The following is a 57,671-nucleotide window of genomic DNA, read 5'->3' on the forward strand; positions in this document are numbered from 1 at the left end:
ACCTGAATTCATTGTACGGCTGGGGTTTTTTTCTTGTCCATAGCTAGAAGCTCTTTAGAACCCCTCGCATAGCAAGGGGTTTTCAAAAGATACAAAAAAAACGACCTAAAAGCGGCTTTGCTTTTAGGTCGTTTCATTATGTTGAATACAAAATGGTCAAGGAAATCTTGGTGAATTTTAAGGTATCCTATTAAATAATATGCCTCTTCGGCAAAATGAGGGGTTGATTTCCGTTCCGACTGAGCGCTTTTATCGCTGCCGCTTCGCTTTCGCGCAGAGCAGAGCTTCCTAGGGGCGTCCGATGAGCCGCTTCGCTTACGCTGCAGGGTCTCGGGCCAACAGATGTTTTTTGCGCGAAAGCGTAGTGCTAACGTAGCGGCAGCAAAAGGGGTTCATTCTGTGCGAAAGCGTAGTGCAACGAGGCAGCAACAGCACCGATGTTGGTCACGAAGGCGTTATCACAGGATTTGATGGTCTTAGCCTTCGTTCCTTTATTGCTGATCCCCAAGGAGTCGCTCAGTCTCCACTCCAATCAACCACTTCACTTAGCATGTTCTTCTGACATGTTAGTCTTTTTTAAAGGGATAAAACGAAACTTCAGTAATGTTTTATCTGTGCGAAAGCGAGTAACCTAGAAAAGAAATCACCCCCATTTAAGTGCAAGCTGTTGTAATTTATTTGTCATTGTTTGCACTCCTTTTTTCTTTATGAAATAGCATTCATGAACACTCGTCTAATTTCAAGTAACGATTTATCATTTAGAAAAATATAATCTTTATATTTTCTATAGTAAATAAAAAAACGACCCCTCTTAATGGTCGTTTGTAAATTCGAGCTCTTTAGGCGGCTCCCCTTTTTGATTCATTAGACGCATACGAATTGGCTCAATTTTTAGTGTAATCATTTCATCTTGATTACCAACGAAAATGCTTGTAAAAAACTCAGCTAACTTATTTTTTATTCCTTCCTCTTGAATTTCTGTTAGCTTACCTTCAATTTCAACATACGTGTCACCAAAGCCTCTATTATCATATCCATATAAGATATGTGTATATGGATTTTTGCGAAGCTCCTCCATTTTTTCAGAATGTTTATTCGTTACTGTGTATAATACAAAATCTTCATGTTGGAATGTCATATAGCGTGAGTAAGGTTTGCCATTCTCGACTGTTGCCATCGTTCCTATTTTTTCTCGGTTTAAAACTTCTAGTATTTCATCACGTACAGAGGTCATATTATCTCATCCTTTCTTATGTCCTTATATTTTGTCCTTATTCAGCAAAGCTAACCTTATTTTTCGAAAAATATGAATTGACAATCTTCGGCTGATTTTTAAAATTATTGCTATAATAATTTGTTAGACAACATGAATTTTTAGAATGAGGGTTATAATGATGAAGCAAGCATTTTTCACACGGTGTCTGTTCTTCATAACAGGCATTTTGATTTTATCCTTAGGTATAACGTTGACGATTAAAGGTCAACTTTTTGGTGTAGGTTCGTGGGATGTTTTACATATTGGACTAACTAAAACGTTCGGGTTAACGATTGGTACTTGGTCAATTTTAATTGGTCTAGGCATTCTAGCTATTGATATGGTAGTAACTAAGAAGTTTCCACTGCCAGGCACATTTATAGATATGTTTTTAGCAGGTATCTTTATTGATATTTTTAACTATTTACTTCCTGAAATAGATGGATTTTGGATGCAACTACTAGCTTATATATGTGGCTTAGTATTACTTGGTTGGGGCTGTGGCATGTATATGGTGGCGAATTTAGGCATTGGTCCTCGTGATTCCTTAATGCTTCTTATGGTCCATAAACTTGGCTGGAGTGTTACACGCGCTCGTACAACGATGGAAGTATCAGTAGCTATACTTGGTTTTTTACTAGGCGGACCTATTGGGGTTGGAACAGCTCTAATGGCCTTTGGGCTTGGGCCAATTGTACAATTTGCTTTAACTTCTAACGAAAAATTATTTATGAGATTGACTGGCGTGAAAAGCGCTGTGGTATAAGCTTTCAAGACAATGCACTTTTTTGCATTGTCTTTTTTTATTCAGTTGCAATATACAGTTCAACTATATATAATCAAACTATATAGTTGAACTGTATATGAGGTGAACATGTGAAAAAACATAAATTACTTCCTTTATCTGAAACCATGCATTATATTCTACTCGCCTTACGTGAACCGTTACATGGCTATGCAATGATGCAAAAAATCGAGGAAATGAGCGCTGGTAGTGTAAGGATTGCGGCTGGTACTATGTATGGAGCAATTGAAAATTTGTTGAAATATCATTGGATTTCGCCTGTAGAGACACAGGATACGAGGCGCAAGGTTTATCAAACAACAGCTGAGGGACTAGAAATATTAGCGGCAGAGCAACAAAGATTGCAGCGAATATTATCTTTATATGAGGGAGCTGATGGACATGATAAAGTTTAAAATCTTTTTTGATATCGAAAAGGAAGAGCAATGGTTAAATCATATGTTGTCCAAAGGATGGGTTTGTACAAACATAAATTCTGCTGGTTTTTATACATTCAAAAATACAGTTGATCTTGAACAAATTATTCGTATTGATTTTCAGCAAGATCTTCGAAGAGAAGAACGTTCTAACTATAAACAGTTATATGAGGACTTTGGATGGCAAGCATTAAAAGAAAAATCGTATGACGGTACCTATTATTGGTTAAAAAGAAAAGATGGCAACGATGAATTATTTTCTGATAATGATTCCCAAATTGCTAAATATAAACGATTAATGAAGCATTCCAGCAATTTGGCTATATTCTCTTTTATATGGTTAATGTTTTTTTATGCCAATGACAACTTTTACTTTTTTAATATAAAAGATGCTTATTTTACTCCTGGTTTAATGGATGCAGAAGGTTTTTCTTTCCTTTTTTCTTTTTTATTTGAAACCCCCTTTGCCATCATGCGTTTTATCCCACCATGGTTATTTTTAGCAACTTGCAGTATGTACGTAGTGATGTATTTCCGTTATCGCAAATCTATACAGCAGTTTATACAATAAACAGCAAGGAGCCACTTACCAAGTGTAAGATAGCTCCTTTTTTTGTTTCTATTTTTCCGAATCAGATGGATTCTTCCCAGTAGCCTCGATTACTTCTGGGGTACCATCCACTGTGTCCTCCTGCACATTTTCTGCAGCAGGTGGTGTGATCGTCACTAATGTATAGTCATCTTCCTGTAAAATTTCAAAGGAAAACTTTTGACGAATATCTCCTACATAAAGTGATGTTCCGATGGCTACATCAGTCACATCAACCTCTATTGTTTCTGGAATTTCAGTTGGATTTACTTTTATTCGAATTTCACGATTAGGCTGCAATAGGAATCCACCATCTGCAACTCCAATAGCTTTGCCGGTAACAATTACTGGAATATCAACCTCCAGTTCCTCTGCCATATTAATGGACTTGAAATCTACATGCTTAACATTGCCCCTTAACGCACAGCGTTGTACTTCTGTTAGTACTGCGTTAATCCGTTTACCGTCTACATCTAATTGAAAGACATTTTTATTACCGAATTGAGCTAATATTTTCGCAAATTGTCTGGCATCCAGTGATACTGCTGTTGATTCCATTTGATAGCCATATACAACGCCCGGAATAGCACCGTTCTGTCTAAGCTGAGTTAATGATGAATTACGCCCTTTATCGCGTTTTTTTACAGTTAAAACAGTATTCATCGTATTTTCCCCTTTCATGGAAACTAGTCTCATAAAAGGTTTTGCCCGTTCTATTGATTTTTATACATTTTATTACGGATCTTCAGATAAACATTTGTTTCTACATTAAATGTTGGGTTGAGCACAATATGTAGTTTTTTTCTGACGTTCCAGTGACTATCCAGAGATTCTTTCTGCCACTTTATGTATGTACCTTAACAAAAAAAGCCGAGACGTTATGCTCGGCTATATTTATCATATTATAATCTTCCAGCTGCGTCCAAAGTCACTGCTAACATTTTAGCAAACTCTCCACGGGTAATAAATTGATTTGGTAATAAATTTGTATTGATGTTTAGGGCACCGATTGCATACAAAGTCTCAGTATGACGCAATGCTTCCCCCTGAAGAGAGTAGCCATCCTGATAAGGTAATATTACATATTCCTCCTCTTGGACAAAATCCACAGCATCTAATGTTCGGCCAAGCATTAAAATTGCCTGCTGGCGTGTGATTTTTCCATTTGGATCAAATGTAGTTGGCGATTTTCCGTTTATGATTCCTAAAGAATGTAAGGCACCAACATAGCCACTATACCAAGATTTTTTGGCATCAATGTCTTTGAATTGTTTTGTCGGTATTTGTTGAAAGCTGAATGCACGAGTTAATAATGCACTAACTTGAGCACGGGTTAAGGAATCATTGACACCAAAATTATCAGCTGTTTTGCCTTGAATAATGCCCCTATTCGATAAAGTAGTAATGTACGAACTATATGATGATCTTCCTATATCACGAAAATATTTTGGCGGTGAATTATCAAATTTTAATTCTGCATTATTGTGAATAGTTGCAATTACTCGGTCATTTAAATCTCGATAAGCAACCGGCTCCATTATGCCTTTTTTAACAACTTGTTTTAAGACCCCATCCTGACCATTTTTAAAAATTTCCACTTCTAAAGGCTGACGGTTATTGACAATATTTGCTTTAATACTAAAAATATCTCCTTTTTCTGATGCATTAATTGTGGCACCATATGCAGAGTATACCGTCATATTTGGCGTTTTCATATGTACATAATTGGTTGGCTCTTGATAGGCATGTGCCTGCATTGGTATGACCAATGATATACCTAATAATCCTACTAATACACCCTTTGAGATTTTTCCTTTCATCTTATTTCTCCCTTCTTTCTATCTAACATTATCATACTGGATTTAACTATCTAAAAGTATAGTATTTTTAGTGAAAAAACTATACTTCATTTGTTCGGGCTTATGAACAGTTGAAGCGAAGTTCAAACATATACTTACAAAATTGTTACTTTATTATCTAATAATAAGTGTAAATCATGAAGTTTTTTAATTTCATAATGTGGTTGAATATCGCTTGTATTTTCAATATTACGTATATTAAACCAGCATGTATCAATTCCGGCTTGTAGTCCGCCTTTAACATCAGATGTTAAGGAATCACCAATAATCAGGGTTTTATCCTTATTTATATTATCGATACGTTCAAAAACATAATCGAAAAAAGCTGGCATTGGTTTTTGATAGCCTGTTTGCTCCGAGATAAAAATGCCTTTGAAAAATTGTGCTAAATTTGCATCCACCAGTCGTTTATTTTGAGTAATTGTTTTACCATTCGAAACGACATATAAATCATGGTTTTCTGCAAGCTGTTCGATTACTTCGTAGGCACCGTCTACATAATGATGTGCCTCTTTCAAATATTTTTGAAAAATCGCTTCAAAATACTCCCCATCTACATCTAAATCAAATTCCTTTAAAGCAATCGAAAAACGAGTGTTATGTAATGTCTCTTTAGTCACCTCACCACGTTCAAAAGCACGCCACATGGATTCATTAATCTCTTTATAACGCGCAATCATCGCTCCGGTTGTTGCAATATTTTCCTGCTTAAATAACCGATCAAGTGCTGCATTTTCAGCTAGGTCAAAATCTAATAATGTGTCATCCACGTCAAACAATAATGTTTCATACTTAGTCATGTCATTTCCTACTTTCTTTGGTGCTGTATTACCATTTCACTCCTTCTATCATAACGTTTTTTCAGAAAAATAACAGTAAATTTCCCTATGCCTCCTCTTTACAGAATTTTGGGAAATATCATATGAAGAAAGGTATGAAAATATTTCCTTCATTGAGCAATAAAAATGATCATCTTGCCTAAAAATTGCCCTTTCGATAATTTCATATTTGAAAATAACAGCGAATATGAGACAATAGAATGCTAGAAAGGAAGATGTACCAATTATGAAGACCCTACAAAAAATTACGCCCGCCTTTGATCCATGGGAAGCGTATTTAGATGTTGAACAACATGGGCATATGACCCTATCTAATATTGAATTTACAACAACAACTCTATGTAATATGCGCTGTGCACACTGCGCAGTCGGCTATACATTACAAACTAAAGATCCGGATGCTTTACCAATTGAGCTAATCATAAAGCGTCTTGATGATATTCCACACCTTAAAACAATCTCGATTACTGGTGGCGAACCGATGATGTCTAAGAAATCCGTTCAAAACTATGTATTGCCTTTATTGAAATATGCACATGGACGTGGCGTGCGAACACAAATCAACTCCAACCTAACATTGGAGCCAGAACGTTATTTACTGATTGCACCGTATTTAGATGTACTACATATTTCACATAACTGGGGTACTATCGATGAATTCGTTGAAACAGGCTTTGCCATGATGGAGCGAAAACCGACTTATGAACAACGTGCTGCTTTGTTCCAACGCATGATTGATAACTCAAAAATGCTTGCAGAACATGGTGTAATGGTATCGGCGGAAACAATGTTAAACAAAAAAACTTTACCGTACTTAGAGCATATCCATAACCAAATCATCAACGAAATGAAATGTGCTCGCCATGAGGTGCATCCGATGTACCCTTCAGATTTTGCAAGTGCCCTTACGTCTTTATCACTTGAAGAAACCCGTGATGCGATTCATCATCTACTTGATGTTCGAGATAAAAACACATGGATGCTATTTGGTACGCTACCTTTCTATCCATGTAGCATGAATGAAGAAGATCAAAAGCTTCTAAAAAGACTAAGAGAAGAAAAAAACGTTACTATGCGTAATGATCCAGATGGTCGCTCTCGCTTAAATGTCAATATCTTTACAGGTGATGTCATTGTGACAGACTTTGGCGACACACCTGCGCTCGGCAATATTGCGAACGATGATTTACCATCGATTTTTGATAAATGGATGGCAACAGATTTAGCGAAATCACTAAACTGTCACTGTCCAGCCGTAAAATGCTTAGGTCCTAACGTTCTTGTTAAAAATATGTATTATAAAGATTCAGAGTTTGTTAGTGGCTCTGCAAAAGTGTAAAGAGAAAATGTCCAATGCATAGATTTGCATTGGACATTTTTTTAGAATGTTCTATTAAGTCCTGATGTCAGTTGCTTTTCTTTGCCAACATCTATAAGACAAAGTGATACTTTAATATGTGAGATTTTTTATATCCTTATATAATTACAGCATTCCATTGAAAAGAATCATTTAAACTTGCTAATTTTCTTTTAATGGTTTTCTGTGCTTATTCTTGAGGTAAATTTAGACTTTTTATTCTTTCAATTTCTTCTCTCGATAAGCCTAATAAATCCATAATTTCTTCAATCGGTTCATGCCGTTTTAGTAATTTTTTTACTAACTCTATTTGCGCTTGTTTACGACCTTGCTCTAATCCTTGTTCCAGTCCCTCTTTCATCCCTTCTGCTTTCCCTTGCTCTCTTCCCTTATGAATTCCATCAATGTATCGAGCTTCTTCATCTAGGATATACTTTAAACGAGACTGATAAGCAAGAATAGTTTCAGGGGCCTGACTGATTTCCTCCCACGTATCAAATGCTGCACGTAAGTTTTCATCTTTCATTGCTAACTCCTCCAATTCACGATATATCTCTGCATATACTTTCTTTTTACGACCATCGACCATACCAAGTAGTAGCAACCATCGAATTAATATATCATCAAGAGCATTTAACTTTTCTTCTTGCCAAAGAGTAATAAACTTGTTCATCTCTATAAAGTGAATTTCCAACACATCTTCTTCTGGCATTAGCCTTGATAATATTCTGTCTTCATACAGATGATAAGTACTATGATAATCTTTGTTGTCTTTAAACATTGTAAAATTGCATATATTGATCGTAATGGTTGGGCGTAATTCACTGTATCCCATACCTCTAACTAGTTGGGTTTCATACATTTTTGCCCAATAATATAGCGTTCTCTTTGTCATATCTTGCTGATTGGATAGTTGAATTTCCACATTGATAAAGTCACCATTTTGTGTTTTCACAAGAATATCAAGCCGTGATTGTTTATCGTCCTGATATTCACCGCCCAATTCTTGCTGAATAAATGTTACTTCTTTAATAGTATCTCGCCCTGTTAGCTTTAATACCGCATTCAAAAAGACAATAGTAATTTTTTTATTCTTATCGTTTCCGAACAATTGCTTGAAGGCAAAATCAACCTTCAAATCAAAAAACTTATCTAACGGAATTCGTCGTATTGCTTTTCGATTCATCAGGTGTCACTCCTTTTTTATTACTATCATTATAGCATGAGCAACCTACTAAACCTCTTTAAAACATCAAAATCGTATTATTAATAAAATCTTAATTACTTAAAGACCTAAACCCTTAATTTTATAAGTATAAATCAAAAAGCTATGTTCACTAAACTGATGAACATAGCTTCTCTTTTATTATTTTTACAACTTGATTATTTGCTGTACATCTTATTTCAACGATTGATAGTTTTTCCTAGCAAATTTGGAGCCGCTCTTGTTGTTTAGTAGATTAAATATTACACTTAAGCAATTCTCCTTTGTGCTAGTACTCACGTCGCTATTGCTGTGGTGTTCTTATTAATTCCTTCGCAATTAACTTAAAAGTATTCAAGCGACTTTCTAGTGCGTATTGATTGCAGTTTAGCATCACTTCGTCAAATCCATAATGCTCTTGCTCTGTTACTAAAAATTCAGCGATTTCCTTAGGAGTTCCGACAAGATTGGCTTTTCGATTATTGGCAATTGTCATTTTATCCAATTCCGTAAGTGGATAATCCTTTGCTTCATCAGGTGACATCGCTTGAATAATTTGTCCCTTCATGAGATGAAGACGTGTAATATCAATCGGCTTTGCCAAATATTCCGCTTCCTCTAACGTATCTGCAACTGTCGCCGCAAAGGTAACGATAATTTGTGGCTTCTCCATGTAATAGGAAGGTATAAAGTAATCTCTATACGTATCAAATATATCCTTTGACATATTTCCAGTGAAAAACTGCGCATAAGAATAACCCACACCTAATCGTCCTGCCTGCATAGCGCTTTGACCACTAGATCCAAGTAACCAAGCCTCAGGTAATTGGACATTAACTGGTGCCGCAATCACTTGATCGTAGACGTGCTCGCCTGTTTTTTGATTATTCATCAGTTTTAAAATTATTTCGAGCTTATCATATTGCTCTGTAAAATGTTGCCTTCGTCCCTCTGCTAGTGCATAAATTGAGGCATGGTCACCACCTGGGGCTCTGCCAACACCAAAGTCAATACGATGCGGTGCCAAGCCACTTAATGTTTTAAAGACCTCTGCCAGCTTATATGGAGAATAGTGCATCATCATAACGCCTCCAGTACCTATACGAAGACGTTTTGTTTTCGCTGCTAAAAAAGCAGCTGCAACCTCGGGAGCTGAACTTGCCAATGAATGACTATTATGGTGCTCTGCTAACCACATACGATGATAGCCAAGCTCTTCACCTAAAAGCGCTATTCGTTCCGTACGCTGAAAGGCTTCCTCAGCAGTATGACCTTTTGGTACAGGCATTTGATCTAAAATACTTAATCTCATTGAAAACACCCTCTCTGACTCTTAGCACTCCCCTCTACTTTAGTATAGGTAGTTTTTTTTACAAAGCAAAAGGCCTTACTCATAGGCGAGACGATTTGTATGCCATGTATCATAAACCATGCCAATAAGTAACCGTTTTTGTTCGGGATTCAATACGACATCATTAAATTTCATTGCATAAGCAGTAAATTGGTTCGTTTGTTCATCCACTACGAACTGTAAAATTGCATGCCCTTTTTCACCTTCAAATGTAATATCACCTGATAATTCGACAACATGCTCGCCTGTTTTTGCCTGGTAATATCGCCAATATGGTTCAAAAAAAGCATAATTAAATGCATTACGAACAGATACATCTGAAAAATCCCCCAAATACCCTTCTTTTACTGTATCGATATACTCATTATCGGTAATATCTTTTTTGGCATTATAAACACATCCAACAAGTAGCCCCATAAACACAACACAAATAAATACTCTTATATGATTCCCTAAACTCAAATGTCATCACGTCCCCTTTACGCAAAAAACATAATCACCTACATAATACATCAAAATATACACATAAAGTAGAATATTTTTGATTTTTATAGAATTTTAAAATATTTAAAGATATTTAATTCTCAAAATTAATAGAGAAATACTATTTAAGCTATTTACAGTCACTATTCATTTCGCTACTATCAGATTATTATTATAGAAAAGAGATGACTGCTGTGCCTTTTGATTTAGATGTAAATATTTTACTCATTCTTATTTTTTTTGGCTTTCTAGCCGCATTTATCGATTCTGTCGTGGGAGGCGGCGGGCTTATTTCATTACCTGCTCTTATGTTTGTTGGTCTCCCACCATCTGCAGCCGTGGCTACCAATAAGTTAGCAGGCACTATGGGGTCATTTACGAGTACTGTGACATTTTATCGCTCTGGAAAATTGGATATTAAATCAGTTTATAAATTGTTCCCATTTGCTTTTATAGGTTCAATGATCGGTGCATGGATTGTCCATCTTATGGATCCTAGCGTTCTAAAACCGCTTATGCTTGTCATGCTAGCAGCTGTGGCTATTTATACTATTTTCAAAAAAGACTGGGGTAGCATTTCTACCTATAAAAAATTGACACCTAAGCGTTACGCATTTTTTGTGTTGATCATTACCTTCATCGCCTTCTATGATGGCTTTTTAGGACCAGGGACAGGCTCTTTTCTACTATTTGCCTTCTTAATAGTTGGCTTTGACTTTTTAAAATCAGCTGGCAATGCCAAATTTTTAAATTTCGGAAGTAATATTGCCGCCCTTCTTATGTTTATATACTTGGGGCAAATAAATTATGCCTACGGTTTACCGATGGGTCTTGCACAAATTGCAGGTGCAATTGTCGGTTCTAAATTTGCCATTAAACGTGGTAGCGGGTATGTACGTAATTTATTTATCGTTGTGACAATTCTATTACTTTTGAAAAATACATATGACTATTTTTCATGATTGATTCGTTATATCTTTAAAAACCAATTTAAGCGATGCAATTATATTGATTGCATCGCTTAAATGGTTTTATATAAATATGTTGTTTTAATGCGACACTACTTTACAATCAAAAAAAGTAAATTCTCGATTTGTGTATAGGCTTAAATATGCCAACTTTATTACTCTCTGATTCTTCCAAGAGATAGAACATATAAGATACTTTTTAGGTTCTTCTAGAATCTATTGAAATCCACCTATTCAGATACTCTCCCTCCTGCTTCAAATTATACCCGGGCAATATTATTTGTAATTGTGACCAATTTACCTTTTCCCCTTTCTAAGCAATTATAAAAGGTTTATAATTTGCTATGATTTTTCACCAAAATAAAATTTAAAACAATATGCAACATTATTAACAAGGAAAAGTGAAACTATAATCAGCAGAGGTTTCCTTTACCCCTACTGATTATTAGTCTTCACAAATCCGGTTTTGATGGGCAGTTAATGTGGGATAAATCACCATATACAAATTACTTGTCTTTGATGTTACCGAAATAAGATAAGTTTTTATATACTATCAACTTTTTTTCCCCTTTCACACGTCTAGTAGTTGTATACAAATTGAAAATGTTAAAAAGGAGCTTCTTAGGACATGAAAACAAGAAATGCATTTCAACACGAAGAGGTGTTTGTCCAGTTTATTCGTGAACAGAAAGAACGGTTTTATTTGCTCGCGTATAGCTATACGAAAAATGAACAGGACGCACTTGATGTAGTACAAGACAGTATTCAAAAAGCAATGCTTTCTCTCGATCGACTAGAAAATGTCGAGTATATGAAAAGCTGGTTTTATAAAATCGTCGTACGTACAGCAATAGATTTTTTACGTAAGCATAAACGCTTACAGGTGACAGACGATGATACATTGCAATATTTAACACCCGCACAAGAGGATGTCTACGAAAACGTTGATTTAGAGCATGCGTTAGATGAATTACCTCTAATGTATCGTGAAGTTGTCATTTTACACTATTTTGAAGACTTAAAGCTCGCTGATGTTGCCAATATCCTGAACATTAAGCTGAGTACTGCTAAATCCCGTCTTTATAAAGCGTTAAAGCTATTAAAAATTCAATTGCAAGATGTGAAGGGAGAAACAGCACATGGATGAAAAATTAAAAGAACTAGAAAAACAATATAATGAGATATCTATACCAAAGGAGCTAGATTTTGTGGTTGAAAACGCACTAAAACAAGGTAAAAAGAAGAGAAAAAAACGAGCGCCAAAATGGTTACTTGGCTCTGCGGCGGCAGCAATGCTTTTTACAGCTGGGTTAAATATCAGTCCTGCAATGGCAAAAACACTTTCAGAAATTCCTGTTGTTGGTAGCGTCGTAAAGGTTTTAACTTGGACTAAATATGAAGTAAAAGAAGAAACATTCGATGCTGACATTAAAGTACCTTCTATTGAAAATCTAAAAAATAAAGATCTTGCTAATAGTTTAAATGAAAAATACCGTTCAGAAGGTAAAGCTCTTTATGATGACTTTGTTTCTGAAGTTGGTTATGTAAAGGAAAATGGAGGCGGTCATGTAGGGATAGACAGCGGTTATGAAATCAAAACAGACAGTGACCAAATCTTATCGATTGGCCGTTATACCGTCAATACAGTTGGATCATCTTCTACAACTATGCACTACGACACAATTGATAAAAAAGATGAAATTTTAATTACATTACCGATGCTGTTTAAAGATAAAAATTATATTAAAACTATCAGTGAAAACATTATTAAACAAATGCGTGAACAAGCTGCATCCGACCCAGATAAAAAGTACTGGGTAAAAGGAGGAGGTCTCCCTGATGAAGAAGTTATAGATGGATTTACATCTATTAAAGCTGATCAACAATTCTATATTTCTGATAAAGGTAAACTTGTTATTTCCTTCGATAAATATGAAGTAGCACAAGGCTATATGGGCGTTGTAGAATTCGAAATCCCAACGGATGTCCTAAAAAATGATCTTGTAAGCTCGAAGTATATTCATTAATCATTTGCTAATAATGTAAAACTATAATCCGTGGGGGTTTTCTTTATCCCCACGGATTATTAGTCTTCACCAATCGGACTTTTACGAGCAGTTTTACCCGTACCGCACTTCTTTGCTGTGGGAAAAAACTGCTCGTCAATGCATGAAAAAATATAACTCTAAAATACGAGGTATTTGACATTTCAATCGTCAAATACCTCTTTTTTTCTGTGAAAAACACTTTTCACGAACGAGGTGGGATTACGAAATTCACGAAAAGTTTATTTTTTAATTTCTTCTTTTCAGCGTAGTTTGTCACGCTTATAATCCTCTTATTTTTTGTCTAAGCTAAAATGTATCAATTAACGTTAGAGGGTTTTCATATGAAAGGCGTAGGAACAATTAGTATTTTACATGTTATCTTCTTATCTATGACTGTTATTGGCTTAAAAAATCATGTAACAATTATTCCCCCACTACTAGACGTCGTAGGGAGAGATGGTTGGGCATCTGTATTATTGGCTGGAGTTATTATATTCTTCTGGCTATTTCTTTTAGTTTATATTCAAAAAAAGACGAATCAGGAACCTATTAGAGACTGGTTAGATGGGAAAATCGGCAAAATTGGCTCTACAATTGTCATTTATATAATAGTTATTTATTTACTCATTTTGGCTGCTTTTACGATGGTTGAAACATTGCAATGGGTAAACACAACATTTTTACCTCAAACACCAGCCATTATATTATTACTCATTTATACAATTCTTTGTGTTTTACTCGTTGCAACAAGTTTACAAACCATTGTAATTTTAAATGTCTTTGTATTATTCGGTGTAGTAGTCTTTGGTTTTTTTGTAGCATTTACAAATATACAAGTAAAAGAATACGAGTTATTACGTCCATTTTTTGAGCATGGATTCACACCTGTTATGAAGGGAATGATATATCCGGCATCAGGATTTATTGAATTAATCATGCTTTTATTTTTACAGCATCAATTTAGCGACCGCATTCGTTGGTATCATTTTGGGATCATGCTTTTAATTTTAATGGGGCTTACTTTAGGGCCACTCATGGGCGCAATTGCAGAATTTGGTCCAACCGAAGCAGCAAAGCAAAGATATCCTGCCTACGAAGAATGGGGATTAGTATCCATCGGTCGCTATATTGAGCATCTTGACTTTTTCTCTATTTACCAATGGCTTACTGGTACATTTATACGAGTCAGCTTCTTCTTATATGTTATAGCAGATTTATTGAAAATGACTGGGGATCCGAAGCAAATATGGAAAATGATAGCTCCACCCTTCTTTCTACTTTGTCTACCACTAATTATTTTAAATGAAAACATATTTCTAAAGGTGAAAGGGAACTATATATTGACAGTTACTTTTATTTTCTTTTTGCTTTTGTCAATTTTTTTCGTAATATTAGCTTTCTTTTCAGGTAAGTCTTCTAAAAAAGAGAAACCTGAAAAACAAGAAATGGAAAGTGGTGAATCATAATGCCTCAGCAGGAGAAGGCTATAGACCTAAACACCTTAAAAAAACTATTTCAAAAATCAGCAGATATTCAATTTCAGGAATATACATTTAATCAACATAAGGTTCATTTCATTACCTGTGATGCGATGATCGACCAACAATTGCTCAATGAAGTCATTATTCGGCGCGTTCAATTTCTTTATGATCATTTAGATGAGACATCCCTTGAAGAAAATATTACAAATCAACTTCATATCCCGACTCTTCAAAAAATCAAAGATAAAGAAGAAGCCATTACCTATGTATATACTGGTTTCCTACTGCTTTATTTTGAAGAGGAAGAGCTTTTATATGCTAGTAATGTTGCTAAAAAACCTAATCGAAATCCCGAAGAAACGAGGATGGAGGTTCTTGTTAAAGGGCCAAGGGATAACTTTATTGAAGACATCCGCGTCAACATTGCACTATTGCGAAAACGTTTACCTACAAATTCATTTTGTGTAGAAAAAGTGGAGTTAGGGAAACGTTCAAAAACAAGCGTGGCCATTCTTTATTTTGACGATATTGTCGATATGGATATTTTACACGGAATAAAAAAACAATTGGCAGCTGTAGATACAGATATTGTCTTTAGTGGAGATGTCTTAATGGAGCTAATTAACAAAAACTCAAAGCTTTTCCCAAAATTCGATTACACTGGACGACCCGATTATGCAATTCAGGCTCTAATTAGAGGACGTTTTCTCATTTTTGTCGATGGTGTAGCTTATGGCGTCATCACACCTGTAAATTTATTTTTATTATTAAAATCTGCCGAAGATAATGAATATCCCATCGTTTTCAGTTCTATAGAACGACTTTTGAGGATTCTTGGTATTTTAATCGGTTTGCTGTTGCCTGCATTTTGGCTCTCTCTGACGACTTATCATCAAAACCAGCTACCATTCCAGCTTTTGGCAACAGTTGTCCAAGCAAAAACAGGACTACCTCTCCCCTCCTCTCTCGAAATGTTAATAATGCTACTAATGTTTGAATTGTTTCGAGAAGCTGGCTTACGTCTACCTTCTGTTATTGGAGGTACGATAAGCGTTGTGGGAGGTTTAATTATTGGTGATGCAGCCATTCGCGCAGGCGTGACAAGTCCAGAAATGATTGTGATTATAGCGATTTCTACGATTGCCTCATATACTCTTGTTAACCAATCCCTAGTCACAACTATCAGTATATTACGTATTATGTTCATTATTGCCAGCGCTTTTTTAGGTTTATTCGGATTTTTTATATCACTATACCTTACACTTCTTTACTTATGTAATATCCGGATCTATGGTTACTCTTACATGAATCTTGCAACAGATTTAAATTGGGCAACTATTAAAAAATCGATCTTCCGCTTATCGTCAAAAGGCTACACTGAGCGTAATAAAGCACTTGCACCCCAGGATAACTCCCGTACCTCTAGCAGGAAGAAGCAATAAAAAAAAATACTTTACTAACAAGTTTTGCTAGTTCACTACTTCTTTCAGGATGTTGGGATGTTACCGAACCGCAAAGAATGTATTATGTTCATGGCCTTGGTATAGATTATAAAGACGGTCAGTATGAAATCTTTATGCAATTAATTAACTTTTCCAATGTAGCAAAATCTGAAAGTCCTAATCCACAAGCAACTCAATCAGAGATTGGACATTCTAAGGGAAAAACATTGGAAGAAGCAATAACTAAAGATATTGATATTTATCGCCTTTCTGAACATCTATATCGAAAAAATGCGAAAGTGTGGAAAAAACTTGAGAAGGATGGCAAGATCCCATTAACACCTAGTTCTATTAGTAAATTAGAAATAGACGTTAAAGTAAATTCTGGCCGTAAAACTTTTGTAAAGACAATGAAAGAATAACATCCGCCAGGGGCATTAATTTCATGAGCACCAGATTATGAACAACAATTTACTATCACCTAAAAAATTAGGCTTCACTTTTTTATTTGCAATTGACTTTAAACATGCTATAATGCATTTATAAAGAATTGAATAGCTTTTGACAATTTTGTCAAGGGGGAGTAGCTAGCAGGTGCGAACGAAGCATCTGATTTCACATTCGTCATTACATGGTTATTTACCATCGGGTGTGAAGGCATATCTTGGTGTACATGATATTTTTCTGTGCAGCTTACAGTTAATTGCTTAGCAAGACCTTTGCCTATTTTTTAGGCAGGGGTCTTTTTATTTTGCCTAAAAAAGCGAAGGATACGTTAAAAGCAGTTTATTCATTCTGTTCTTAGTATATAGAGGAGGAAATAAATTTGGACGCAATTTTATTAGAATACGCGTGGGTTCTCATCGTATTAATTGTACTGGAAGGTTTATTAGCTGCCGATAATGCTGTCGTTATGGCCGTAATGGTTAAGCATTTACCAAAAAATCAACAACAAAAGGCACTATTATATGGTTTAGTAGGAGCATTTGTTTTCCGCTTCGCTGCACTATTTCTTATCACCACACTTGTTAATTTCTGGCAAATCCAAGCTCTTGGCGCTGCATACTTATTAATCATGTCTGGCAAGCATATTTACGATTCACGGAAAGTCGCACAAAATCCGGAGGAAATTCAAGAGCCTAAAAAACAATCTGGTTTCTGGATGACCGTACTGAAGGTTGAGTTTGCTGACATTGCCTTTGCCATAGATTCAATTTTAGCAGCTGTTGCCATTGCAGTTACACTACCTCATATCGGAAATTTTGATATTGGTGGCATTAATGCAGGGCAATTCGCAGTGATGTTTTTAGGTGGTATTATCGGTGTTATTATGATGCGTTTTGCGGCTCGTTGGTTCGTGAAAATTCTTGATAAATTTCCATCACTTGAAACAGCTGCCTTCTTAATCGTTGGTTGGGTTGGTGTAAAACTGGCTGTTCTAACATTAGCACATGAAAAACTAGGTATTATTCCACATGAATTTCCACACTCACCACTATGGAAAACTATTTTCTGGATTGTTTTAGTTGGAATTGCCCTTGGTGGTTATTTAGTTGGTGTGAGAAACCAAAGAAAAAATGTAAAATAACAGAAAAATTTCCTGGTTCTAACGAAGACCAGGTGATTTTGTATTACCAAACCCCGATATTATGATAATGATACAAATTTTTTTGGTCGAATCTTTTTCTTAATTGACTCGTATGTTAATACATAAAAGTTATTTTATAAAAAGAAAGGATTCTTCTATATGACTTATGCTAAAAATCAAAACTTAAACAAAATTTTAAAACACTTCGCTTTTATGTGGGTATTGACAGTTGTCGGAATGTACATTGCAACATTATTACCTCCAGCTATTGTCATGCCTTTATCCATTATTGCTATTGTACTTCTTATCATCGCCTGCTTTGTAAGAAGTCTTAAGCTTGCTAATTCCATAATGTATTCAATCCCCTTTTTAATGGGAATATTACTATTTTGGACAACACAATTTTACATTGCAGAGCTAGGACAACAGCTTGTTCTACTTGTTTTCGTAGCAACCGTAGCTATTTTCATTGTGCTAGCACTAATTGGTATGATGATGAATAAAGACATTTCCAATTGGGGAAGCTATTTATTCACTGTATTAATCGTCGTAATTGTATTTTCACTAATCTTTATGTTTATCCCGGTTAGCAACATGGTCGCATTGATTATTGCGGGAATTACTGTACTACTTTTTAGTCTCTATACTGTTTATGACTTTAACCAAATCCGACATAATCATGTGTCAGATGCTGAAGTCGTTGGAATGGCTTTAAATCTTTATTTAGATTTTATTAATTTATTTGTCAATCTTTTAGAAGTCATTTGGCGTTTAAAAAATATAATTGATTAAAATCCCTAATTGAGAATAAACATCAATTAAATTTTGCAATACTGCCTTTCTTCGCAGTATACTATAAGAGAAGCAACAGGTATTTACTTCAAAGGGAGGAAAACTTTTATGTTATCTGAAAAACTACACACAGCACTAAACGAACAAATGAATTTTGAATTTTACTCTGCGCATGCTTATATGGCGATGGCGGCATATTGCACAGATCAAGATTACGATGGCTTTGCCAACTTCTTTTTAGTACAGGCTGAAGAAGAACGCTTCCATGCGATGAAATTTTATAATTTCCTAAGTGATATGGGCTACCGTGCAACAATCCATGGCTTCGATAGCCCAGATAATCATTTTGAGTCTATTTTACATGCCTTCAAAACTGGCCTTTCACACGAGAAAGAAGTGACTCGCCGTATTTATAATTTATCGGATATCGCTTTAGATGAACGCGAGCACGCGACAATGGCTTTCTTAAAATGGTTCATTGACGAGCAAGTGGAAGAAGAATCAACGTTCGACACATTAATCCGTAAAATTGAACGTATAGAAAGTGACTCTAACGCGGTCTTTATGCTTGATGCTGAATTAGCAACACGTTCATTTACACCTGATGCCGAAGCATAAAGTTTAATTTAAATTATATCGCTGAAGATTTAGCTCGGATATTACAAAAAGCTACTAAGTTTCACTTTAGAAACTTAGTAGCTTAATTTCTGCAGATTCATTTTTCAAATTATATACTAAAGATAATTAATCAGCATTCTAATCTTCTAAGTAATAATAAAAATTGCCATCTGCATACGAAAGATACCCAAATTTTTCGTTCGGTTTTAATTGCAATATTTGTTCGGTACCCTTTAAGTAAAAGCAAGGCGCTTCATCATCAACAAATGGTTTTCCTAAATCTTTATACCATTCTTCATTCAGGTGTTTAGGAAAAAAATCAAACGAAATAATTCCAATTTTATCGCCCATACCTATATAAGAACAATATTGCGTCTCTATATCTTTTCCTGTACTATCTTTCAAGTAATAAATATTACAGTCTGTTTCACCATCTACAGTTACGTACTGTTCTCTCTTAGCTGGGTTTCCTAACTTATTAACTACATCTTTTCTCGAATTACCTAAAGTAATTCCATTAACCATAAAATTATTCTTTTGTTTATCAATCTTAATCATCAATTTATCTTGTTCAAATACTTCCACCAATGATTTATTATACTTTTCAGCTACCTTTTGTGCTGAGTCCCCATTACTATTAACAGTTTTTATATCTGCCTTATTTTTAATTAGTTCTTCAACAACTTTTTTATCCCCATTTATTATCGCTAAATATAATGGTGTTTGCCCTTGTCCATTGAATCCATTTACATCTGTTCCCTTTTTTATTAATTCTGCTAAAAAAGTCAGATTATCTTTTTTATTATTAAGGAGAACATGAATTGCATTATTTCCAAATTTATCAACTTTATTAAGGTCTAGTCCCTTATCTATAAATATTTGAACTATCTCTTTATTTTGAGTAAGAATAGCCGTTTCGTATGTATTTTTACCATCTATATTCACTCTCTTTAAATCAATGTCCAGGTTTAATAATTCCTTGATTAATGCTGTATTGTTTAACTGCTGTAATAAGGCAACTTGTACAATATTGTTTCCCTCATTATCTACATCTTGAAGACCTACTTTCATTTCATTATTTAGGTATTCAATCATTTCTCTATTCCCGGTTTTCATTGCATAAAATAGGACGGTATTCCCCATTTCATCCTTTACGTTCATATCAACTCCGAATTTATGAAGTTCTTTTAAAATTTCATATTGTTCATTGATGACTGCAACATGCGCAAGGGTTTGTTTTTCTTTTCCAACCTTGACACTTCCCATTCCTTTATTCATTAAGGAAATAGCTAAGTTTTTATTAGGTAATTTGATGGCTTCACTTATTGGATTTTCACCATCCCTATTTACAAAATTAACATTTGCCCCGTTTTCAATCAAAAAATTTATATCGTTCATATTTTGGCTTTTTACTGCTTCAATTAAAGAGTTATCTTTATCTTTCAATAAAAGATAATTTTCCCATGAAAATGTAAACTTTGTTATAAAGCCATAACCTGCAATAGCAATAAGCAATAAGAGACTTATCAACAAAGAGCTATATTTAAAGATTTTCTTTACTTTTTTCTTAGATATTTCACGTTGACGTTCTATTTCTAATAGCTCTTTCTTTTTATTTTCTTCCACCTGTTTTTCATATAGTTTAATATGTTCATTTATTGTTTCTTCATTACTATAAATTGAAAGAACATGATCTTTTTCTCTTTTGCATCGCTTACATGTTTCCATATTCTCTAAGTTAAGACGTCCACATACACATGTCCATTTATCATTCAATATTTGTGAATAATATTTTGCATCATTTCCTTCACGTGCTTTCACAAACGTTAATTGCCTCGGGTTATTAATTTCTTTTAGTTCTACTTTCTCTAGCTCTGTTTCAGTTTTAGTCCATGTAGTTTCATCATTAAAAAGTACTTTGTCAATGACTATATCTAGGTTTCTTGCATGTGAAAAATTATCTAATAGAATTTTTTCATTGTCACCAAATGCTTGGTTAGGACCTATTGATTCAGTTAACTGAAGTTTATATTCAAAGCTATTAGATTCCCAACCAACTGGCTCACCAAATTGATCAAAACAATAGACAGTAGCATTAAAGCCTTTAATTCTTTTTTCTGAAATGTTATTAAATCTAAATGAACAATAAACCTTACCAGTTTCTTTACTTCTATAAAGCTGATATTCAAGCAATTCAATTGGACAATTTATATTAACTAACATACAATTCCTCCGATTAATTTAACAACTCAAATTCCTCTTCTTTAGGCTTCCCATTAGCTTTTAAACTTATTTCTTGGAGTAATGAAATAATTTTCGCAATTGCTAAAAAGAATATTCCTGTTAATACAATAGATATTGCTGATACTAAAGTTGTAGTAAGATGAGATGTATAAACATCTTTTAATACAAAATATCTTTCTTCTATAAGGTTATTATCATAATGTTTATGAGCCGCTTCTTCCCAATATTTCATATCCTCCCTTTCTTCTTTTAAACTTGAGATTTGAGATAAAGCAAAAATTATAGCGGTAACAATTAAAATCACACTTGTTATCTGTAGCACTAATTTCACCAGTAAATCCTCCATATATTTAAATAATATCTATTATATACTAATTACCCATTATTTACTACGCACTCTAGAATACTCCCCAGGAGAATATACACAATCCCCCCTAGTACTTTACTCACCATTAAAGTTTGTACTGTTTTTTTTATCCCAATTGATGAAACAACACAAAACATAAAAAAATGCCCTAAAAGTAAAAATTACTTTTAGAACATTTTCTTTTAACGTTTATTCTTCATATTGAATATCTAATTTTTTCGGAATTTCTGGTATATCGTTTGATTTTACATCCGCTTCTGCTAAAGCTAACGTATGTAATTGATATTTTTTCTGAGCATCAAAAGGAATTGCAGTACTTTCCATTTTTTTGTTCATCTGACTACGTGCAAGTAGACCATTATTAGATAAATCAATGCTCATTATACTGTTAATCGTTTCTTTTAGCATATCAATATCCTTTTCTTTAAGTGGCATTTGCTCGTCCATTAAAAATGGTTGAATATTTTCTTTAATATAGCCCTGTGCCTCAATCAAACAAGAAAATTCATTTAATTTGTTAGCGTATAATTGTAATTGGCGCTTTTCTTTTGAGCGTTGTTGATTAAGCTCTTGCACTTTTTGCTCAATACGCACCAAACGATTTTTCGTTATATCCATAAGATATCTTTGTATTGAATCAATGGACTGAAGCATCATTACCTCCGCCTCTTGCACTTTTTCAAATTGTGCAATACAAAGAATTTGCTGCTCATTTAACTTGTTAACTCGTTCCTTGAAAAATCCATTTTGTGTATGCTGACCAAAGATAGCTTTCATAAGGCCTTTTCCGTGAATTTTTTTATGCTGAGCGTCCAATCGATCATATTCACGTATATATTCGCTATGCATATTACGATATTCTCGTAACATTTGTTGATAAAAAATAGCCTTTTCTGTAAAACTTTCCACAATTTCATCTTGTAAATAATCATTTTGTGAGATGGTTTGTAAAAGTTGGTATAATGTTTGAACATTTTCAAATACATTGGCAACCTGTTCGTATTCTTGCTCATATTCAGTCACAATCGCTAAATCACGTTGATAGCGTGAAAATTCATATTGTGAATCGCCTGCATATTTTTCAATGTTCTCAACAGCAGATTGGAAAGGATCTCTTTGTGGAATAACAGCTAATTCGAAGCGGAATCGTTCAAGCCATTGCAAGAAGCGAATTAAAATGCCATACGTTTTCTTATCACTATTTTCTGCAATCCTATGAATTTCTGAAATTAATTGTTCGTATTGACTATTTTGCCAAAGCTCATCACTATTAGTCTGTTTAGCTTCAATCGCTTCTCTAGCAGAGATAGCAACAAAATCACTAATCAAATGTCCATATCGTTCTCTCTCAGTATTGATAAACGGCTTCGTATTTTCATTTGAATCAATGGCATTGATAACACAAAGAGGCTCAACACCTTTGTTTTTTAACGTTTCCATCAATAATATTTCTGGATAAATAGCCATCGAACCTGAGCGTAATACCCAAAAGATTTCGTCAACACGGTTCATCAATGATTCTGGGAAGTAGGCCATTTCTCCTCCTCCAGATTCCAATGAAACAGAATCAATAATTGTCACTGATTTTAATAAATCATTTTTTAAATATACTTCTAGGTAATCTAAATGTTCTCGTAGTATTTGAGCTGCAAAAGTATCACCAGTTGTCAATAATTCTAGCTTACTCATATCGAATTTTGCTACAACACCATCTAAAAAATACGCCTTTATTTCTTCATGTTCACCATATCGCAAAAACGTATTGACCCCTGTTGGATGCTGATCACTAACAGGTAAAACTTGACGTCCTAGCAAACCATTCACAACTGTTGTTTTTCCAACACGCGCTTTCCCTACAATAAGAATCATCGTTTCGTTGTTAGCATCTTGAATGATGCGATTTAAGTGTTTAGCTGTATCTTTCACATATGTATTTTGTAAAATAATGCCATGTAATTGTCGCAAATGATCAACTAGCTGTGGCAAAATATTATTCGCTGAGGCTGTATATTCGATCGGCACATTATCAATATTTGTCATCCTCAAAACCTCTTTTCGTATGTATCTAAAGTTATTATAAATGAAAATATTCTCTTATTAATACATAGTACTAAGAAATAACGACAAAAAAGGACAATATACTTAAATTCCGTTGTCACAAATAGGTAATAACTCTTACACTATTAAACCTTCTATCTCAGATATTATTACTCATTCAGACTAAAAGAAATAATTATTATCAGGATAAATTTGTAAGAGTTAGTCTTCTCACATTTTCTATTATTCTTCTTTATTAAACTTTATTCTTCAATTCCAGCCATACGTGCGTAAACCGCTCCAAGTGTTGGCATTCCACCTTGTGCACCGAATTTCTCTACTGATAACGAAGCAGCAATATTAGCAAAATATACTGCCTGATCTAATGATTGCCCTTCTGCTAAAGCATGAGCAAGTGCACCGTTAAACGTATCACCTGCACCTGTTGTATCTACCGCCTTCGTTAAATAGCCAGGAACATGAATAGGATACTCACCATCAAAATAGCGTGCTCCATCACTACCTAGCGTAATAATCATTTTATTAGGATATTTTTCTAATACTTGCTCAAAGTCATCTCCAAAAATTTCAGCACACTCCGTTTCATTTGGTGTGATATAAGTAATATCCTCCATCCATTGCACATCAAAATTAGCCACTGGTGCCGGATTTAATAAAACAGGCACATTCGCTTCTTTACATAGTTTTATTGCAGAAGCGGTCGTTTCCATTGGGATTTCCAGTTGCATAATTACCATCTGACTTTTCTGAATGATTTCTTTCGCTGCCTCTATATGTGCAGGCTTTAATTCATAATTAGCACCAGGCACTACAATGATACGATTATCGTTATCGTAGATTAAAATATTAGCAATCCCAGTAGGTGCCGATACGCTCGTAATAGCTTCAGTTTGAACATGCTCTTGCTGTAAAACATTACGCAAAGTTTCACCAAAACTATCAGAGCCTACACAGCCTATCATTGCGACTTCACTTCCAAGCCGTGCCACAGCAGTTGCCTGATTAGCGCCTTTTCCTCCTGGGATTGTTTGAAATTCTTTACCGAGGATTGTTTCTCCCTGCTTTGGAAAAACTCCCATTTGTACAGCCAAATCCATATTTATGCTACCTATAACTGTAATCATCTTTTTCCCTACCTTCCATCTTATTTTTCCATTTTAACTGAGAAAACAGTAGAAAGACAGGGCATTTACATTTGAAAATTATGGGGTTATGTTCAATTTAGTTTTCCCAATAAACCTTTCCTTGCCTCTAATTCAATTTTCCTATCACAATCTTCACAGGAAAACTTCCCGTTCATATTTTCTTTATATAGTTTATATTTCCTTGTCCCTTCTACAACTTCAAATATTTTCTTACAAAAAATACAATGAACCTTATAGCTAATCATAATATTTCCTCCTTTAAGCCGATGTAGTTTTTTGGGGAATATAGCACAAAATATAATGAGACCGACAATAAAATACTTATAATACCGAAAATAATTGCAGTCATTTGAAGCGTAAATAATTCTGCAAACAGACCTAATAATAAGGTAAAGGAAATTTGTAAAATATTTTGAAATATACTAGAAATACTACCGAATCTCCCCATCATTTCAGACGGTACATTTTGCTGATAAAACGTTTCATAACCAGTATTACTAAATGCCATAAAGAAGCCTAGAAAAGCTAAACTTACAAACGCTAATATATTTGATGTCGAGGCATAAAAGGATGTGTAGAATAGCATTGTCAGGAACAGGCCAAAAGCTATATATGATCGAGTGGACCATTTTTTGGCCAAGCTTGCGGCAACCATTCCACCTAAAATTGCTCCGGCTCCTGCACTACTCACAAAGGCTCCATATAAGCTATCGGATAACGCTAAATCTTGCTTTATAAATGTTGCTTCTTGAGAATCAAGTGCAAAAGCAATCATTAACGCACTTTGAAACAGTAAATAAATCGTTATAAATAATGAATTTTGTCGGATGAAAGCTATTACAGCTAGATAATCACTTTTTAATAGTTGCCAAGTAATACGTTGCCTTGAAGTTTCCTTCATATCATCTACATCTGGTAATAAATAAATGATCATAGCACAAACAAAAAATGTAAAGCTATTGAACCAAATCGTAACTGTTGTATTAAAAAGCATGATGAGGAGCCCCGCTAGTGCTGGACCTACTAAAAATGAGCCTGAATTGAATGTGCCAAGTATTGCGTTAAATCGTTGTCTATCTTCTGAGGGAACAACCTTTGTAATATAATATGTACTACTAGGTCCAAAGAAGCTATTCGCTATATTCGCTAAAAATAACAGCGTATAGATGAGCCAAATAGATTCCATAAATGGCATACAAAAAACAATGAACCCTCGTATAACATCAGTTGTAATCATCAACTTACGTTTATTCATACGATCAATGAAAGAACCAGCTACCAAGCTTGTTAAAACTCTTGCTATTGGACCGACAATAAAAATTCCAGCCATCGCTGCCGGCGATTGTGTTAAATGCCATACAAATAAATTTAGCGCTACAAGGTAAATCCAGTTTCCTAGATTGGAAAAACCTAAACCCCCAATTAACATACTGTATTTTCGAATGATATTCATGATAGTTCCCCCTTTCAATATAACTAACCTCATCATCATTCGATCCTTTTCACCGCACCAAATGCTTTTTTCGGTGATGTTAAATTAACTACCCACGATTTCTACTAAACATTCCATTTTTTACCGCATAACTCCATTTATATATTATCAAAATATTACATCAATTTGTGTGTAATTTTACAAAAAATATACATTTTATATACCTAAAACATCCACCAGGGGATTTAACTTTATTCGGCGGATATTATTTATAAAATTTGTAAACCTAGTCATTTGCAATTAAGGAGTTTTTCATAACTACATGAGCATTTTCCCTCTTAACCCGATCAGTTCTTCCTATTACCTGAGCATTTCTCCCTTCAATCAAAGTAATTTTACTTCTTTATTAAAATAAAAAAACTGAAGACAACAAATGTGTCTTCAGTCTAAAGGTAATCGTTTCATTTATGAAAATGTAATACGTTGTGCTTCGTAAGCAGCAATTTGTTCTTCGTATTTAAATGTTAGGGCAATTTCATCCCAACCATTTAATAATGTTTCTTTATAGTAAGGATCGATGCTAAAGCTATACACTTTACCATCTTCACCTGTTACTGTTTGTGCTTCAAGATTGACTTCCATTGAGTACGGTGTCTCTAAGCCTTTTGCTAAAATTTCATCACACTCTGCTTCAGTTAGCTTGATTGGTAACATCCCATTTTTGAAACAGTTACTATGGAAAATATCTGCGAATGACGGTGCAATCACTACATTGTATCCGTAATCTAAGATTGCCCACGGTGCATGTTCACGAGATGATCCACAGCCGAAGTTATCTTGTGCTACTAAAATTTTGGAGTCTTTAAATTCAGGTTTGTTTAACACAAAATCCTTTATTTCATTACCATCTGCATCAAAGCGCCAATGGTAAAATAAATACTGACCAAAACCTATACGCTCAATACGCTTTAAAAACTCTTTCGAAATAATTTGGTCTGTATCGACATTTTTACGATCAAGTGGAGTTATCACACTATTTACGATATTAATTGGTTCCATTTGCAATCATCCCTTCCGTGTAAATGGAATTTACACAGTTTCCTTTACGAATTCACGAACATCCACAAAGTGACCAGCAATTGCTGCCGCTGCTGCCATTGGCGGTGATACTAAGTGTGTACGAGAACCAGCTCCTTGGCGTCCTTCAAAGTTTCTGTTCGATGTTGATGCACAGCGTTCACCTGCCGGTACTACATCATCATTCATTGCTAGACACATGGAGCAACCTGTCTCACGCCATTCAAAGCCAGCATCTGTAAAGATTTTATCTAATCCTTCTGCTTCTGCTTGTATTTTCGTCGAATATGATCCTGGCACAACAATCGCTGTTACATTTTCATGCACTTTACGCCCTTTAATAACATCTGCAGCTGCACGTAAATCACTGATGCGTGAGTTTGTGCAGGAACCGATAAATACGTGTTGTATATCGATTGAAGTTAATGGTTGACCTTCCTCTAAGCCCATATAGGCAAGTGCTTTACGAAGAGCAGCTTTATCTGACTCATCCTCATAATCTGCCTGTGTTGGAACATTACTTGAAACACCTGAACCCATTGACGGATTCGTTCCCCAAGTGATGATTGGCTCAATCTCTTCTGCTTGAATGATTCGAACTGTATCATATGTTGCATCATCATCGGATGCTAAGCTTAACCAATAATCTGCAGCTTCCGCAAACTGTTCTCCCTGTGGTGCATGTTTGCGTCCACGGATATAGTCAACAGTCGTTTGGTCAGGAGAAATTAGCCCTGCCTTTGCACCAGCCTCGATTGACATGTTACAAATTGTCATCCGTTCTTCCATAGAAAGCTTGTGGATAGCCTCTCCAGTGAATTCCACAATATGTCCTGTGCCGACACTGATACCGAATTTAGAAATAATCGCTAAAATAATATCTTTTGCAGCTACACCTACAGGAAGCTCACCTTCTACACGAATCTCCATTGTTTTCGGCTTGTTTTGCCATAGAGTTTGTGTTGACAATACATGTTCTACCTCAGATGTACCAATACCGAAGGCAATCGCTCCGAACGCACCGTGAGTAGACGTATGAGAGTCACCACAAACAATAGTTTTACCAGGCTGAGTTAAACCTAGCTCTGGTCCAATTACGTGAACAATTCCTTGGTCAGGGTGCCCCATCCCTGCAAGCTCAACGTCAAATTCTTCAGCATTTTTTGCTAACGTTTCAATTTGGTTACGTGCAATTGGATCATGAATCGTTGGTAGATTTTTTGTAGGTACGTTATGATCCATTGTTGCAAAGCTTAAATCTGGACGACGCACTTTACGTCCGTTCATTCGAAGACCTTCAAAAGCTTGCGGAGAAGTTACTTCATGAATTAAATGGAGATCAATATATAACAGGTCCGGTTTGCCACCTTCTTGATAAACAACATGCTTATCCCAAATCTTTTCAATTATATTTTTGCCCATTATCTTCACCTATTTCTTAAATGTATGTTGTCATAATGCTTTCTGAAACAAAACTTGTATCAATCTCGTTAATAACTTTATCTGTCCATTCATTCGTCGAAAGTATACGACCGCCATCACGGACAAGATCTGCTGTGAAATAGCCATCATCAAATACTGCACTTACAGCACGTTCGATTTCTGCTGCCTCTTCCTTTAAGCCAAATGAATATTGTAGCATCATGGCAACTGAAAGAATTGTTGCTGCCGGATTTGCTACACCTTGGCCTGCAATTTCTGGAGCTGAGCCATGTACTGGTTCATATAGACCAAAATTATCTCCACGAATGGATGCAGATGGTAATACGCCTAAAGAGCCTGTTATAACAGATGCTTCATCACTTAAAATATCTCCAAACATATTTTCAGTAACTACCACATCATAATGACTAGGATTTGTAATTAATTTCATTGCAACTGAGTCTACTAAATTGTGCTCCACTTGCACATCTGGATACTCTTTTTTCTTCGCTTCTACAACTTCGCGCCATAAACGACTTGTTTCTAGTACATTTGCTTTATCAACAGAGCATAATTTGCCTCCACGTAAACGTGCTAATTCAAAGGCATTTTCAACGATACGCTCGACCTCTGCAGTTGAGTAAACAGTTGTATCAATCGCGCCATTCTCAGTACGCATACGTGGTTCCCCGAAGTATACGCCGCCTGTTAATTCACGTACAATCATTAAATCGACGTTTTCGGCTACTTCACGCTTTAATGGTGAAGCATCTAGTAAACTCGGGAACGCCTTTACTGGACGTAGATTTGCGAATAAGTCAAAGTGTTTGCGAATACGTAATAATCCTTTTTCTGGACGTAATTCAGGTGGGTTATTATCCCATTTCGGACCACCAACGGCTCCAAGTAAAACTGCGTCACTATTTTCACACATCTCAATTGTTTCATCTGGTAGTGGATTATTGTGTTGGTCGATGGCAGCGCCTCCGATTGTCGCATAACCTAAATGGAATGTATGGTTGAATCGCTTACCAATTACCTGTAATACACGTACAGCAGAAGCAACAACCTCTGGCCCAATTCCGTCACCAGGAAGTACTGTAATTTTTTTCTCCATCGTCAAAACACCTTTCTTTGTATAGCGTTGAACTACGCTATTTTAGTAAGACTCTCACCTATTTGAATAGGTGAGGTCATCAATATTACGACTGACTACACGCTTTTGGGATGTGAATTTGATGATCCATTAACTTACAGGCTGTGCACGAAGGCTTGCTTGAATTAAATGACGGTTGATGGCATTTAAATAAGCTTTTGCCGAAGCTTCTAAAACATCTTGTGATGAGTTTCGCCCGGTTGCTGATACACCATCATAGCGGATATTAATCACGGCTTCACCTAGTGCATCTCGTCCCTTACCGACAGACTTAACTCGGTAATCAATCACATGAATGTCTCCTTGTACAAGTTGCTCAAGCGTATTGAAAATGGCTTCCACTGAGCCTGAACCTGTTGCAACAACTGTCTTCTCTAGACCTTCTGGTGTTAAAACAATCGCTGTTGCTGTTGGTATATTTTCTGTACCATATTGCACCTGTACCATCTTCAGTTCATAGAGTGGAACATCTTCTATTTGAACTTGTTGCTCTGTAAGAAGCGTTAGTAAATCTTCTTCCGTAATTTCTTTTTTACGGTCAGCAAGCTTTTTAAATTCAGTAAATGCTTTATTTAGTTTTTCATCTGAAAGGTTAAAGCCCATTGTTTCTGCTCGGTCACGGAATGCTGCACGACCTGAGTGTTTACCAAGAACGAGCGGTACCTCCCCTTCACCGATTAGGGCAGGTGAAATAATCTCGTACGTTTCTGGATTTTTCAACACACCATCTTGGTGAATACCTGATTCGTGTGCAAATGCATTTTTACCAACAATAGCTTTATTCGGCTGAATAACTACATTTGTCAATTTACTGACTAATTGAGATGTACGTTTAATTTCTTGTAAATGAATACCTGTTTCTACAGGGTAAATATCTTTACGGATATGAAGGGCAACTGCGATTTCTTCAAGCGCAACATTTCCAGCACGCTCCCCGATGCCGTTAATCGTACCCTCAACTTGTGAGGCACCATTTTCAATGGCTGCAATTGTGTTAGCGGTTGCCATACCTAAGTCATCATGGCAATGTGCAGAGAATTTTACCTTGTCAGCACCTTTTACGTTTTCAAGTAAGAATTTAAATAATGCACCATATTCTTGTGGCGATGCATATCCTACTGTGTCAGGTACATTAATGGTTGTCGCACCCGCCGCAACAACTTCATTCATAATGCGTACTAAAAATTCACGATCTGAGCGGAATGCATCTTCAGCAGACCATTGTACAAGCGGAAAGAATTTTTTTGCATATTTTACGGCTTCAACCGCTTGTTCTACCACTTGATCAGGTGATTTTTTTAGCTTGTATTCCATATGAATTGGGGAAGTTGCTAGGAAAATATGAATGTGCGGTTGCTCTGCCACTTTAATTGCTTCCCACGTTGTGTCGATATCTTTTTGTACACAGCGAGCTAAGCCTGTTACGATAGAGTTTTTCACTGTCCCTGCAATACGATTTACCGCATCAAAGTCACCGGGTGACGAAGCAGGAAAACCTGCTTCTATAATTGTCACTCCTAGGCGCTCCAATTGCTTGGCGATTTCAATCTTCTCTGCTGTGTTTAGATTAATACCAGCAGATTGTTCGCCGTCACGAAGGGTTGTATCGAAAATATCAATTTTTCGCACTTGCAGCCACTTCTCTCACGACTTTTTCTTTACCTTCGTTAATGAATGGCATCATAGCACGTAATTTAGCACCAACTTCTTCGATTTGGTGGTTCGCACCATCTTCTTTGAATTTTGTATATTCAGGACGACCGTTTTCGTTTTCTTGAATCCAACGGCGAGCGAATGTACCATCTTGAATATCCGTTAATACATCTTTCATACGAGCTTTTACTGAGTCATCGATAATGCGTGGTCCTGCAACATAGTCACCCCACTCTGCTGTATCTGATACTGAGTAACGCATTGTTGCCATACCACCTTCAAACATTAGGTCAACAATTAATTTTAGTTCGTGAAGTGTTTCAAAGTATGCTAACTCTGGTTGGTATCCTGCTTCTACTAAAGTTTCGAAACCTGCTCTTACTAATTGTGTAGCACCGCCACAAAGTACAGCTTGCTCACCGAATAAATCAGTTTCCGTTTCTTCTTTGAATGTTGTTTCAAGTAAACCGCCACGAGCTGCACCGATTCCTTTACCATATGCAAGAGCTAAATCTTTTGCTTGACCAGTTGCATCTTGATGAATTGCGAATAACCCTGGTACACCAGCACCTTCTTGGAATTGACGACGAACTAAGTGTCCTGGACCTTTCGGAGCAACTAAGAATACATCCACATCTGCTGGCGGTGTAATTTGACCGAAATGAATGTTAAAGCCATGTGCAAACATAAGTGCCTTACCAGCTTCAAGATGTGGAGCAATTTCAGCCTCATATACAGCTTTTTGACGCTCATCTGGAAGTAAAATTTGGATAACATCTGCTTCTTGCGCTGCTTCTGCAACAGTTTTCACATCTAATCCATCCGCTTTTGCTGCATCGAATGATCCGCCCGGGCGAACTCCTACTACTACATCGAATCCTGATTCTTTAAGGTTTAAAGCATGTGCGTGACCTTGTGAACCATAACCGATGATTGCGATTTTTTTTCCTTTTAATACTTCCTCGTTGATGTTTTGTTCATAGTACATAGTAGCCATTGTTTGTTTCCTCCTAATATTTGGGTTTGTTTTTTTAACTTCGGATGCTAGCAAACCAACGAAGGGCTATGCATTCAAAGCTATCAATTTTATATGCAAACTATTTTAAAATAGAGAGCTGCGTATTTGAGATTTTTTGTGTTTCACGAACAGATGCAGTAGCCCCTGTACGTGTTAATTCTTTAATACCATAAGGTCGAATTAGTTCAATAAAAGCATCAATCTTATCTGGATCTCCAACTACTTGATAGGTGACAACGTTTTTCGCTGTATCAATAATTTGTGGACGGAATGGTTCAACAATTGAATTCATTTCCAGTCGTAAATTTGGTGGTGAAATTACCTTTACAAGTGCAAGCTCGCGTAGCACGATTGATTTATCTGTAATATCATTGACCTTTAACACATCAATTTGCTTTGATAGTTGCTTCACCAGCTGTTCAATTTTACGCTCATCCTCTACGTTTACAACAAAAGTCATTTTCGAAAAGTTTGGCTGTTCAGTATGACCAACTGTGATTGATTCAATATTGAATTGACGCTTCATAAGTAAACCTGTTACACGGTTTAACACACCGCTCTGGTTAATCACTGTTACTGTAATTACTCGTTTCAATTCTTTTTCACCCCAATCATTTCATGTAAGCCTTTGCCTGGTGCTACCATTGGGTACACACATTCAAGCTGTTTAACCCGACAATCAATTAACACTGGCTCATCAGAAAGTAGTGCCTCTCGGAAAATACATTCCGCTTCGTCGATTGTGTCAATTCGATAGCCTTTAATGCCGTATGCATCAGCTAATTTAACAAAATCTGGTTGGATCGGCATTAGTGATGATGAATAACGCTCCTCATAGAACGTTTCTTGCCATTGGCGTACCATTCCTAGACAGCTATTATTTAAAATCACCACTTTTACCGGTAAGTTGAATTCTTGTAGCAGAGATAGTTCTTGTGCAGTCATTTGGAACCCTGCATCTCCTACAATGGATACAACTTTTTTGTCTGGCTTCGCAAACTGGGCGCCAATTGCAGCTGGGAAGCCGAAGCCCATCGTACCAAGTCCACCAGACGTTACCCATCCATGATCATTGTTTAGGCGATAATATTGTGCAGCCCACATTTGATGCTGACCAACATCTGTAGTGACAATTGCGTCACCTTCTGTAATTTTATGCACAAGCTCTAATGCTTCCTGCGGTAAAATTTCTTTGTCCCCTGGCTCCTTGCTATACCATAATGGATATTTCTTTGTATGGTTATTTAAGAATGCTAGCCATTCTGTTGTGTCTGGACCCTCGAATTCTTTTTTCAATAGTGCTTTTAATGCTTCTTTAGCATCTGCAACGATTGGAATATCTGTCGGAACGTTTTTTCCAATTTCCGCTGGATCAATATCGATGTGTACGATTGTTGCATTTGGAGCAAATGTTGCCAAATTACCAGTTAAACGGTCATCAAAGCGAGCTCCGATATTCAACAATAAATCTGATTTTGTAATAGCTATGTTCGCTGTTGCAGTCCCATGCATTCCTGCCATACCGATGAATAATTCATGCTCTCCATGGATTGAACCAAGTCCTAACAAAGTGTTTGCTACTGGAATTTGGTATTTTTCAGCGAATGCTGTTAACTCTTCTTTGGCATCTGCAAAGAGTACACCAGCCCCAGCTAATATGACTGGATTTTTAGCCAATGAAATCGCCTGAATGGCCTTTTGGATTTGTAAATAATTCGGTTTGTATGTTGGTTGATAACCTGGTAAATAAATTTCATCAGGAGCCTGTGGCGGATTCTCCACATCAAATAACATTTGAGAAACGTTTTTCGGGAAATCCACTACAACAGGGCCCTTTCGACCAGTGCTTGCAATATGGAATGCCTCTTTAACAATACGCGGGATATCATTAACGTCCTGCACCTGATAGTTGTGCTTTGTAATTGGTGTCGTGATTCCCATAATGTCCGCTTCTTGGAAAGCATCTGTACCAATCACTGATGTTGCAACTTGACCTGTGAATATAACTAATGGGATAGAATCAATCATCGCATCAGCAATACCAGTTACTAAGTTTGTTGCCCCCGGACCGCTTGTCGCAATAACAACACCAGTTTTATTGGAAACACGTGCATAACCTTCCGCTGCATGGATTGCACCTTGTTCATGTCTAGTTAAAATATGACGAATCGGATTTTTATACATTGCATCATAGATTGGTAGTACCGCTCCACCCGGGTAACCAAAAACAATTTCAACACCTTGTTCATGCAATGCTTGCACTAATACGTCAGCACCATCTTTCGCTTGATAGGTTTGTTCAGCTTTTGCTGCTGTTGCTAATTCTTCTTTCTCATTGATAGAAACATTCGTACTCATCAAATTTGCCTCCTTCTTATCATTCAATTTCACATCAGTAATGCGCATCATTGAAGTATTACAAGCTGGTAATCTCCTTGAAAAGAGATGACAGACTCTTTCTTACGCCGTAAAAAAATAAAAAGCCTTTTTCTCCACACGCAAAGAATTACCTTACGTAGGGATGAAAAAGACTTTCCATGGTACCACCCTTTTTTATAGCAAATAATTGCTACCTCGCGAATAAATATAAGCATTTATGCACCAATGCGAATCATTCGCATCCAATATGGTGTCATAAATTATTTATTCATTAATAACGAGCACTTTCGATTATGCCCGGAGCTATCTAATGGCGATCACGCGTTTAATAGCCCACTCAGAGGGGATGTCGGATCTAGTTGTATCGCCGGCTTCCAGCACGACCGGCTCTCTGGTAAATACAAGGCTCTAGAACCTTTAACCTCATCAACGCTTTAACTTTTTAAATTTTCATAACGCCACCTGTAGAGGCGTTTGTTACTAATTTTGAATATCTTGCTAGCCAACCGCGCTTAATTTTCGGTTCAAATTCCGGTAATTTTGCACGACGCTCTGCTAATACTTCATCTGAGACTTCTAAATTGATAGTACGATTTGGTAGATCAATTGTAATAATGTCACCGTTCTCTACTAAAGCGATTGGACCGCCTTCTGCTGCCTCTGGTGAAATATGTCCGATTGAAATACCACGAGATGCACCTGAGAAACGTCCATCTGTGATTAACGCAACCTTTGTACCAAGACCACGACCTTGAATCGCAGACGTTGGTGCAAGCATTTCAGGCATCCCTGGGCCACCTTTTGGTCCTTCGTAACGAATGACGACTACATGACCCTCTTGAACAGTCCCGTTATCGATATTCTCTTGTGCCGCTTCTTGTGAATCAAAGACGATTGCTTCGCCTCTGAATACTTTGATAGAAGGGTCTACAGCTCCTACTTTAATAACAGAACCTTCTGGCGCGATATTACCAAATAACACCGATAAACCACCAACTGGACTATACGGATTGTCTTTCGTACGAATAACTTCATCATTTGTAATATGATAATCTTTTACAAGCTCACCCATTGTCAGTCCTGCAACTGTTGGTCGATCTGGGTGAATGGCACCTGGAATAGATGTTAATTCATTAATAATGGCACTAACGCCACCCGCTTTATTAATATCATCCATTGAAATATCTGAAGCAGGCATAATTTTCGCTAGATACGGAACACGCTCTGCAACTTTATTGATATCTTCAATGTTATAATCGATTTCAGCTTCATTGGCGATTGCTAATGTATGGAGAACTGTATTTGTCGATCCACCCATCGCCATGTCAAGTGCAAATGCATCATCAATTGCTTCTTTAGTAATAATGTCACGAGGCTTGATATCCTCTTTAATCATACGGACTAATTGTTTAGCAGCTTCTTTTATAAGCTTATGGCGCTCTTCAGAAGTAGCAACGATTGTTCCATTACCAGGTAAAGCTACTCCTAGCATTTCCATTAAGCAGTTCATAGAGTTTGCAGTAAACATTCCTGAACATGAACCACATGTTGGACATGCATTGTTTTCAATATCTAATAGCTCTTCAGCTGACATATTGCCAGATTTGTGAGCCCCTACACCTTCAAAGACTGAAGTTAATGAAAGTTGCTTGCCAGTAGCAGAAGTACCTGCCTCCATTGGACCGCCAGATACGAAAATTGACGGTACATTAGTACGAACTGCTGCCATTAACATTCCCGGTGTGATTTTGTCACAGTTAGGAATATAAAATACTCCATCGAACCAGTGCGCATTAATAACTGTTTCAGCAGAATCTGCGATAATTTCACGGCTCGGTAAAGAGTAACGCATACCAATATGCCCCATTGCAATACCATCATCGACACCAATTGTATTAAATTCGAATGGAATACCACCCGCTTCAATAATGGCTTCTTTTACAACATCAGCAAATGTACGTAAATGAACGTGACCTGGTATAATGTCGATATAAGAATTACAAACCCCAATAAATGGCTTGCCTAAATCTTTCGCTTTTACTTTGCCTGTTGCATATAAAAGACTTCGATGTGGCGCACGATCTACGCCTACTTTAATCATGTCACTTCTCATATTAAACGCCCCTCATTTATTGCTATGTTCGTTGCTATATACGAAATGTTCTGTCTATTTCACTTTTGCGTATATGTTAATCTCTTAGAAGATTACTAATTGCTGTAACGAACGTGTTAAATTGTTGTAATCATAGTACGAAAAAAAGGTCTAGTCAACAGTATTTTTAGAATTGTTTGAACAATTTAAATAATACATAAAATTTGAAATCGTTTTCATGCTGATTAAGCATCACTTTTATCTCGCTTCGTAGAATATTTCGACATTTTGTTCAAATTTTAATTTTTTTAATAATCCATCAATTTTTTCGAATTCTTTAAATTACATAGTATTCCTTCACAATGTAAATAATTTTCTTAAGTACCCTGTCAAAAACACATTATCAGGATCGAATTGACTACGAATAGCTAAAAATTTCTCGATATCAGGGTATAGCTCGTATACATATTTTGCGGTTAAATGATTTAGTTTGCCCCAATGCGGTCGTCCTTTATATTTCTTCATCATCGTATGGACCCATTCAAAATAAGGCTCTTCCTGCATTCCTTTATACATATGAAAGGCAACAAACGCTGATTCTTGTCCTTGGGTAGGACTTAAAAAACCTGCTTCTCCTGCCGTCGTCCGACATTCTAACGGGAAATGCACATCAAAAATTCCACTTTTAAAGGTTGCGTGGATCTCCTCCATACATGCCTCAAATTGCGTTAACGGAATAGCATATTCACTTTCTTGGAACTTTACGCTACGTGGAGACGGATATATTTCATAGCTAATCCCTGTTTTCTCCCCTTCAACTACATTGGCTGCTGCAAATTTACTCATAGCGCCACTTAACGAAGGCTTCCATTTACAAAGCTCGGACATAGCAAAAAAAGCACCGTTCTCTACTATTTGCAGTTTCAACGTCTCTATTCTCTTACTCCAATTACTTTGATAAACAGGCGCTATAGCGTTCATACGCTTCACTTGAATTGTTTCACTGCCAGGAAAATAAAACCACTCAACATGTCGATTCTGTCGAATATCTTCAGCAAATATCGCCAGACCATTTTCTAAAGTATCTCTTGTGCTCACGTAATGTAAGCTATATAGAGGTATCACCTTTATCGTTACCTTCACAAGCACACCCAGCATACCTAGTGAAACATGCAAAGCTTCAGATAAATCATCCATTCCTCTCATATGCTCCCTATAAGTACCTGTACCATCTACAAAACCCCATCTTGTTACAGCTGAGGATAACGAACCGAGTGTTACACCTGTTCCATGGGTACCCGTTGACACTGCTCCTGCAATCGTTTGCTCTTGAATATCGCCGATATTTATAAGGGCAAATCCATGCTTCGCAAGCAACGGTCCTATTTCATATAAATACGTTCCGGACCAAAGTGTCACCTCTTGCTTCTCTTCATTCACAGCTATTAGCCCACGCATATTATGTAAAGAAAGTGCTATATGCTCAGGCATTGCAACAGCGCTAAAGGAGTGAGCTGCGCCAGTGACACGAATCGTTTTTCCTAACTCACGTGCATGCTTCACTATATTTGTAACCTCTTCAATAGATCGAGGCAAGTACATCTCAGACGGATAAGAGATGACATTACCTGCCCAGTTTGTCCACTTCTCACCATTTTTCCACTTATCTATAGAAAACATTGACCATTCCCCCTATAGGTTGAAAAAGCTCCTACATACTTGTCCCCTCTAATCCCATGTAGTTCTTGAAATCTTTCACAAAGTTCCCCAGCCTTCGCATGTCGAAAATATAGCGTGTCCCCTACATTAACTTTTTTCCGCTTTACTTTAACGGGTGTTTGAACTTCTCCCGCTCCTTCTAAGTTAAGATATGAAAAAAAGGTAGGCTCATAGAATACCGGTAATCGATCAGTATTAATTGCCCCAGACGCCGTATAACCACCACCATGGCAAACAACAATATTTTTTTCTGGCTTTCTTGTTACACTTAAAGCAAATCCAGCTGCCTTTTCTAGCTGTAGATGTGTAAATTGGTCAAACAAAGCTGGTGCATAAAATGCAGAGCCAACTGTTATTTCTGTTACTTCCTTCTGTTGTGCCGTGTATGCCATACTCCCTGAACCACCACCATTTACAAAGTGCAAGCTCGGGAAATACGCTTTTATATGCGCAATTGCTAATCTACGAAACTGGGTAACTTGCTTTTTAGCTTGTAATTGCATTACTTCAATTAGTTTTCCTTTAACAGTGTTGGCTGGACGATTACCGACTCCTGCAATTTGAGCCTCATAGCCCATCGCTCCAACCACCTCAATAAATGCTTGATTTTTAATATATTCGAGGAATGGTGTAAGTGACTCAAGTGAATGAAGCGAAGAGCGTTTTGTACCAAAATATAGCAGTTTAAAATCATTGGAAACATTAATATCAATACATACTTGTACACGAACGCCTAGCTCTTGCCCTAACTTCGCCAAAAATTTGACATGTTCCCGCTTATCCACCATAAAAGTGACAGTTTTCCCGGCCTTTACGAAATGTAATAACTGACGAACAGCAGCTTCTTCCATCACCGGATATCCTAGCAGTAAATCATCAAATTGCTGTTGTAGTAAAAATATTGTTTCTGCCGCTGTGAACGTCATAAACCCTGTCACATTTGGTAGATTTGTTTGTAAATAACGTAATATCTCCACAGAACGAACTGATTTCGTAGCGATGCGTATATTTTTCTCTCCACAAGCGTTGTGTACGGTTGAAATATTGTGATCCAATGCATCAAAGTCCAACCAAGCAAATGGACGCTCTAGTTCATGGAACGCTCGATCAAATCTAGTGGTCATCCTATAACTCCTTTGTTTGTTCTTTATTGAAATTTATTTTAGACAATAAAAAACAACCGTGGACATGTAATCAATTTGCCTTCACGGTTGTTTTTAATAATGGACAAGCATTTAACTCACCTTTCTATTTTTTTAAGAGATTACGAGGAGAATATGAAATCCGCTGCTAAATTTAACAATACTAGCAGATGCAAGCCTGCAATAAGTAATCCTTGGCGATTTAAACGTTTCATAGCTGTCATATTCATATAGACCACTCTCCTTTTTTTCACATTATACTCTCAGAAAAATCAATTTTCAAACTATTCTTAATATTAAATTTGAATCATTTTTCTGACAAACAGGCCCAAATATGGCATGATAAAGAGTGATATTATACCTATAGGGAGAGTGGAAAGGTTGAAAAAGGCTTTATTAGTAATAGATTATACGTATGATTTTGTCGCTTCTGACGGAAAACTAACATGTGGAGAGCCCGGTCAAATGTTAGATAAGAAAATCTCATCCTTAATTCAAAAATTTATTGCTGAAAACGAATTTGTTGTTTTTGCGAATGATCTACATGAGAAAGATGATCCATTCCATCCTGAAACAAAGCTATTTCCTCCTCATAATATTCGCGATACTAAAGGACGCCATTTATATGGGCAAGTTGGTGAAATTTATAACCTTCACAAAGATAAAGTATTGTGGCTCGATAAAACCCGCTATAGTGCATTTGCCGGAACCAATTTATCGATTTTATTGAATGAACGAGGTATCAAGGAAATTCATTTAGTCGGAGTTTGCACAGATATTTGCATTTTACATACTGCAGTTGATGCTTATAATTTGGGCATTTCAACGGTAGTTTATGCAGATGGTGTTGCAAGTTTTGATGCTGTGGGTCATGAATGGGCATTACGTCATTTTGAACATACATTAGGCGCAACAGTTGTTAAATCATAAAAACCTAAGCGTGAATTTGTAATAATTACTAAAGAAGCGAGACGCGTTTAATATACTCCAATCAGGGCATAACTAAGTAATCGCCATTATATCTTAATTTAAGGAGATGAAAAAAATGATTAGCTTCATTTGGTATTTAATCATCGGCGGAGTTTTAGGTTGGTTAGCTGGCGTTATTTTAGGTAAAGATGTACCTGGCGGCATCATTGGAAATATTGTTGCAGGGGTTGTCGGTTCTTGGATTGGTAGTATGGTTCTTGGCAACTGGGGTTGGAGAGTTAGTAATTTTTACGTATTCCCGGCATTAATTGGTGCTGTAGTGCTGATCTTCATTGTAAGCATTATTTTAAAAAGTATGCGTAAAGCAACCTAAATATGTAATAAAGAGCCATCATTTTTGATGGCTCTTTACATATATTTTTGAAATATAAAATGATCAAGGGAATATTTTGATGTGGCAACGTTTTACATGAGTTTGTCGAGTCCTTTTCGCATGTAAATATTCATTCTAATTTCCTTTTTACAACAGCAAATAATTTAAATTACATACCGGGAGATTTGGTTGATTGGAGTGGAGACAGGGCGACTCCTTGGGGATTAGCGATTAGAGGAACGAAGGCTAAAACCATCACGTCCTGTGATAACGCCTTCGTGACCAACATCGGTGCTGTTGCTGTCGCTTCGTTGCACTACGCTTTCGCGCAAAAAACATCTGTTGGCCCGAGACCCTGGAGCGAGTATCGCGAGTGAAGCAGCTCATCGGACGCCCCCCAGGAAGCTCTGCTCTGCGCGAAAGCGAAGCGGCTAGCGATAAAAGCGCCCATTCGGAACGGAAATCAACCCTATGTTTTGCCAAATTACAATATTTTATTAAAGAGCCATCTTTTTTGATTGTATTTTACTTTTCTTGATAAACGACTGCTTCCTTTAGTTCATCATGATAGTCATTATACAAATTGAAATAATATAACACCTTTTCAACATATTTATCACTGTGATTGTACTTAAAAACAGCTTGCTTTATATGACCATCTGCTGCACCATTTTTCGATAAATAATTCGCGGCACTAAATATAGCGTCCTCAATATCATAAGGATCTGCTATGCCGTCTCCATTAGCATCTACGCCATATCCACCATATTTTTTAATCGTTTCTGGATCCATTAATTCAGCCTTCGATATATTCCCTTTTCCTAACCCCGAGCAGGAAGGATGTTTCCAACCAACAAATGTACAAGGCATAAACTGCATAGGACCTTCTGCCCCGGCTGATGAAACGAGCGATTTCATTGAGGAGAAGCGTGTTTCTATTCGATGATGGGCGGCAAGTAAAGTCCAAGGCACGCCGTATTTTTCTTCTGCTGCCACATAGATGGGAATATATTTCTCAGGAATATTCATATCGAAATTTTGTTGAATTTCTTCTATTGCTATTTGCTTCGCTAATTTTTCAAATATAGGTAAGGTTTGTAGTTCCTTCCACGCAAAAAAAGCAAAAACAATAACAGTTATCGCTATTGGTATTAATAAAGCTATCATGCCTAATTGAGAAGAAGGCGATAGCATCGGTTTTTTCTTCTTTTTATTCGCCATATGTCACACCTAATCTTTTATTCTTTTTCTATATTACCAAAATTTCTGTTTGTATTGCAGTTTTTTCAGAATATATTTCCACTACTTTAATAGTTGAAAAGGAAGGGAAAAATATAGTAAAATATAATTCGATTATTTTATATGGATAATAATAGGAGGAATTTATTTTGTGGAAAGACTTTAAAGAATTTGCTATGAAAGGCAATATTGTCGATCTAGCAGTGGCAGTTGTAATTGGTGGTGCTTTCGGTAAAATTGTTACCTCCTTGGTTGCAAATATTATAATGCCATTAGTAGGTGTCTTAACTGGTGGTATTGATTTAACAGAAAGCTTTGTGTTTGGCTCAGGTGACGCTCAAATAAAGTTAGGCGTATTTTTACAGTCAATTCTTGACTTTTTAATAATCGCATTTGCAATTTTCATGGCATTACGACTTATGACTAAGCTTTCTCGTAAAAAAGAAGAGGCTGTTGTGGAAGAACCAGCACCAGAATTGGATGCTAAAGAAGAGCTTCTAAAAGAAATTCGAGATTTATTAAAAAAAGAACAAGCTTAAAAATAAGAATCTGTCTAATTTTCCTTGGATAAACCGAGAAAATAGGCAGATTCTTTTTGTTCAATAGACTTATTCCTTTATGGGCGCAAATTCCATGGTTCAAACACGCCCACATGTTTTTCCGGTATTTCTTGTTTTATAGCATCAATAATTCCATGTGCAATTTCATTATTTGTTAGCCATCTTGAAAAATTGTTGCTTTCTATGATAAAACCCAGTTTTACCTCTCGATAAATTATGTTAGAAGGTAAATAACTTTTTGTACGGTCATTATTTATGTAAGAGCTACTCCCTTTTATATGAAATAAAATCACATTTTTTGTGTTAGGAATAGCGTGGAAAAGCGACTCCCAAATTCTTTTATCAGAACCATGAATCCAAGTAATAATACCATCAAATGATCCATTAGTTTGCTGAGACTCTATTAATGCTAATTTAAAGCTATTGTAATTCGTATAATCAAACTTTTAAAGGAAACAATTTCGAAGCATTTTTAGCATCATTTATCAAACTTTGCATTTTCTTATGTTTTCTCCCGATAACGGTTACATGATTCTCTTGCTGTAGAAGCCATATAGAAACATCCTTTAGCATTCCTGTTCCACCTATTACTAGCCAATTCTTCATTTAACTCTCCTCCTTTTTACATATCCTACTATTCCTAGGTGATTTCCTATAAATAATATCACCAATTTTCTGAAATCATCTTGTTCTTCTTTAGTATACATGTTAAATTGATAACAATTATTGAGAATATGGGAAATGAGGTCTAATTGACTCCCCCTTTATTATGATGAAGAAAAGAGTGACGACATGACAAACAGCAGAAGTATTGAAACAAAACTTGTACAACTTGGGAATTTAAGTGATCCGAGAACGGGTGCGGTCAGCCCACCAATCCATTTATCGACAGCTTACAAACATACAGGTATCGGTGAATCCACTGGTTTTGATTATACACGTACAAAAAATCCTACGCGTGCTCTATTAGAAGCAGGTATTGCCGATTTAGAGGGCGGAGATGCGGGCTTTGCCTGTAGCTCTGGGATGGCAGCTATTCAATTAGTTCTATCGTTGTTTAAGCCTGGTGATGAATTAGTGGTGCCTGATGATTTATATGGTGGTACATATCGACTTTTTAATTTCTTTGAAGAAACATATAATATTAAGCCTGTCTACTCAAAATTTGAAACAGTTGAACAGGTAGAAGCATTAATCAACGGCAATACACGTGCTCTATTCATTGAAACGCCGACAAATCCGCTTATGCAGGAATTTGATTTACAAGTATATGCGGAATTAGCTCACAAGCATGGAGCATGGTTAATTGTCGATAACACGTTTTATACACCATATTTCCAACGTCCAATCGAATCAGGTGCAGACATTGTCATTCATTCGGCGACTAAATATATTGGCGGACATAATGATGTGTTAGCTGGTTTAGTTGTAGCTAAAGGTGCTGAATTAGCAGAACGCATTGGCTTTATTCATAATGGTAGCGGGATGGTATTAGGTGCGATGGATTCCTGGTTACTTATTCGCGGATTAAAAACAATGCATCTTCGATTAAAACAGCATGATGCGAACGCGAAAGCAATTGCTGCATTTTTAGAAGAAGAAGAGCTTGTGACAGACGTGCTATACACAGGAAAAGGTGGTATGCTTTCATTCCGCTTGAAAAAGGCTGAATGGGTTGACCCATTCCTACGAAACTTAAAGCTAATTACTTTTGCTGAAAGCCTTGGTGGTGTTGAAAGCTTTATTACCTATCCTGCTACTCAAACACATGCAGACATGCCTTATGAGGAGCGTATTGAACGTGGTGTATGTGACCGATTACTTCGCTTCTCTATTGGAGTTGAAGAGGCTGAAGATTTAATTGAGGATTTAAAACAAGTATTCGATATCCTTAGAAAAGAGGCTTAAAGATGAAGCAGCATATTGAAACAAGCCTAATACACGCAGGTGTTCGTGACGGCTATGAAAATAAAAAAGGTGCAGTCAATGTACCTATGTATTTATCATCTACTTTCCATCAAGAGAGTATTGATGAATTCGGTGAATATGATTATGCACGTTCAGGCAACCCTACACGTGAGGCATTGGAAAAAGCTGTAGCAGAGCTTGAAGGTGGCGTACGAGCACATGCATTTTCTTCTGGAATTGCCGCTGTATCTGCAGCATTAATGCTATTATCTCAGGGGGATCATATTGTCATTACGGAGGATGTTTACGGAGGAACATACCGCTTCGTCTCTAAGATTTTACCACGCTTCGGCATTACCTATACCTTCGTTGATTTCTCAGATATAGCAGCGATTGAAGCAGCCATTATACCCGCTACAAAACTGCTCTATATGGAAACACCGTCGAATCCAACACTTGGTATCACAGATATTCGCGGAGTAGTAACACTTGCCAAGCAGCATAAATGCTTAACGTTTTTAGACAATACTTTTATGACACCTTTACACCAACGTCCACTTGAACTAGGTGTCGATGTTGTTATTCATAGTGCTACAAAATTTTTATCTGGACACTCAGATATTATCGCGGGATTGACAGTAACTGCTGACGAAAAGATTGGTCAGGAGCTATACTTTATCCAAAATTCATTCGGCAATATATTAGGTGTACAGGACTGCTTTACTCTTTTACAAAATATCAAAACAACAGATGTGCGTTTTAGTCGTTCTGCTGAGTCGGCGCAAAAGATTGCGGAGTTTTTAGCTGCTAATCCCCTAGTTGAGCAAGTTTACTACCCGGGGCTTGCATCACATCCTGGCTATGAGATTCATCATAGTCAGTCTACGAGTGCAGGTGCAGTACTATCCTTCCGCCTACCAAGCTATGAAACTGCAAAAGCACTTGTAGAAGCAATGAAAATTCCAGTTTTCGCTGTCTCTCTTGGTGGCGTTGAATCAATTTTATCCTACCCTGCTAAAATGAGTCATGCAGCAATGGAGCCTGAAGAGCGTGCAAAACGAGGTATTACTGACGGACTATTACGTTTCTCAGTAGGACTTGAACATGTTGACGATCTGATTGCCGATTTTGCACAAGCATTAGATGTTGCTTCAAAGGCTATATAAAAACAAAACCGCGTTTCTAATTATAGAAACGCGGTTTTGTTTTTATATATAATTTCTCAATCAGTTGTTCACACGAGCTAGCACTCGATATAAATAATCTCCATGTCCCTTTGCTAGTGATACTTCTTGTTCATCTGTTATCCAGTAAAATGAAAACACAAAACCTGACTCGTTTAAACCTGTAGGACAATGCTGCCATGCATCTCGTTTTTCCTTTGTAGTTAAATGATAAAAATAACGTTTTTGCAGAACCCCTGAATGATGATTAAAATAATCTTGGGCAATTAACCCCTTAACTGTTAAATCGCCTAAACCTGTCTCCTCAAACATCTCTCGGGTTACAGCCTCTTGTGGTGTTTCCCCTTCCTCTACTGTGCCTTTAGGAATTTGAATCCCTGCTCCTTCTGTATTTTGCTCAAATACTAGCACTTGTAACTGACCTTCATGCTCTCTCGTAATATAGCCAAATGCCTTCTCAACAACTTGCATGAAGTCATCCTCCTTTTTACATGATTAAAAGTTACAATAAATAGTCTCATCACCATAACATGTGGTTGATTTCCGTTCCGGCTGGGCGCTTTCCTAGGGGCGTCTGGCCAACAACTGTTTTTTGTGCGAAAGCGTAGCGACAGCAACAACAGGTTTTCGTCTGTGCGAAAGCGTAGCGACAGCAACAACAGCACGAGGTTGGTCACGAAGTCGTTATCACAGGACGTGGTGCTTTTAGTCTTCGTTCCTCTATTGCTAATCCCCGAGGAGTCACCCAACCTCCAATCCAATCAACTAAAAAATGTCACCCGCAAATTTTGGTGATGAATGAATCAATAAATAGAAAAATTGGAACTGGGTTAAAAAGTATTGATATCAATTATATAACATATGTAAAAGAATGACATCATTTTCGTGCAAGAAATTGCCAAATAGAGTTGGTTTGAGTTACTCTCACTTTGGTTTTGTGATTCTGATATTTTTATCAGCGATGTTCGAGGTTTTATCAGCGATTCTTGTACTTTTATCAGCGATGTTCGAAGTTTTATCAGCGATTCTTGTACTTTTATCAGCGATGTTTGAAGTTTTATCAGCGATTCTTGTACTTTTATCAGCGATGTTTGAAGTTTTATCAGGGATTCTTGTACTTTTATCAGCGATGTTTGAAGTTTTATCAGCGATTCTTGTACTTTTATCAGCGATGTTCGAGGTTTTATCAGCGTTTGAAGTTCTATCGTGATTCTTGTACTATCAATTCAAATATGTAATCTAGGCAAGATTGATTTGCTCTGATTGGATGACAAGTGCTGTTAAGCCTGAATTACTACCTGATTCATGTGCCTCTCCTTTTTGCCAAAGAACACCGTCCCCAGTCTTTATCATTTCTTTTTCTTTATCCTCACCGCAAACCCATCCTTCACCCTGAATAACAATAAATAACTGTGGCACAGGCGCCTCATGCATCCCAACAACACCACCAGGCTCTATATAAATGAAGCCAATATTTGTAGGCTCAACCGTTTTCGTGATTTTCGTATAAAAAGAATTCATTGATTGATAATTATTAATTTGATTAGCCACCTCTTGTGTGAATTTAAATATTTTCATGTTGTTTGCATACTCCTTTCTATTAAAACCCAAAATTATTATTTGCGAACCATTTTATACATTAAAACATCGTCTATATATTCATTGTCATGTAGCTTTATTTCATTTATTTTTCTTCCTTCTTCAACAAATCCCATCTTTTTATAGAGCGCAATAGCCCTTTCGTTTGTTGAAAATACGCCAAGACTAATTTTTTCAATATAGGGGTTATGCTCTGCCCACGTTATTACCCTCTCCAGCAAAAGTTTTCCAATTCCTAGACCACGAAATTCTTTTAGCACCATCATGCCAAACGTACCTGTATGCGCTAATCGCTTTCGATGTGGTGATTGAAACACAAGCCAGCCAACCAATTTCCCTTGATATTGTGCGATAAAAATTGTTTCACGTTCATTTGCCAATTTTGCTTGTATCCACTGTTTTTGCTCATCGATCGATCGCTGAAATTCTTCGACTGTAGTTATTAAAAAATCTTCTTCTGCTAATACTTCTTTCTGTATTTCTAGCATAGTTGCTGCATCTTCTTCGACAACAACGCGAATATTAATTTGTTTTTCCATTTCCCCTCACCTCTTTTAAAAGCATTGTAAAACAACCCACGCTTTATCAAATTGTTTATTTTTACAATCTTCCTCACGAATCCAGAAGTACAATCTACCACTATCACCCCACATAAACCCTAGATCATCTTCCGAATCAATTTGGAGTAATAATCGCCAATCAGTCGCTCCTACCTCTAATTCCTTTCGTAAAGGATCGCTATAACCTGTTGAGTCGCCACAATATAAGCCATTTGTCACCAGTTGACATTCCAAATACATGTCGCCTTGAATCGCATCTGGATAACCGTCTATGCGATGAGTAGCCCTAGACAAATCATCTACCTCTATCCACTCGTATTCAAAATCTCTATAGCTATCAGCCTCTTCTTCATTTAAAATTTCTTGTAAAAACATCGAGTATGGCGAATCCCATGATGGAAGTGTCAATTCATTTTCAAAATGTAACGCTGCGCTATCGATGTTGCCATGCTCGTGTAATAATGCGGGAATTTCCATTCTATTCAGGCTACTAGTCTCTTGAGAGAAATAGAAAACTTTAAAGCCATCACGATCTTTCGGGTCGTATCCCCAAGGTTGCTCGACAGCATCATAAAAAAAGGAAAGCACACCATCCGTGGGTAATAAGTTGTTTGTATCGTAAGTTTTGGTTTCTCTTAGATTTAGTTGGCAAAGAAAATACAACGGTCTATTGTCGTTTGTATAGGGCCATGAAAAATCTGATGGTACATCCGGACAGCCACCAATTTTTGAGCTGCCAATCTGAATTTTTTCTTCAGGTATTTGATTCACCATCATTCGAATGGATTCCTTTGCGAGAGTTAATAATTCCTCCGCTCTATTCTCTAATCCAAATTCCTTTAATCCCTTATTTAGTTTTTCTACGTTGCTCATTTACTTTCCCCTCCTAAAATCTCGTTTTTTTCATATATCCATTTTATCAAAACAAAAACAAAAATACCTCAAATTAACAATAAACAAAAGAAAAACCCAGAATATGTTCTGGGCTTGATGACACTTACTTTTCTAGCATGATTAAAACTGTCGGGCTTTTGCTTCACTTCTCAAGATACGGTTATGGAGAGTAATCTCCGTTTCACCATTTACTTGAGATTTTGAACGCTTAATCCTTGACCAGTTGCGGTGGATTTTTTGAGATTTTGGGTCTAACTGTTCAAACTTACTCATTTGCCATCCTCCTTATCAATATAGATTTCATAAGTGAAACCTTTTTTAGTATGACCTTACAATTAAAAATTATTCAGTTTTCTATCACCCTTGTCCCCACACTTCTTACAATGTACTTCTAAATAACGCGTCTAATTTTTGTGTAGAATCATCCACTTTAACATGAAGATTTTTACAGTATGCCTCAATATGCTTTATTTCATTCTCTAAATACTCATTTATTATTTCAATTCGTGGCTCCATATTTAGTTCTTCACCAGCCATTTTTCTCTGCAAAAGCTGCTGGATTTCCGTTTTTAAAGGGTCATCAAAAATTATTTCATTTAACAATTCCTGAAAATCAATTGGTGGAACCGTAATGTTTTTCTCTATCCATTTACATGCTAAAACTGGTCTTAAGACATAGAAAGTAGCTTTTAACGACTGATTTGTAGGTACGACTGCAAACTTTGAGCGTAGAACTTTTTGATTTACTACCACAGAACCAGTATAAAAGGACTCTTTATGCAGTAAAAAATTTCATATTTCTCTCTTCTCTGATTAAACACTTCGGTGTAGTATAATATTACAAAATCTAAATTACTCAATATACCCAAAGTTATTAGTATATACCACTGCCGTCTAGTACTTTTGAGATAGTTGAGCTAACGGAGGAAATATTTTGAAAAACTTATCAATCAGAAAAAAAATTCTAACACTCATTACGTCCGCTGTTGCTTTTTTGCTGATTATTTCATTTGATGGTTTTTATTACATTAATGATATGGCAAAAAAATCCAGTGAAATGTATGACGAGTCACTTTTGCCAATTCAATATATCAGTCAACTTGGATCTAACTTTAGTGATATAGATTCTTACATTTTAGAGCTCATGATTACTACGGATGCTAATCGTAATACCGAACTACAGACAAACATCTCAAAAAGTGGTGAAAGTATTAGAGACTTACTCATAAAATTCGAAGACTCTTACACTGGAAAAGAAGATGAAAAAGAACTATTAGAATCTCTTAAATCCAATCTCGATGGTTATTTTAGTACTATGACAAATATCATTAATTTGGCTAACAAGAACCAAAACGAGGAAGCCTATTCTGCATACACTAAAGCTTCAGACAATCTTATCAAGAAGGTGGAAACTGATACAGACAAACTTATAGCTCTATGTGATGATGATGCCGATCAGCTGAATAAAATAAACGAACAAAATCAATCTACTACTATGCTTATTTCTGCCATCCTTTCTGTTTTAGCCATTATTTTCTTTATTACATTAGCAACATGGATTGCACGTTTAATTGTAAATCCGGTGAAAGAGTTGCAGGCTACTATGTTAAAAGCAGGCGATGGTGATTTGACTGTGCAAGGTACCTATTCATCCAAAGATGAAATTGGTCAATTAACTCAATCATTTAATTCGATGATTAATAATATTCGTAATACGGTAACAAAAGTCAATGAAACCGCCAATCATGTAGCCTCAGCATCTGAAGAATTGAATGCTAATGCAGCAGAAACTACAAGAGCAACAGAGATGATTGCAAGTACGATGGAAACTATCGCTTATGGATCAGTAGAGCAACTAAACAATGTCTCTAGCACCGTCAATACTGTCAATGAGCTTTCAACAGGTGTGCAACAAATAGCTGGAAATGCTCAAGCTGTAACCGAACTTTCAGGTGATTCTTTATCTCTAGTAATAAATGGTATAGATGCCGCGAATCAAATGAATCAACAAATGATGGACATTACAGAAAGAGTAAATGGCTTATCAGAAGTTGTCGATGTGTTAGGAAAACGTTCTAATGACATTGGTCAAATTATTGATTCGATTACAGCAATTGCTGAACAAACAAATCTCCTTGCCCTGAACGCCGCAATTGAAGCTGCACGTGCTGGCGACCATGGAAAGGGCTTTGCCGTCGTTGCAGATGAGGTTAGGAAATTAGCAGAACAATCTGCTGTTTCTTCTAACCAAATTGAAGTGTTGATTTCAGAGACACAGAAAGATACTCAAAAGGCTGTTGAATCAATGAAATTAGTAACAGCGGGAGTTAATGAAGGGATTAAAACAACAGAAAATACACGTTCAACTTTCGCTTCAATTCAAGGTGCCATTCAAAATGTTACGATGCAGGTAGAAACAGTATCTGCAGCAGTTGAGCAAATGGCCGCAGGAACTGAAGAAATTGTTGGTAGTATGAATACCATCCACTCCATAACTAAATCTACTACAGCCGGCACAAATAATATTTCTGCAACGACTGAAGAACAAACGGCATCAATGGAAGAAATTTCATCATCTGCATATACACTCGCAAACTTGGCAGAAGAGTTAAGAGACATGGCAGCTCAATTCCGAGTTTAACATTTAAATATGACTTTACACATTTTCCAAGGAATAACAACATCATCATTCATATAAAAAAGAAGCGGCTAGATCACTTTAGATCGAAACCGCTTCTTCTACTTATACCCCCACTGATCTTTTAATTTGGTTAGAAGCTTCAAAAAATCAATTTTTCTAAAATTAATTTCTCGCGCATTCTGATGTGAAAATTTTAAATTTGCTTTGAAAATATACTTATATCCCAGCCTCTTTTCCTCCACTCTGTTCAACAAATATACAGGGTATATATTTAAAAAAATATCTCCCACCACTTTTGGTGCTGAGCCGATAATTAGTAATTTATTCATTAAAAATACCACAACCGAATGATTGTGGTAGTGAGAGTTAATAAATTTATTGCAATAAAATTTGGAGAATTGTAATAAATACAGCCGCAACAATAGGCACTACTTTTAAAGATGTGTAGCCGACAGAAGATGTACATATTGGCTCTAATGGATCCTTCGTTGGTGATGCTAAATATTGAAGAAAACGTTGCCAGCGACTTTTCTTGAACGTCATTAACTGCTTAGGAATCTCCACTTTATCGTGATCTAAGCTGTCTTTTAACCATTGCTCCTTTTGAAATTCATTCTTAAGCATCGAAATCCTCCTTTAGCTCTTCCTTTAAAGTCCTTATCGCATTATGTAGCCTTGATTTAACTGTACCAAGTGGTATAGACAAAATTTGTGCAATTTCCTCCTGTGGCAAATCATGATAGTAAACAAGCAAAATAACCGCTCGTTGCTTTTCGGGTAATTGAAGTATCGCTTCTTGTATCGTTAATTTCTCGTCAGTAGACATTCGATGGCTTGACGTCGGTACTAAAAACGGGAACAGCGTGCGCCATTTTTTACGCCGATTCAATTTATTAATCATTAAGCGATACGCGATTTGAAATAAAAACGCCTTAACCGTTCCCTTTTGGTGGTCAAAATCTTCTTTTATATATTGTAAACGCTCAAAGGTATCTTGCACAATATCAATGCTTAGCTGATCTTCTCGAGTATAGCGAAATAAAAAGCAGTACAATGGCTCATACAAACGACTATAGAGCTGTTCAAAGCCCTCGACATCACCGTTTTTATAGGCCTCCATCCACTCTTCATTACTCATCATCTAGCTCATCTCCCCAATGAGCCTTAATGGACTTTAATGTCACGGAAATACGTAGTACCAAATAAATTACTACAATAATGATCCAAACTTGTGATTGATTTGTAAAGAACTGCACATAAGAATTTTCAATTGTTTTTCCACAAAAAAGTAATATGATTAACGCCTGCACACAGAAAATTGTATAAACCGATAAAAAAAGTGTTAACGTATCAAATACATTCCAACGCAAATAAATCGTTGTTTTTTTATAATTAATTTTTCCATGTTCACGAACTATATATTTTCTATCCATAGGAATCATAAGCGTTAATATTATTATCATCATTATCCCACTAACAACCAATGACCAAATAAATCCAATTGGCAAAGGAATCACCTACCTCATTCTAAATACTTTTTTGGCAATAACCGCTAACACCAAGCTAATAACTGCTAAAATTATACAATATTGATATTGCGGAAGCCATGTTTCGTCAAATAAATTCAAGTACATTTGCAAACTATCAAATAAATAAAGCATTGGATTCCAGATTAAGAAAATAAAATAATCTTGAGGGTTTTTCTCTGCAAGCGTTAAAAACAACGATGTCATCTGTATTGAAAACATAAATAGTAACATAATCGGCGTTAGCATACTTTGTGCCACTTTTTCATTTTTAAATAGACCTGCCAATATAAAACTCAATGGATATAATGCCAGTAAAACAAAATTACTAATCAAAATAATCATAAAATAAGATGAAAGTGAAATATCAATGATGAAGGAATAGCCAATGAGTAATAACACTAAAAATACATTTAATAATGTAAAGACGCCTATTCCCATCCCAATATAGTAAGTGTGTGGCTTCACGCCTGTTCGCTGTATCCATTGGAAGGTTTTATTAACCTTCATATCTGCCAAATAAATTGTGGCACTAGAAAAAGCAAAGGAGAAAATTAACATTATAATAGAGAGTGGAAGAAACTGACCTTTAATCATAATATCGATAAAATTGGTAGCATCTCCTGTAATAAAATTTTTACAAATCACTGAAGTAATCATAAACATAAAGGCCGGTAGTAAGTTTCCAATAGCCATTCCTGGATTACGTAAACTTTCTAACATATACATTTTTGCAATTTGTTTAGTCATCCCACTCTTCCTCCTAAAATTTGTCCTGTCACTTCATAGTAAAGACCTTCGATTCCTGGTAATTTCGCGTCTGTGTATTTTCTATAGAGCTCATCCTGTGTGCTATTTTCAATGAGCTTCCCTTCTTTTAAAATCACTACATAATCAAATAATGGTTCTAACCCCGCCACCTCATGACTAATAATAATGATCATTTTGTTACGTTGACGAATTGCTTGCTGTAAGTAAAACATCAATTGCTTCTTCTTTGTTAAATCTAAATCAGCAAATGGCTCATCTAAAATGATTATCGGTTTATTTAATAAAAAAGAAAGGAAGATGGATACCGCTTTTCGTTGACCGCCTGACGCATTTTTCAACAAGATGTGGTCATAAGTTGGTAACCCTAAAATTTCATATAGCTCTCCCAAATCAACCTGATTGTTCGTTAATGTTGTAAAAAGAGCCATCACTTCACGAATTTTCAGATGCTGATAACTCGAAAAAAATTGGTATTGTAGCGCTACTTGCTCTTGCACATGTTGGGAAGAATCATTGAATAGAATAGAACCACCATCCGGTTTTACATCTCCAGCTATACATTTTGATAAAGTAGATTTACCCGCTCCATTCTGACCTAATAATAAATAACAATACCCCATTTCAAATGTGGCCGACACACCATCCAAAACGTTCACACCATTATATTTTTTCACAATATCCTTCACAATAAGCTCCAAAATAAACCCTCCCTTTTTTATATGTTCACTGACTATACAAACGGGGATTGCAAAAGGTTCATTTTATTTTTAAAAAAATGAAATAAAATTATATGTTCCTATAAAATGATTTTTTATGTAAAATAAATAATTATTGGTAATTAAGTAAAAATAATGGGATTCTAACAAAATGAGTGGTTAGGCCTGATTTTTTATTGTTTTTACTTCACGATTAATAGAAAACTAATTAAGGGAGTTACTGAAGTGAGCGATTTTGAAGAACTTAAGTATTTTTTAGGACCACATTTTGGTCCAGAGATAGGCTGGGAGCTAATCGAATACGCTGTTATTGATCATCGACAATTAAGTAAAAAAGAACGATCCAAATTCAAAGAAGAGCTCCTTCATATGAAGAAACTGTTAGAACAAAATCAATATGATAAAATACAACAAATTATTGAGAAGAATGATTTAGAAGATACCAAGCTTTGTAATATTGAAAAAATACAAAGATTTATTGATGAGGTTTTACCTATTATTGAGAAATATGAATATAAGAAAGGTATCCCTTACGTCCCTTTTAAAGCTTTAAACTATTTGTTTGATAAAATTATTATCCCAGCTAAAACATTTTTATCTTTTGACTTTATTGCTATAGATATCAAAAGAGAAGGGGATACATTTATACATCATATCTTGCAAGATTTACAATATGTAGAAAAGGCATTTATGGAGCAAGATGAAGCAAAGATTCAAAAGTTACAACAACTTTCCAAAGAGAAAGGGGTTACTATTTTTGAATCACAATATCGAGATGAATTTATCCAAGTAGTAACGAACGAATTAAGTTAAAGAGAATTGACTACGAATGAAACCACTAAATAGCTCGTCCATCCCTCAAAATATTCGATCCATAAAGTTAATAGTGATGATAAGTAAAGATTATCGAGATTTTTCGCTTTAGTGTAAATGTCAACACCGAGCGTCAATGTGTATTTCTTTCTCTTCTCACTATCGGACGCAGTATGATTGTTTGTACATACAAAAAGACCTCTCACCAAGGAAAGGTCTTTTTGTTGTTTAATATTCTATTATTTTCCAAAATTCCGTCCCATAGCTTTTATTAGTACATTTAACGGGTATTTGTGTTTTTGCAAAATCATCGCCAACGTCTATTTTGTTTACCTGATTTTGTAATGGTGAGCCAAATGAAAATTCCATTTGTAAATCAGTAAGGTTAAATAAAATTGAATGTACTGTTCCAAAGCCTTCTTTGTAATTATGGACGGATAATCCTTTAGGGAACTCTGTTAAAAGAAGTTCTTGGATTTCATCAATAGATCTTTTTCCACTTTCCTTAAATTTCGCCTCTAAAATATCATATCTTAATTGAGAATGCTCGAGCTTGCCAGGCTCCATTTCTTGTATTGCGGAAAATAGTCCGTGGTTAGTTGCAATAAGATAATCAAGTTCTGCACGTTTAACTTCTTTTATTCCGTCATATGTTCCAATCAAAGCCGCGTCGCCATTTGCATCAGCAATAAGCAAATTCATATTCGTTCCTACTGGCATATTGTTAATCATATAAATTGCTTCTTCTACATTTTTACAATTTTCTAATAGGGCTCTAACAATAACCATAAACTGTAACCCAGGTACTACTGGTGGTCTCATACCAGGATATTTGCCAATGGGCATACCACAAGATGCATATGCAACACATAGCCCCTTCTCATTTAAGCCTTCACTTCGACCGAATGTGGAAACAGAAAACCCTGTATGAGTATATTTCCCTTCAACACGAGTAGTACATAAACGCATATCTGAAATATCAGGTGATAGATCATAATTTCTTAAAACATATGTTTTACCATCCGACATTTTTCCAGGTAATATAGCCCCTAAACTACATCCCCCAGGAATTAACCACGCATTTTGATAATAATTTAATTGTTCGGGCTCATAGCCAAAGCCTTCCGCAAAGCCTTCTAATTCTTTATTTAACCCTGGGCAATACTGCTCAATATGTGCTTTCATTTCAAAATAAGAGTTGTCAGAAGTTAAATTTTCCGTAAAGAATAGCGACTTCGCAAAAGGGTTTTTTTGATATTCTCGCGCTTGTTGTTGCCCAATCTCGTACGAACTACCTTTAAGAAATGCAAACTGTCCTGTATTTGTTTTCATCGATATACCCCATTCTATATATTAGTAGCAAGAGATTTTTCTTACCTTGCTAAATACAGAATAAAGTCTCCATCTACTGGAGAGTTTAGCTAGTTTCTTACTTTCACAAACACTTTCGTCAAAAAATCATTAGGATGTAGCTCCATATTTGGTTTAATATAAATTGGATTTATAACTTCAGTTGGGATTAACCCCTTTATGTATTGCTCCATAAACGCCCCTTCTACCTGAAGGGATTGCTCAGTAAGCCATCCCTTCAAGCGACTATAGCCAAAATGTAACTCTGAGTACGGTCCTTTTACATCTATACAAGCATACTTGCCTTCTGATATTACTTTAATGTGCTCCCCCTGCTGAGTTCCTTTTACTGGTAACAGCAGTTCAACATCTGCGATATTTTGGTTCCTGTTCTGTTGATGGAGAATTGCAACAAGCTCACCATCTATCTCAAATTGATACGCATATATTCGTTCAAATAATTTTTGTACTAGCTTATCCATTCCAATAATATGTATCTTTTCACGGATGGAGAGCACCTGTGTTTTTGGGCGTTCTTCTATGTAACAACTTGATAATATTGGCTTTGGATTAAATGTCTCAGTGTGCCTTATAGAATTTTTCACTTG

60 protein-coding genes (1 of these 60 running past the window's edge) are annotated in these 57,671 nt (G+C 36.2%); 21 read left to right on the top strand and 39 right to left on the bottom strand.

Annotation, left to right across the window (positions count from 1 at the left end; all coding sequences use genetic code 11):
- Positions 1 to 811: 811 nt before the first annotated feature.
- Positions 812 to 1,234 (bottom strand): pyridoxamine 5'-phosphate oxidase family protein, encoded by a 423-nt coding sequence (locus ACQKMV_RS17775; RefSeq protein WP_427505530.1) that lies wholly within the window; start codon positions 1,232 to 1,234, stop codon positions 812 to 814.
- Between the two features lie 160 nt (positions 1,235 to 1,394).
- Here ACQKMV_RS17775 and ACQKMV_RS17780 point away from each other — a divergent pair, with 160 nt between their 5' ends.
- The 3 genes from ACQKMV_RS17780 (at position 1,395) to ACQKMV_RS17790 (ending at position 3,047) form a co-directional block, all read left to right on the top strand.
- Positions 1,395 to 2,021, top strand: coding sequence for a YczE/YyaS/YitT family protein (locus ACQKMV_RS17780; RefSeq protein WP_427505675.1), 627 nt, complete (start codon positions 1,395 to 1,397; stop codon positions 2,019 to 2,021).
- Between the two features lie 146 nt (positions 2,022 to 2,167).
- The gene (locus ACQKMV_RS17785; protein WP_427505677.1) at positions 2,168 to 2,455 is read left to right on the top strand and encodes a PadR family transcriptional regulator; all 288 of its coding nucleotides are present in this window, start codon (positions 2,168 to 2,170) and stop codon (positions 2,453 to 2,455) included.
- Positions 2,442 to 3,047, top strand: a complete 606-nt coding sequence (locus ACQKMV_RS17790) for a DUF2812 domain-containing protein (RefSeq protein WP_427505531.1) — start codon at positions 2,442 to 2,444, stop codon at positions 3,045 to 3,047. The genes ACQKMV_RS17785 and ACQKMV_RS17790 overlap by 14 nt, the downstream gene beginning before the upstream one ends.
- Before the next feature lie 48 nt (positions 3,048 to 3,095).
- Here the strand turns inward: ACQKMV_RS17790 and ACQKMV_RS17795 are convergent, their stop codons facing one another.
- The 3 genes from ACQKMV_RS17795 to ACQKMV_RS17805 all read right to left on the bottom strand — a co-directional run bounded on the left by ACQKMV_RS17795 (position 3,096) and on the right by ACQKMV_RS17805 (position 5,724).
- A complete protein-coding gene (locus ACQKMV_RS17795) occupies positions 3,096 to 3,728 on the bottom strand; it encodes a 50S ribosomal protein L25/general stress protein Ctc (RefSeq protein ID WP_427505533.1) in 633 nt (210 codons plus the stop codon).
- A gap of 239 nt (positions 3,729 to 3,967) precedes the next feature.
- Positions 3,968 to 4,885: an S-layer homology domain-containing protein gene (locus ACQKMV_RS17800; protein ID WP_427505534.1), complete on the bottom strand. Its 918-nt coding sequence runs from the start codon at positions 4,883 to 4,885 to the stop codon at positions 3,968 to 3,970.
- Between the two features lie 134 nt (positions 4,886 to 5,019).
- Positions 5,020 to 5,724: a YjjG family noncanonical pyrimidine nucleotidase gene (locus tag ACQKMV_RS17805; protein ID WP_427422916.1), complete on the bottom strand. Its 705-nt coding sequence runs from the start codon at positions 5,722 to 5,724 to the stop codon at positions 5,020 to 5,022.
- 265 nt (positions 5,725 to 5,989) lie between these two features.
- Here ACQKMV_RS17805 and yfkAB point away from each other — a divergent pair, with 265 nt between their 5' ends.
- Entirely contained in the window at positions 5,990 to 7,102 is a 1,113-nt protein-coding gene (gene yfkAB / locus ACQKMV_RS17810) for a radical SAM/CxCxxxxC motif protein YfkAB (RefSeq protein WP_427505535.1), read from the top strand.
- A 208-nt stretch (positions 7,103 to 7,310) separates the two neighbouring features.
- Here the strand turns inward: yfkAB and ACQKMV_RS17815 are convergent, their stop codons facing one another.
- From ACQKMV_RS17815 to ACQKMV_RS17825, 3 genes are all read right to left on the bottom strand, one after another.
- Positions 7,311 to 8,306 (bottom strand): Rpn family recombination-promoting nuclease/putative transposase, encoded by a 996-nt coding sequence (locus ACQKMV_RS17815; RefSeq protein ID WP_427505536.1) that lies wholly within the window; start codon positions 8,304 to 8,306, stop codon positions 7,311 to 7,313.
- Between the two features lie 322 nt (positions 8,307 to 8,628).
- Entirely contained in the window at positions 8,629 to 9,636 is a 1,008-nt protein-coding gene (locus ACQKMV_RS17820) for an LLM class flavin-dependent oxidoreductase (RefSeq protein ID WP_427505537.1), read from the bottom strand.
- 75 nt (positions 9,637 to 9,711) lie between these two features.
- Positions 9,712 to 10,137 (bottom strand): hypothetical protein, encoded by a 426-nt coding sequence (locus ACQKMV_RS17825; RefSeq protein ID WP_427505539.1) that lies wholly within the window; start codon positions 10,135 to 10,137, stop codon positions 9,712 to 9,714.
- Positions 10,138 to 10,352: 215 nt separating this feature from the next.
- On the opposite strand from ACQKMV_RS17825, the gene ACQKMV_RS17830 reads away from it, so the two are divergent.
- The 9 genes from ACQKMV_RS17830 (at position 10,353) to ACQKMV_RS17870 (ending at position 19,095) form a co-directional block, all read left to right on the top strand.
- Entirely contained in the window at positions 10,353 to 11,120 is a 768-nt protein-coding gene (locus ACQKMV_RS17830; protein ID WP_427505540.1) for a TSUP family transporter, read from the top strand.
- A 634-nt stretch (positions 11,121 to 11,754) separates the two neighbouring features.
- Entirely contained in the window at positions 11,755 to 12,273 is a 519-nt protein-coding gene (locus ACQKMV_RS17835) for an RNA polymerase sigma factor (protein ID WP_427505542.1), read from the top strand.
- Complete coding sequence (locus tag ACQKMV_RS17840; RefSeq protein ID WP_427505543.1) at positions 12,266 to 13,153, top strand: DUF3298 domain-containing protein; 888 nt, start codon at positions 12,266 to 12,268, stop codon at positions 13,151 to 13,153. The genes ACQKMV_RS17835 and ACQKMV_RS17840 overlap by 8 nt, the downstream gene beginning before the upstream one ends.
- Before the next feature lie 362 nt (positions 13,154 to 13,515).
- Positions 13,516 to 14,640 (top strand): endospore germination permease, encoded by a 1,125-nt coding sequence (locus ACQKMV_RS17845; RefSeq protein WP_427505544.1) that lies wholly within the window; start codon positions 13,516 to 13,518, stop codon positions 14,638 to 14,640.
- Complete coding sequence (locus ACQKMV_RS17850; RefSeq protein ID WP_427505546.1) at positions 14,640 to 16,097, top strand: spore germination protein; 1,458 nt, start codon at positions 14,640 to 14,642, stop codon at positions 16,095 to 16,097. The genes ACQKMV_RS17845 and ACQKMV_RS17850 overlap by 1 nt, the downstream gene beginning before the upstream one ends.
- 77 nt (positions 16,098 to 16,174) lie before the next feature.
- Positions 16,175 to 16,519 carry a hypothetical protein gene (locus ACQKMV_RS17855; protein ID WP_427505547.1) on the top strand — a complete coding sequence of 115 codons (345 nt, stop codon included), beginning with the start codon at positions 16,175 to 16,177 and terminating at the stop codon, positions 16,517 to 16,519.
- A 404-nt stretch (positions 16,520 to 16,923) separates the two neighbouring features.
- Positions 16,924 to 17,685, top strand: a complete 762-nt coding sequence (locus tag ACQKMV_RS17860; RefSeq protein WP_427505548.1) for a TerC family protein — start codon at positions 16,924 to 16,926, stop codon at positions 17,683 to 17,685.
- 159 nt (positions 17,686 to 17,844) lie between these two features.
- Entirely contained in the window at positions 17,845 to 18,477 is a 633-nt protein-coding gene (locus ACQKMV_RS17865; protein WP_427505550.1) for a Bax inhibitor-1/YccA family protein, read from the top strand.
- Between the two features lie 108 nt (positions 18,478 to 18,585).
- Complete coding sequence (locus tag ACQKMV_RS17870) at positions 18,586 to 19,095, top strand: ferritin (RefSeq protein ID WP_427505551.1); 510 nt, start codon at positions 18,586 to 18,588, stop codon at positions 19,093 to 19,095.
- Positions 19,096 to 19,233: 138 nt separating this feature from the next.
- Here the strand turns inward: ACQKMV_RS17870 and ACQKMV_RS17875 are convergent, their stop codons facing one another.
- The 16 genes from ACQKMV_RS17875 to ACQKMV_RS17950 all read right to left on the bottom strand — a co-directional run bounded on the left by ACQKMV_RS17875 (position 19,234) and on the right by ACQKMV_RS17950 (position 39,981).
- Complete coding sequence (locus tag ACQKMV_RS17875; RefSeq protein WP_427505553.1) at positions 19,234 to 21,318, bottom strand: ankyrin repeat domain-containing protein; 2,085 nt, start codon at positions 21,316 to 21,318, stop codon at positions 19,234 to 19,236.
- A 13-nt stretch (positions 21,319 to 21,331) separates the two neighbouring features.
- The gene (locus ACQKMV_RS17880) at positions 21,332 to 21,670 is read right to left on the bottom strand and encodes a hypothetical protein (RefSeq protein WP_427505554.1); all 339 of its coding nucleotides are present in this window, start codon (positions 21,668 to 21,670) and stop codon (positions 21,332 to 21,334) included.
- Positions 21,671 to 21,895: 225 nt separating this feature from the next.
- Positions 21,896 to 23,746 carry a dynamin family protein gene (locus tag ACQKMV_RS17885; protein WP_427505555.1) on the bottom strand — a complete coding sequence of 617 codons (1,851 nt, stop codon included), beginning with the start codon at positions 23,744 to 23,746 and terminating at the stop codon, positions 21,896 to 21,898.
- A 260-nt stretch (positions 23,747 to 24,006) separates the two neighbouring features.
- Positions 24,007 to 24,888, bottom strand: coding sequence for a ribokinase (gene rbsK / locus ACQKMV_RS17890; protein WP_427505556.1), 882 nt, complete (start codon positions 24,886 to 24,888; stop codon positions 24,007 to 24,009).
- A gap of 92 nt (positions 24,889 to 24,980) precedes the next feature.
- Positions 24,981 to 25,154 carry a hypothetical protein gene (locus tag ACQKMV_RS17895; RefSeq protein ID WP_427505557.1) on the bottom strand — a complete coding sequence of 58 codons (174 nt, stop codon included), beginning with the start codon at positions 25,152 to 25,154 and terminating at the stop codon, positions 24,981 to 24,983.
- A complete protein-coding gene (locus ACQKMV_RS17900) occupies positions 25,151 to 26,362 on the bottom strand; it encodes an MFS transporter (RefSeq protein ID WP_427505558.1) in 1,212 nt (403 codons plus the stop codon). Before ACQKMV_RS17900 ends, ACQKMV_RS17895 begins: the two co-directional genes overlap by 4 nt.
- A gap of 444 nt (positions 26,363 to 26,806) precedes the next feature.
- Positions 26,807 to 27,400 (bottom strand): 3-isopropylmalate dehydratase small subunit, encoded by a 594-nt coding sequence (gene leuD / locus ACQKMV_RS17905; RefSeq protein ID WP_427505559.1) that lies wholly within the window; start codon positions 27,398 to 27,400, stop codon positions 26,807 to 26,809.
- A 30-nt stretch (positions 27,401 to 27,430) separates the two neighbouring features.
- Positions 27,431 to 28,840, bottom strand: coding sequence for a 3-isopropylmalate dehydratase large subunit (leuC, locus tag ACQKMV_RS17910; RefSeq protein WP_427505561.1), 1,410 nt, complete (start codon positions 28,838 to 28,840; stop codon positions 27,431 to 27,433).
- Positions 28,841 to 28,856: 16 nt separating this feature from the next.
- Positions 28,857 to 29,957, bottom strand: coding sequence for a 3-isopropylmalate dehydrogenase (gene leuB, locus ACQKMV_RS17915; RefSeq protein WP_427422936.1), 1,101 nt, complete (start codon positions 29,955 to 29,957; stop codon positions 28,857 to 28,859).
- Between the two features lie 129 nt (positions 29,958 to 30,086).
- On the bottom strand, positions 30,087 to 31,625 hold the full coding sequence (locus ACQKMV_RS17920) for a 2-isopropylmalate synthase (RefSeq protein WP_427422937.1): 1,539 nt from the start codon (positions 31,623 to 31,625) through the stop codon (positions 30,087 to 30,089).
- Positions 31,612 to 32,664 (bottom strand): ketol-acid reductoisomerase, encoded by a 1,053-nt coding sequence (gene ilvC, locus ACQKMV_RS17925; protein WP_427505678.1) that lies wholly within the window; start codon positions 32,662 to 32,664, stop codon positions 31,612 to 31,614. The genes ACQKMV_RS17920 and ilvC overlap by 14 nt, the downstream gene beginning before the upstream one ends.
- An 82-nt stretch (positions 32,665 to 32,746) precedes the next feature.
- Positions 32,747 to 33,262: an acetolactate synthase small subunit gene (gene ilvN, locus ACQKMV_RS17930; RefSeq protein ID WP_049664470.1), complete on the bottom strand. Its 516-nt coding sequence runs from the start codon at positions 33,260 to 33,262 to the stop codon at positions 32,747 to 32,749.
- Positions 33,259 to 35,025: a biosynthetic-type acetolactate synthase large subunit gene (gene ilvB, locus ACQKMV_RS17935; protein ID WP_427505563.1), complete on the bottom strand. Its 1,767-nt coding sequence runs from the start codon at positions 35,023 to 35,025 to the stop codon at positions 33,259 to 33,261. The genes ilvN and ilvB overlap by 4 nt, the downstream gene beginning before the upstream one ends.
- A 463-nt stretch (positions 35,026 to 35,488) precedes the next feature.
- A complete protein-coding gene (ilvD, locus tag ACQKMV_RS17940) occupies positions 35,489 to 37,159 on the bottom strand; it encodes a dihydroxy-acid dehydratase (RefSeq protein WP_427505564.1) in 1,671 nt (556 codons plus the stop codon).
- 336 nt (positions 37,160 to 37,495) lie between these two features.
- Positions 37,496 to 38,818, bottom strand: a complete 1,323-nt coding sequence (locus ACQKMV_RS17945) for a D-arabinono-1,4-lactone oxidase (protein ID WP_427505566.1) — start codon at positions 38,816 to 38,818, stop codon at positions 37,496 to 37,498.
- A complete protein-coding gene (locus ACQKMV_RS17950; protein WP_427505568.1) occupies positions 38,806 to 39,981 on the bottom strand; it encodes an amino acid deaminase/aldolase in 1,176 nt (391 codons plus the stop codon). The genes ACQKMV_RS17945 and ACQKMV_RS17950 overlap by 13 nt, the downstream gene beginning before the upstream one ends.
- Before the next feature lie 399 nt (positions 39,982 to 40,380).
- On the opposite strand from ACQKMV_RS17950, the gene ACQKMV_RS17955 reads away from it, so the two are divergent.
- Together ACQKMV_RS17955 and ACQKMV_RS17960 are read left to right on the top strand one after the other, a co-directional pair.
- Complete coding sequence (locus ACQKMV_RS17955) at positions 40,381 to 40,929, top strand: cysteine hydrolase family protein (protein WP_427505569.1); 549 nt, start codon at positions 40,381 to 40,383, stop codon at positions 40,927 to 40,929.
- Between the two features lie 115 nt (positions 40,930 to 41,044).
- A complete protein-coding gene (locus ACQKMV_RS17960; RefSeq protein ID WP_142507034.1) occupies positions 41,045 to 41,302 on the top strand; it encodes a GlsB/YeaQ/YmgE family stress response membrane protein in 258 nt (85 codons plus the stop codon).
- A gap of 525 nt (positions 41,303 to 41,827) precedes the next feature.
- Here ACQKMV_RS17960 and ACQKMV_RS17965 read toward each other — a convergent pair.
- Positions 41,828 to 42,523: a lytic transglycosylase domain-containing protein gene (locus ACQKMV_RS17965; RefSeq protein ID WP_427505570.1), complete on the bottom strand. Its 696-nt coding sequence runs from the start codon at positions 42,521 to 42,523 to the stop codon at positions 41,828 to 41,830.
- Between the two features lie 167 nt (positions 42,524 to 42,690).
- Between ACQKMV_RS17965 and mscL the strand changes: the two genes are divergently transcribed.
- Positions 42,691 to 43,080 (top strand): large conductance mechanosensitive channel protein MscL, encoded by a 390-nt coding sequence (gene mscL, locus ACQKMV_RS17970; RefSeq protein ID WP_427505572.1) that lies wholly within the window; start codon positions 42,691 to 42,693, stop codon positions 43,078 to 43,080.
- 459 nt (positions 43,081 to 43,539) lie between these two features.
- On the opposite strand, the gene ACQKMV_RS17975 is transcribed toward mscL, so the two are convergent.
- Positions 43,540 to 43,707: a hypothetical protein gene (locus ACQKMV_RS17975; protein ID WP_427505573.1), complete on the bottom strand. Its 168-nt coding sequence runs from the start codon at positions 43,705 to 43,707 to the stop codon at positions 43,540 to 43,542.
- A gap of 186 nt (positions 43,708 to 43,893) precedes the next feature.
- Here ACQKMV_RS17975 and ACQKMV_RS17980 point away from each other — a divergent pair, with 186 nt between their 5' ends.
- Positions 43,894 to 45,009, top strand: a complete 1,116-nt coding sequence (locus ACQKMV_RS17980; protein WP_427505574.1) for a methionine biosynthesis PLP-dependent protein — start codon at positions 43,894 to 43,896, stop codon at positions 45,007 to 45,009.
- 2 nt (positions 45,010 to 45,011) lie between these two features.
- Positions 45,012 to 46,175: an aminotransferase class I/II-fold pyridoxal phosphate-dependent enzyme gene (locus tag ACQKMV_RS17985; protein ID WP_427505575.1), complete on the top strand. Its 1,164-nt coding sequence runs from the start codon at positions 45,012 to 45,014 to the stop codon at positions 46,173 to 46,175.
- Between the two features lie 60 nt (positions 46,176 to 46,235).
- Here the strand turns inward: ACQKMV_RS17985 and ACQKMV_RS17990 are convergent, their stop codons facing one another.
- Complete coding sequence (locus ACQKMV_RS17990; protein WP_427505577.1) at positions 46,236 to 46,664, bottom strand: NUDIX hydrolase; 429 nt, start codon at positions 46,662 to 46,664, stop codon at positions 46,236 to 46,238.
- 442 nt (positions 46,665 to 47,106) lie between these two features.
- Between ACQKMV_RS17990 and ACQKMV_RS17995 the strand changes: the two genes are divergently transcribed.
- The gene (locus ACQKMV_RS17995; RefSeq protein WP_427505579.1) at positions 47,107 to 47,403 is read left to right on the top strand and encodes a hypothetical protein; all 297 of its coding nucleotides are present in this window, start codon (positions 47,107 to 47,109) and stop codon (positions 47,401 to 47,403) included.
- Between the two features lie 29 nt (positions 47,404 to 47,432).
- On the opposite strand, the gene ACQKMV_RS18000 is transcribed toward ACQKMV_RS17995, so the two are convergent.
- From ACQKMV_RS18000 to ACQKMV_RS18020, 5 genes are all read right to left on the bottom strand, one after another.
- Positions 47,433 to 47,771 (bottom strand): cupin domain-containing protein, encoded by a 339-nt coding sequence (locus tag ACQKMV_RS18000; RefSeq protein WP_427505580.1) that lies wholly within the window; start codon positions 47,769 to 47,771, stop codon positions 47,433 to 47,435.
- Positions 47,772 to 47,809: 38 nt separating this feature from the next.
- Positions 47,810 to 48,331, bottom strand: coding sequence for an N-acetyltransferase family protein (locus ACQKMV_RS18005; RefSeq protein WP_427505581.1), 522 nt, complete (start codon positions 48,329 to 48,331; stop codon positions 47,810 to 47,812).
- Positions 48,332 to 48,346: 15 nt separating this feature from the next.
- Positions 48,347 to 49,225, bottom strand: a complete 879-nt coding sequence (locus tag ACQKMV_RS18010) for a YwqG family protein (RefSeq protein ID WP_427505583.1) — start codon at positions 49,223 to 49,225, stop codon at positions 48,347 to 48,349.
- A gap of 141 nt (positions 49,226 to 49,366) precedes the next feature.
- Positions 49,367 to 49,519: a YpzG family protein gene (locus ACQKMV_RS18015; RefSeq protein ID WP_427505584.1), complete on the bottom strand. Its 153-nt coding sequence runs from the start codon at positions 49,517 to 49,519 to the stop codon at positions 49,367 to 49,369.
- 105 nt (positions 49,520 to 49,624) lie between these two features.
- A complete protein-coding gene (locus ACQKMV_RS18020; RefSeq protein ID WP_427505586.1) occupies positions 49,625 to 49,999 on the bottom strand; it encodes a DNA polymerase beta superfamily protein in 375 nt (124 codons plus the stop codon).
- 181 nt (positions 50,000 to 50,180) lie between these two features.
- Here ACQKMV_RS18020 and ACQKMV_RS18025 point away from each other — a divergent pair, with 181 nt between their 5' ends.
- Complete coding sequence (locus ACQKMV_RS18025; protein ID WP_427505588.1) at positions 50,181 to 51,887, top strand: methyl-accepting chemotaxis protein; 1,707 nt, start codon at positions 50,181 to 50,183, stop codon at positions 51,885 to 51,887.
- Positions 51,888 to 51,985: 98 nt separating this feature from the next.
- Here the strand turns inward: ACQKMV_RS18025 and ACQKMV_RS18030 are convergent, their stop codons facing one another.
- From ACQKMV_RS18030 to ACQKMV_RS18055, 6 genes are read right to left on the bottom strand one after another with little or no spacing between them, the layout of a single operon-like run.
- Positions 51,986 to 52,216, bottom strand: coding sequence for a hypothetical protein (locus tag ACQKMV_RS18030; protein ID WP_427505589.1), 231 nt, complete (start codon positions 52,214 to 52,216; stop codon positions 51,986 to 51,988).
- A gap of 46 nt (positions 52,217 to 52,262) precedes the next feature.
- Positions 52,263 to 52,511, bottom strand: coding sequence for a hypothetical protein (locus ACQKMV_RS18035; protein WP_427505591.1), 249 nt, complete (start codon positions 52,509 to 52,511; stop codon positions 52,263 to 52,265).
- The gene (locus ACQKMV_RS18040) at positions 52,504 to 53,007 is read right to left on the bottom strand and encodes an RNA polymerase sigma factor (protein ID WP_427505680.1); all 504 of its coding nucleotides are present in this window, start codon (positions 53,005 to 53,007) and stop codon (positions 52,504 to 52,506) included. The genes ACQKMV_RS18035 and ACQKMV_RS18040 overlap by 8 nt, the downstream gene beginning before the upstream one ends.
- A 10-nt stretch (positions 53,008 to 53,017) precedes the next feature.
- The gene (locus ACQKMV_RS18045) at positions 53,018 to 53,404 is read right to left on the bottom strand and encodes a group-specific protein (RefSeq protein ID WP_427505592.1); all 387 of its coding nucleotides are present in this window, start codon (positions 53,402 to 53,404) and stop codon (positions 53,018 to 53,020) included.
- Entirely contained in the window at positions 53,405 to 54,163 is a 759-nt protein-coding gene (locus ACQKMV_RS18050; protein ID WP_427505594.1) for an ABC transporter permease, read from the bottom strand.
- Complete coding sequence (locus tag ACQKMV_RS18055) at positions 54,160 to 54,882, bottom strand: ATP-binding cassette domain-containing protein (RefSeq protein WP_427505595.1); 723 nt, start codon at positions 54,880 to 54,882, stop codon at positions 54,160 to 54,162. Before ACQKMV_RS18055 ends, ACQKMV_RS18050 begins: the two co-directional genes overlap by 4 nt.
- A 243-nt stretch (positions 54,883 to 55,125) precedes the next feature.
- Between ACQKMV_RS18055 and ACQKMV_RS18060 the strand changes: the two genes are divergently transcribed.
- Entirely contained in the window at positions 55,126 to 55,713 is a 588-nt protein-coding gene (locus tag ACQKMV_RS18060; RefSeq protein ID WP_427505596.1) for a hypothetical protein, read from the top strand.
- A 228-nt stretch (positions 55,714 to 55,941) separates the two neighbouring features.
- Here ACQKMV_RS18060 and ACQKMV_RS18065 read toward each other — a convergent pair whose 3' ends face one another.
- Positions 55,942 to 57,045 (bottom strand): C45 family autoproteolytic acyltransferase/hydolase, encoded by a 1,104-nt coding sequence (locus tag ACQKMV_RS18065; protein WP_427505598.1) that lies wholly within the window; start codon positions 57,043 to 57,045, stop codon positions 55,942 to 55,944.
- A gap of 89 nt (positions 57,046 to 57,134) precedes the next feature.
- Positions 57,135 to 57,671 carry the 3' portion of a MerR family transcriptional regulator gene (locus ACQKMV_RS18070; protein WP_427505681.1) on the bottom strand. The gene runs 312 nt beyond the window's last position, so the window shows 537 of its 849 coding nt (coding positions 313–849); its start codon lies off the right edge, out of view — the gene reads right to left on this strand; its stop codon occupies positions 57,135 to 57,137.

Source organism: Lysinibacillus sp. NPDC094403 (genome assembly GCF_050278745.1).
Lineage (GTDB): Bacteria > Bacillota > Bacilli > Bacillales_A > Planococcaceae > Lysinibacillus.

Excerpts from the sequence above, each read along its gene's own strand:
- ACQKMV_RS17795 (WP_427505533.1), bottom strand. The coding sequence starts at position 3,728 with ATGAATACTGTTTTAACTGTAAAAAAACGCGATAAAGGGCGTAATTCA.
- ACQKMV_RS17805 (WP_427422916.1), bottom strand. The coding sequence starts at position 5,724 with ATGACTAAGTATGAAACATTATTGTTTGACGTGGATGACACATTATTA.
- ACQKMV_RS17790 (WP_427505531.1), top strand. The coding sequence starts at position 2,442 with ATGATAAAGTTTAAAATCTTTTTTGATATCGAAAAGGAAGAGCAATGG.
- ilvD (WP_427505564.1), bottom strand. The coding sequence starts at position 37,159 with ATGAGAAGTGACATGATTAAAGTAGGCGTAGATCGTGCGCCACATCGA.
- ACQKMV_RS18005 (WP_427505581.1), bottom strand. The coding sequence starts at position 48,331 with ATGGAAAAACAAATTAATATTCGCGTTGTTGTCGAAGAAGATGCAGCA.
- leuD (WP_427505559.1), bottom strand. The coding sequence starts at position 27,400 with ATGGAACCAATTAATATCGTAAATAGTGTGATAACTCCACTTGATCGT.
- ACQKMV_RS17945 (WP_427505566.1), bottom strand. The coding sequence starts at position 38,818 with ATGTTTTCTATAGATAAGTGGAAAAATGGTGAGAAGTGGACAAACTGG.
- ACQKMV_RS18010 (WP_427505583.1), bottom strand. The coding sequence starts at position 49,225 with ATGAGCAACGTAGAAAAACTAAATAAGGGATTAAAGGAATTTGGATTA.
- ACQKMV_RS17885 (WP_427505555.1), bottom strand. The coding sequence starts at position 23,746 with ATGACAAATATTGATAATGTGCCGATCGAATATACAGCCTCAGCGAAT.
- ACQKMV_RS17980 (WP_427505574.1), top strand. The coding sequence starts at position 43,894 with ATGACAAACAGCAGAAGTATTGAAACAAAACTTGTACAACTTGGGAAT.
- ACQKMV_RS17975 (WP_427505573.1), bottom strand. The coding sequence starts at position 43,707 with ATGAAGAATTGGCTAGTAATAGGTGGAACAGGAATGCTAAAGGATGTT.
- ACQKMV_RS17990 (WP_427505577.1), bottom strand. The coding sequence starts at position 46,664 with ATGCAAGTTGTTGAGAAGGCATTTGGCTATATTACGAGAGAGCATGAA.
- ACQKMV_RS17855 (WP_427505547.1), top strand. The coding sequence starts at position 16,175 with ATGTATTATGTTCATGGCCTTGGTATAGATTATAAAGACGGTCAGTAT.
- ACQKMV_RS18015 (WP_427505584.1), bottom strand. The coding sequence starts at position 49,519 with ATGAGTAAGTTTGAACAGTTAGACCCAAAATCTCAAAAAATCCACCGC.
- ACQKMV_RS17775 (WP_427505530.1), bottom strand. The coding sequence starts at position 1,234 with ATGACCTCTGTACGTGATGAAATACTAGAAGTTTTAAACCGAGAAAAA.
- ACQKMV_RS18040 (WP_427505680.1), bottom strand. The coding sequence starts at position 53,007 with ATGGAGGCCTATAAAAACGGTGATGTCGAGGGCTTTGAACAGCTCTAT.
- ACQKMV_RS17840 (WP_427505543.1), top strand. The coding sequence starts at position 12,266 with ATGGATGAAAAATTAAAAGAACTAGAAAAACAATATAATGAGATATCT.
- ACQKMV_RS17950 (WP_427505568.1), bottom strand. The coding sequence starts at position 39,981 with ATGACCACTAGATTTGATCGAGCGTTCCATGAACTAGAGCGTCCATTT.
- ACQKMV_RS17900 (WP_427505558.1), bottom strand. The coding sequence starts at position 26,362 with ATGAATATCATTCGAAAATACAGTATGTTAATTGGGGGTTTAGGTTTT.
- ACQKMV_RS18030 (WP_427505589.1), bottom strand. The coding sequence starts at position 52,216 with ATGAATAAATTACTAATTATCGGCTCAGCACCAAAAGTGGTGGGAGAT.
- ACQKMV_RS17845 (WP_427505544.1), top strand. The coding sequence starts at position 13,516 with ATGAAAGGCGTAGGAACAATTAGTATTTTACATGTTATCTTCTTATCT.
- rbsK (WP_427505556.1), bottom strand. The coding sequence starts at position 24,888 with ATGATTACAGTTATAGGTAGCATAAATATGGATTTGGCTGTACAAATG.
- ACQKMV_RS17835 (WP_427505542.1), top strand. The coding sequence starts at position 11,755 with ATGAAAACAAGAAATGCATTTCAACACGAAGAGGTGTTTGTCCAGTTT.
- ACQKMV_RS17895 (WP_427505557.1), bottom strand. The coding sequence starts at position 25,154 with ATGATTAGCTATAAGGTTCATTGTATTTTTTGTAAGAAAATATTTGAA.
- ACQKMV_RS17870 (WP_427505551.1), top strand. The coding sequence starts at position 18,586 with ATGTTATCTGAAAAACTACACACAGCACTAAACGAACAAATGAATTTT.
- ACQKMV_RS17815 (WP_427505536.1), bottom strand. The coding sequence starts at position 8,306 with ATGAATCGAAAAGCAATACGACGAATTCCGTTAGATAAGTTTTTTGAT.
- ACQKMV_RS17780 (WP_427505675.1), top strand. The coding sequence starts at position 1,395 with ATGAAGCAAGCATTTTTCACACGGTGTCTGTTCTTCATAACAGGCATT.
- ACQKMV_RS17985 (WP_427505575.1), top strand. The coding sequence starts at position 45,012 with ATGAAGCAGCATATTGAAACAAGCCTAATACACGCAGGTGTTCGTGAC.
- ACQKMV_RS18050 (WP_427505594.1), bottom strand. The coding sequence starts at position 54,163 with ATGACTAAACAAATTGCAAAAATGTATATGTTAGAAAGTTTACGTAAT.
- leuB (WP_427422936.1), bottom strand. The coding sequence starts at position 29,957 with ATGGAGAAAAAAATTACAGTACTTCCTGGTGACGGAATTGGGCCAGAG.
- ACQKMV_RS18000 (WP_427505580.1), bottom strand. The coding sequence starts at position 47,771 with ATGAAAATATTTAAATTCACACAAGAGGTGGCTAATCAAATTAATAAT.
- leuC (WP_427505561.1), bottom strand. The coding sequence starts at position 28,840 with ATGGGCAAAAATATAATTGAAAAGATTTGGGATAAGCATGTTGTTTAT.
- ACQKMV_RS17865 (WP_427505550.1), top strand. The coding sequence starts at position 17,845 with ATGACTTATGCTAAAAATCAAAACTTAAACAAAATTTTAAAACACTTC.
- ACQKMV_RS17960 (WP_142507034.1), top strand. The coding sequence starts at position 41,045 with ATGATTAGCTTCATTTGGTATTTAATCATCGGCGGAGTTTTAGGTTGG.
- ACQKMV_RS17850 (WP_427505546.1), top strand. The coding sequence starts at position 14,640 with ATGCCTCAGCAGGAGAAGGCTATAGACCTAAACACCTTAAAAAAACTA.
- yfkAB (WP_427505535.1), top strand. The coding sequence starts at position 5,990 with ATGAAGACCCTACAAAAAATTACGCCCGCCTTTGATCCATGGGAAGCG.
- ACQKMV_RS17875 (WP_427505553.1), bottom strand. The coding sequence starts at position 21,318 with ATGTTAGTTAATATAAATTGTCCAATTGAATTGCTTGAATATCAGCTT.
- ACQKMV_RS17785 (WP_427505677.1), top strand. The coding sequence starts at position 2,168 with ATGCATTATATTCTACTCGCCTTACGTGAACCGTTACATGGCTATGCA.
- ilvB (WP_427505563.1), bottom strand. The coding sequence starts at position 35,025 with ATGAGTACGAATGTTTCTATCAATGAGAAAGAAGAATTAGCAACAGCA.
- ACQKMV_RS17820 (WP_427505537.1), bottom strand. The coding sequence starts at position 9,636 with ATGAGATTAAGTATTTTAGATCAAATGCCTGTACCAAAAGGTCATACT.
- ACQKMV_RS18035 (WP_427505591.1), bottom strand. The coding sequence starts at position 52,511 with ATGCTTAAGAATGAATTTCAAAAGGAGCAATGGTTAAAAGACAGCTTA.
- ACQKMV_RS18065 (WP_427505598.1), bottom strand. The coding sequence starts at position 57,045 with ATGAAAACAAATACAGGACAGTTTGCATTTCTTAAAGGTAGTTCGTAC.
- ACQKMV_RS17965 (WP_427505570.1), bottom strand. The coding sequence starts at position 42,523 with ATGGCGAATAAAAAGAAGAAAAAACCGATGCTATCGCCTTCTTCTCAA.
- ACQKMV_RS17800 (WP_427505534.1), bottom strand. The coding sequence starts at position 4,885 with ATGAAAGGAAAAATCTCAAAGGGTGTATTAGTAGGATTATTAGGTATA.